At 45.4% G+C, this 57671-nt stretch carries 49 protein-coding genes (1 of these 49 running past the window's edge); 8 read left to right on the forward strand and 41 right to left on the reverse strand.

Features of this window, described 5'->3' with window-relative positions; all coding sequences use genetic code 11:
• Positions 1-434: 434 nt before the first annotated feature.
• The 32 genes from FC47_RS04160 to FC47_RS04315 all read right to left on the reverse strand — a co-directional run bounded on the left by FC47_RS04160 (position 435) and on the right by FC47_RS04315 (position 35263).
• A complete protein-coding gene (locus FC47_RS04160; protein WP_056968052.1) occupies positions 435-1256 on the reverse strand; it encodes a LicD family protein in 822 nt (273 codons plus the stop codon).
• Between the two features lie 159 nt (positions 1257-1415).
• A complete protein-coding gene (locus FC47_RS04165) occupies positions 1416-2477 on the reverse strand; it encodes an acyltransferase family protein (RefSeq protein ID WP_162258416.1) in 1062 nt (353 codons plus the stop codon).
• Between the two features lie 156 nt (positions 2478-2633).
• Positions 2634-4088, reverse strand: a complete 1455-nt coding sequence (locus tag FC47_RS04170) for a flippase (RefSeq protein ID WP_056968056.1) — start codon at positions 4086-4088, stop codon at positions 2634-2636.
• Between the two features lie 50 nt (positions 4089-4138).
• The gene (locus FC47_RS04175) at positions 4139-5269 is read right to left on the reverse strand and encodes a glycosyltransferase family 4 protein (RefSeq protein WP_056968058.1); all 1131 of its coding nucleotides are present in this window, start codon (positions 5267-5269) and stop codon (positions 4139-4141) included.
• 246 nt (positions 5270-5515) lie between these two features.
• Entirely contained in the window at positions 5516-6820 is a 1305-nt protein-coding gene (locus tag FC47_RS04180; protein ID WP_056968060.1) for an O-antigen ligase family protein, read from the reverse strand.
• Positions 6821-6823: 3 nt separating this feature from the next.
• Positions 6824-7789, reverse strand: a complete 966-nt coding sequence (locus FC47_RS04185) for a DUF6625 family protein (protein WP_056968062.1) — start codon at positions 7787-7789, stop codon at positions 6824-6826.
• 12 nt (positions 7790-7801) lie between these two features.
• Positions 7802-8725 carry a glycosyltransferase gene (locus tag FC47_RS04190; RefSeq protein WP_056968064.1) on the reverse strand — a complete coding sequence of 308 codons (924 nt, stop codon included), beginning with the start codon at positions 8723-8725 and terminating at the stop codon, positions 7802-7804.
• Positions 8712-9692: a capsular polysaccharide synthesis protein gene (locus FC47_RS04195; RefSeq protein ID WP_056968065.1), complete on the reverse strand. Its 981-nt coding sequence runs from the start codon at positions 9690-9692 to the stop codon at positions 8712-8714. Before FC47_RS04195 ends, FC47_RS04190 begins: the two co-directional genes overlap by 14 nt.
• Before the next feature lie 110 nt (positions 9693-9802).
• On the reverse strand, positions 9803-11005 hold the full coding sequence (gene cps2T, locus FC47_RS04200; protein WP_056968067.1) for a beta 1-4 rhamnosyltransferase Cps2T: 1203 nt from the start codon (positions 11003-11005) through the stop codon (positions 9803-9805).
• 98 nt (positions 11006-11103) lie between these two features.
• Positions 11104-12144: a dTDP-glucose 4,6-dehydratase gene (gene rfbB, locus FC47_RS04205; protein ID WP_056968069.1), complete on the reverse strand. Its 1041-nt coding sequence runs from the start codon at positions 12142-12144 to the stop codon at positions 11104-11106.
• Positions 12145-12155: 11 nt separating this feature from the next.
• On the reverse strand, positions 12156-12737 hold the full coding sequence (rfbC, locus tag FC47_RS04210; RefSeq protein WP_006499898.1) for a dTDP-4-dehydrorhamnose 3,5-epimerase: 582 nt from the start codon (positions 12735-12737) through the stop codon (positions 12156-12158).
• A gap of 3 nt (positions 12738-12740) precedes the next feature.
• Positions 12741-13610 carry a glucose-1-phosphate thymidylyltransferase RfbA gene (gene rfbA / locus FC47_RS04215; RefSeq protein WP_056968071.1) on the reverse strand — a complete coding sequence of 290 codons (870 nt, stop codon included), beginning with the start codon at positions 13608-13610 and terminating at the stop codon, positions 12741-12743.
• Between the two features lie 18 nt (positions 13611-13628).
• A complete protein-coding gene (locus tag FC47_RS04220; RefSeq protein ID WP_081036735.1) occupies positions 13629-14282 on the reverse strand; it encodes a sugar transferase in 654 nt (217 codons plus the stop codon).
• A gap of 83 nt (positions 14283-14365) precedes the next feature.
• The gene (locus tag FC47_RS04225) at positions 14366-15136 is read right to left on the reverse strand and encodes a tyrosine-protein phosphatase (protein WP_056968075.1); all 771 of its coding nucleotides are present in this window, start codon (positions 15134-15136) and stop codon (positions 14366-14368) included.
• A 33-nt stretch (positions 15137-15169) separates the two neighbouring features.
• Complete coding sequence (locus FC47_RS04230) at positions 15170-15928, reverse strand: CpsD/CapB family tyrosine-protein kinase (protein WP_056968077.1); 759 nt, start codon at positions 15926-15928, stop codon at positions 15170-15172.
• Between the two features lie 12 nt (positions 15929-15940).
• Positions 15941-16798, reverse strand: coding sequence for a YveK family protein (locus FC47_RS04235; RefSeq protein WP_056968079.1), 858 nt, complete (start codon positions 16796-16798; stop codon positions 15941-15943).
• Between the two features lie 12 nt (positions 16799-16810).
• The gene (locus FC47_RS04240; protein ID WP_056968080.1) at positions 16811-17818 is read right to left on the reverse strand and encodes an LCP family protein; all 1008 of its coding nucleotides are present in this window, start codon (positions 17816-17818) and stop codon (positions 16811-16813) included.
• 251 nt (positions 17819-18069) lie between these two features.
• Positions 18070-18678 carry a hypothetical protein gene (locus FC47_RS10785; RefSeq protein ID WP_056968081.1) on the reverse strand — a complete coding sequence of 203 codons (609 nt, stop codon included), beginning with the start codon at positions 18676-18678 and terminating at the stop codon, positions 18070-18072.
• A 149-nt stretch (positions 18679-18827) separates the two neighbouring features.
• Positions 18828-19976 (reverse strand): IMP dehydrogenase, encoded by a 1149-nt coding sequence (guaB, locus tag FC47_RS04250; protein WP_006499311.1) that lies wholly within the window; start codon positions 19974-19976, stop codon positions 18828-18830.
• A gap of 226 nt (positions 19977-20202) precedes the next feature.
• On the reverse strand, positions 20203-20982 hold the full coding sequence (locus FC47_RS04255; RefSeq protein ID WP_006499310.1) for a DUF1129 domain-containing protein: 780 nt from the start codon (positions 20980-20982) through the stop codon (positions 20203-20205).
• A 26-nt stretch (positions 20983-21008) separates the two neighbouring features.
• Positions 21009-22106 carry a redox-regulated ATPase YchF gene (ychF, locus tag FC47_RS04260; protein ID WP_048345628.1) on the reverse strand — a complete coding sequence of 366 codons (1098 nt, stop codon included), beginning with the start codon at positions 22104-22106 and terminating at the stop codon, positions 21009-21011.
• A 21-nt stretch (positions 22107-22127) separates the two neighbouring features.
• Positions 22128-22328, reverse strand: coding sequence for a DUF951 domain-containing protein (locus FC47_RS04265; RefSeq protein WP_006499308.1), 201 nt, complete (start codon positions 22326-22328; stop codon positions 22128-22130).
• 15 nt (positions 22329-22343) lie between these two features.
• Positions 22344-23219 carry a ParB/RepB/Spo0J family partition protein gene (locus tag FC47_RS04270; RefSeq protein ID WP_056968083.1) on the reverse strand — a complete coding sequence of 292 codons (876 nt, stop codon included), beginning with the start codon at positions 23217-23219 and terminating at the stop codon, positions 22344-22346.
• An 18-nt stretch (positions 23220-23237) separates the two neighbouring features.
• A complete protein-coding gene (locus FC47_RS04275; RefSeq protein WP_056968084.1) occupies positions 23238-24200 on the reverse strand; it encodes a nucleoid occlusion protein in 963 nt (320 codons plus the stop codon).
• Between the two features lie 16 nt (positions 24201-24216).
• The gene (rsmG, locus tag FC47_RS04280) at positions 24217-24942 is read right to left on the reverse strand and encodes a 16S rRNA (guanine(527)-N(7))-methyltransferase RsmG (protein ID WP_056968086.1); all 726 of its coding nucleotides are present in this window, start codon (positions 24940-24942) and stop codon (positions 24217-24219) included.
• 275 nt (positions 24943-25217) lie between these two features.
• Positions 25218-26138 (reverse strand): ribonucleoside hydrolase RihC, encoded by a 921-nt coding sequence (rihC, locus tag FC47_RS04285; RefSeq protein ID WP_034541196.1) that lies wholly within the window; start codon positions 26136-26138, stop codon positions 25218-25220.
• Positions 26139-26274: 136 nt separating this feature from the next.
• Positions 26275-27477, reverse strand: a complete 1203-nt coding sequence (locus tag FC47_RS04290; RefSeq protein ID WP_056968088.1) for a NupC/NupG family nucleoside CNT transporter — start codon at positions 27475-27477, stop codon at positions 26275-26277.
• 496 nt (positions 27478-27973) lie between these two features.
• Positions 27974-29095: an aminotransferase gene (locus FC47_RS04295; RefSeq protein WP_056968090.1), complete on the reverse strand. Its 1122-nt coding sequence runs from the start codon at positions 29093-29095 to the stop codon at positions 27974-27976.
• Positions 29096-29106: 11 nt separating this feature from the next.
• Positions 29107-30516, reverse strand: a complete 1410-nt coding sequence (locus FC47_RS04300) for a basic amino acid/polyamine antiporter (protein WP_056968092.1) — start codon at positions 30514-30516, stop codon at positions 29107-29109.
• An 890-nt stretch (positions 30517-31406) separates the two neighbouring features.
• Positions 31407-32771: an amino acid permease gene (locus tag FC47_RS04305; protein ID WP_056968094.1), complete on the reverse strand. Its 1365-nt coding sequence runs from the start codon at positions 32769-32771 to the stop codon at positions 31407-31409.
• Positions 32772-33102: 331 nt separating this feature from the next.
• On the reverse strand, positions 33103-33846 hold the full coding sequence (locus tag FC47_RS04310) for an amino acid ABC transporter ATP-binding protein (protein ID WP_056968096.1): 744 nt from the start codon (positions 33844-33846) through the stop codon (positions 33103-33105).
• Position 33847: 1 nt separating this feature from the next.
• Positions 33848-35263: an ABC transporter substrate-binding protein/permease gene (locus FC47_RS04315; RefSeq protein ID WP_056968146.1), complete on the reverse strand. Its 1416-nt coding sequence runs from the start codon at positions 35261-35263 to the stop codon at positions 33848-33850.
• 581 nt (positions 35264-35844) lie between these two features.
• On the opposite strand from FC47_RS04315, the gene tyrS reads away from it, so the two are divergent.
• Together tyrS and trpS are read left to right on the forward strand one after the other, a co-directional pair.
• Positions 35845-37101: a tyrosine--tRNA ligase gene (tyrS, locus tag FC47_RS04320; protein ID WP_056968098.1), complete on the forward strand. Its 1257-nt coding sequence runs from the start codon at positions 35845-35847 to the stop codon at positions 37099-37101.
• A gap of 322 nt (positions 37102-37423) precedes the next feature.
• Positions 37424-38449: a tryptophan--tRNA ligase gene (trpS, locus tag FC47_RS04325; protein WP_056968100.1), complete on the forward strand. Its 1026-nt coding sequence runs from the start codon at positions 37424-37426 to the stop codon at positions 38447-38449.
• Between the two features lie 47 nt (positions 38450-38496).
• Here the strand turns inward: trpS and hdcC are convergent, their stop codons facing one another.
• From hdcC to FC47_RS04350, 5 genes are all read right to left on the reverse strand, one after another.
• Positions 38497-39981 (reverse strand): histidine-histamine antiporter, encoded by a 1485-nt coding sequence (gene hdcC / locus FC47_RS04330; RefSeq protein ID WP_056968102.1) that lies wholly within the window; start codon positions 39979-39981, stop codon positions 38497-38499.
• A gap of 181 nt (positions 39982-40162) precedes the next feature.
• Positions 40163-41332 (reverse strand): MFS transporter, encoded by a 1170-nt coding sequence (locus FC47_RS04335; RefSeq protein WP_056968104.1) that lies wholly within the window; start codon positions 41330-41332, stop codon positions 40163-40165.
• Positions 41333-41496: 164 nt separating this feature from the next.
• Positions 41497-42801: a serine--tRNA ligase gene (gene serS, locus FC47_RS04340; RefSeq protein ID WP_006499291.1), complete on the reverse strand. Its 1305-nt coding sequence runs from the start codon at positions 42799-42801 to the stop codon at positions 41497-41499.
• Between the two features lie 285 nt (positions 42802-43086).
• Positions 43087-46197, reverse strand: coding sequence for an AAA family ATPase (locus FC47_RS04345; RefSeq protein WP_056968105.1), 3111 nt, complete (start codon positions 46195-46197; stop codon positions 43087-43089).
• Positions 46194-47315 (reverse strand): exonuclease SbcCD subunit D, encoded by a 1122-nt coding sequence (locus FC47_RS04350; protein ID WP_033934589.1) that lies wholly within the window; start codon positions 47313-47315, stop codon positions 46194-46196. Before FC47_RS04350 ends, FC47_RS04345 begins: the two co-directional genes overlap by 4 nt.
• A gap of 294 nt (positions 47316-47609) precedes the next feature.
• Here FC47_RS04350 and FC47_RS04355 point away from each other — a divergent pair, with 294 nt between their 5' ends.
• From FC47_RS04355 to dltD, 5 genes are read left to right on the forward strand one after another with little or no spacing between them, the layout of a single operon-like run.
• Complete coding sequence (locus tag FC47_RS04355) at positions 47610-47750, forward strand: teichoic acid D-Ala incorporation-associated protein DltX (RefSeq protein WP_033934588.1); 141 nt, start codon at positions 47610-47612, stop codon at positions 47748-47750.
• 11 nt (positions 47751-47761) lie between these two features.
• Entirely contained in the window at positions 47762-49294 is a 1533-nt protein-coding gene (gene dltA / locus FC47_RS04360; RefSeq protein WP_056968107.1) for a D-alanine--poly(phosphoribitol) ligase subunit DltA, read from the forward strand.
• Positions 49294-50511 (forward strand): D-alanyl-lipoteichoic acid biosynthesis protein DltB, encoded by a 1218-nt coding sequence (dltB, locus tag FC47_RS04365; RefSeq protein WP_393959756.1) that lies wholly within the window; start codon positions 49294-49296, stop codon positions 50509-50511. Before dltA ends, dltB begins: the two co-directional genes overlap by 1 nt.
• Positions 50512-50540: 29 nt before the next feature.
• Positions 50541-50780 (forward strand): D-alanine--poly(phosphoribitol) ligase subunit DltC, encoded by a 240-nt coding sequence (dltC, locus tag FC47_RS04370; protein WP_006499285.1) that lies wholly within the window; start codon positions 50541-50543, stop codon positions 50778-50780.
• On the forward strand, positions 50773-52068 hold the full coding sequence (gene dltD, locus FC47_RS04375) for a D-alanyl-lipoteichoic acid biosynthesis protein DltD (protein WP_056968111.1): 1296 nt from the start codon (positions 50773-50775) through the stop codon (positions 52066-52068). Before dltC ends, dltD begins: the two co-directional genes overlap by 8 nt.
• 55 nt (positions 52069-52123) lie before the next feature.
• On the opposite strand, the gene FC47_RS04380 is transcribed toward dltD, so the two are convergent.
• The 3 genes from FC47_RS04380 to brnQ form a co-directional block, all read right to left on the reverse strand.
• Positions 52124-53380 carry an NAD(P)H-dependent oxidoreductase gene (locus tag FC47_RS04380; protein WP_056968113.1) on the reverse strand — a complete coding sequence of 419 codons (1257 nt, stop codon included), beginning with the start codon at positions 53378-53380 and terminating at the stop codon, positions 52124-52126.
• The gene (locus FC47_RS04385) at positions 53380-53976 is read right to left on the reverse strand and encodes an NADPH-dependent FMN reductase (RefSeq protein ID WP_006499282.1); all 597 of its coding nucleotides are present in this window, start codon (positions 53974-53976) and stop codon (positions 53380-53382) included. Before FC47_RS04385 ends, FC47_RS04380 begins: the two co-directional genes overlap by 1 nt.
• A 258-nt stretch (positions 53977-54234) precedes the next feature.
• Positions 54235-55611 (reverse strand): branched-chain amino acid transport system II carrier protein, encoded by a 1377-nt coding sequence (brnQ, locus tag FC47_RS04390; protein WP_056968116.1) that lies wholly within the window; start codon positions 55609-55611, stop codon positions 54235-54237.
• 484 nt (positions 55612-56095) lie between these two features.
• On the opposite strand from brnQ, the gene rlmD reads away from it, so the two are divergent.
• Complete coding sequence (gene rlmD, locus FC47_RS04395) at positions 56096-57526, forward strand: 23S rRNA (uracil(1939)-C(5))-methyltransferase RlmD (RefSeq protein WP_056968117.1); 1431 nt, start codon at positions 56096-56098, stop codon at positions 57524-57526.
• 75 nt (positions 57527-57601) lie between these two features.
• Here the strand turns inward: rlmD and asp1 are convergent, their stop codons facing one another.
• Positions 57602-57671 carry the end of an accessory Sec system glycosyltransferase Asp1 gene (gene asp1 / locus FC47_RS04400; protein ID WP_056968119.1) on the reverse strand. Its footprint extends 1427 nt past the window's final position, so the window shows 70 of its 1497 coding nt (coding positions 1428-1497); its start codon lies off the right edge, out of view — the gene reads right to left on this strand; it ends in the stop codon at positions 57602-57604.

Raw genomic sequence — 57671 nt, forward strand, 5'->3', positions numbered from 1 at the left:
CACAAAATTATTGACACTCTCCTGATTTTATGAACATATAATAGATCCTTCATAATTATTTGTAAAGTATAAGCACACCATAGTAACACATATTTAGCAACCAAACTAACCTTCTATACTTGATAAAACTCAACCATTGGATTTTTTTAGATGGTTAAATACATTCATTTAGAACCTGGATTTAAATTTTATTGGCCATAGAAATCCAACTGCAACAAATAAAATTACTAATATGAGAAATGGGGCACCTCGCCAAACAACGAGATGCCTCAGTTTTTTACCCAGTACCTTTATGGTGTGCCTACATATAGACTAATTTTTTAAGTGTTACCTTGACAGGGAATAGTCCCCATTGTTATACAAGCAAAAAACTCAATATGGTCTCATAATTTTGCTATTTGCAAGAATACTTTTTACTTCCGCTAAAATAATACCTATTTTTTATAAGCACTATAATCATGATGACCAATTCTATCTTTTTCCCGAGGTAAAAGCATATAGTCTCCATACGCATGTCTTAAAACTGCATCATAATTCTTAGGCACTCTAAAATTATAGTTTTCAAATGGTACCATTATATAATTATCAAACCATTTTTTTTCAAAAATATCCTTCACCCCTCCTGAAAGCCACACGACACATCCAACGTATTTACTGTCGTCATACTGTTTTTTTCGTGCTAGACTCTCAAGTCTATCTTGAATTTTGTCTTTTCCAATAAGTTTTGAAAAAATAAAAAAAGGATACTTCATAATTTTTCTTATTGGTTTAGTTGTAGTACCTAAAGTAAAATGCTTACGAGTAGCTTGATAACAAATTGAGGACAATCGATCACCCTTTAAGCCATATTTCAACGCCTCCTTTTTATTATTTCCTAAACCATCAAAAGGATATATATCAATAAATACACCTAATCCGTATGACACTTCGTTCTGTGCATATGTAACATACCTATTATCACTAATTCTCGTAATCATATAAGGATAATCTTTATTTGTATCATGATTAAACACTTCTAAGTTTGGGTATTTATTTATATTTTTATGTAAATATTCCAATAAAATATCATAATCTGGTCTAGGCATCATTATATCTGTATCATCATCCCAAGGAATATATCCTTTATGTCTAATAGCACCTATTAAAGTGCCATACATTAGATAATACCGTAGGCCCCTCATTTCACATATGTCTGTAATAGTATGTAATAATTCTAAAGAGATTTTTTGTGTTTCTTTAATATTTAATTTTTTCATATTTTACTAAACTTACCTTACTTTAAAAAGTACTAAATAGCTATCTCAACAATTCTTATTTTTCTTAAGCTTGAATAAATTTAAAACTCAAATTCTATTCATAAATGGTTGTATCATTTTAATTATAATTAAATTTATTATTGTACGCTCAAGTAGCTTTTATACTGAAAATGGTAATTTAGAATGTCCTTGCTTAAATAGTTTGATTATTAATTTATAAACTTCAATAAGAATAATAAGCCCAAGAATTGTCATACACAGTGTCAAAGTATAGGATAAGTATCCCCTTCCAAGTAGATAAAGAACACCTAATTTTTTTAAAGCATCAAACACGAACATTTGCGCTAAATACATTTCCATACTAATACTGCTTAAATATTTCATAACTCTATTGCTAAGAAAATAGTTATTTTGTTTAGTACCAACTGCATAACTTAACCAACTTCCAAAAACAATAATTGTTTCTAAATCAACTGCATCATTTGAAAAATTCTGCTTCGCATTAAAAAATAATGAAATGTAAAAGAAAACCGTAATAGTAATTGGTATAACTACTCCTATTTTTAATTTAGAAAGAAATCGCGAAATATCTAAGCGATATAAATATATTAATTCACCCAAAATTAAGAATGGTGAGCAATATAATAATGTATGTCTATTACTAAATCCGGAGATTACAAATTTTGATGTATAAAAGTAATTAGCACAGGCAACGTTTAAAATAATAGATATAATGAATGATACCCAAGCACGTTTTTTTGTCCAACACAAAAATACAAAAAAAGGAAATAGCATGTAGAATAGAAAAACTACACCTAAAAACCAAGCTACACCAACTACATCCAGTTGATTATTAGGCAACAGACCAAATACCATTGTTAGTTCAGCTAATCCTTGAATTAAATGCTCCCTTGACCTAGTAATTACAATATCCAAAAAAACTAATAAAGAGAAAAACGGTAAAATTTTTATATATCTTCTTTTATAAAATGCATTAAAATCTACAGTATGGTTTTTAAAACGCTCATAATAACCCATGGACATTCCAAACCCACTAATCATCATAAATAGGTAAACTAATAGTGTCAGGGAAGGAATAAAAGTGTTTTTCATCCACCCTTCTGTAGCACTGTAATTAGAATTAGCCAAAATATGCATTGCAATAATACCAATGCATGATATGGCTCGTAATCCATCAATGTTATTAATATGTACTTTCATTTTGGAAATCATCCTACTTCTCTCACTTTTTATAAAATTAATATATATATAAATCTATAATATCTAAATCTCAACGTACCACGATGATTCTTTAGAAAGTAGTTATCATAATAGTAGAGGTAACTAACAAACTCTTTTAATACTTTAATAATCGAACTAACCAATCCTACTTCTCACTTTATTAATAAGATTTTTAGCAATAGTATTCTTTAAAAGATATAATATTAATATATATATTAACGAAGACAGAACAACTGTACTCATCAATCTTAAAATTAAATTAGTTACGATATTACTCAGAAAGTAACATACTATAATGATGGCACTACATCCAATTACCACAGTTAATAAATTACTAAAAAACCGTCTGTTATAAAAAATATTTCCAATTATATCTTTACAAAAATAATAGTTAAGTAACGTAGACGTAAATTCAGCAATTATTGTTGTCATTGCTGAACCTTTTTCCACAAAAATAGGAATCATTATAAAATTCAATAAAACATTAACTATCGCTGCAACAATGGAACTAACCAGTGTTTTATTTTCACGTTTTGCTGGAATTAAAACGCATTCCACAAATATTGTATTGACTATTGAAAATAGTAAAGCAACACTTAGTATTCTTAACGAGGCTGCTGCTCTTAAAAAACTTCTGCCGGCAATCAATAAAACTACATCTTTACTTACCAATATCAATCCAGTTATAGCTGGAAAAATTACTACTATAATAGTATTTATGACTTCTGCTAGTAAAGAATGATATTCGCGATATCGCTTTTGACCTATTAACATTGCCAAACGTGGTATAGTTACAGCCATAGTTGATGCTATAACTGGCGCAATCGTTCCATAAATTTTAGTTGCAACACTATATATACCAACTGCATAATCACCTTTCAAAAAACCCAGTATAGTAGTATCAGAACTGACATAGATAGTAACTGCCACCATTGTTCCAAAGATGTAAAAGATTGGAATTAGATATTCCTTCCAATTAAAGTTCCATTGTAAATTTAAGTCGACAAATTTTTTGGCATGAAAAAAATTTAGAAGATAAGACCCAGTGGAAGCAAATACCGTTACCGAAACATATTTTAAATAATCATTACTATGTCTCACTAAAGTAAAAAGCAAAATAATTGATACAATTTTAAATATAATATTTCGTGCAGTAATATATCCATATTCTTCATATATGGTGTAAAGCCAATCCATACCTATAGTCGTTAAAAAGATTTGCATACTAAAAATAAGTATCGCTTCTTTATAACTCCGTAAACTTGAAACAAATAATAAAGTTATAAATAATAACAAATAAGAGAATGCTGTAGAACACAAATTGATAGTAAAAATTCTACTTGCAAACTCACTAAATTTTTTTCTATCATCACGTAATTTAGCACCTTCTCGTACTGCAAATCTACTAATTCCCAGTCCAGCTATTAGAATAAAATAACTCACTATTGAATTTGAAAAGTTATATTTTCCAATTCCTTCAACCGAGAGTACTCTCGAAACGTACGGAAACGTAATTAGTGGAAAAATAAGATTTAAAATTGTTTGAAGACTATTTAAAAAGGCGTTAACACTTAATGATTTCGTTTTCAAAAAAATACCACGTTTCTAATAATTGCTCTTATTTCATTGCTAACTTTAATTCATCGAAGTAGTAAATAATAAGACATTCTGTCAACTAATTGTTGCATAGAAAACTCTTTTAAATATATTTTACGTTCATTTAATTTAATTTTTTCTATATCTTTATTATTAAATGCATCTACTATCTGAGCTACCATTTCATCAGTATTATTAACATCATATTTATAACCATTTACTCCATTTTCAATATATTCATATTGACCACATCCAGATGACACCAAACAAGGGCATTCCATCATCATTGCCTCTGTTACAACTACAGGTAATGGGTCGTTTTTTGAACAACAAAGTAATAAATCCATCCTTGTATATTCTTCTAACAAAGCTTTATGATCCAGACCATCAATCCAATTTATTTGTTTAAATTTCTGAGCTCTTTTCAAAAAAGTATGTTTATAAGCATTGTCCCAAGTTCCAGCAATTACATTAATTTTTACATTCTTAATCAGTTTTACAGGTATTTTTTTTAACAAAGATATTATTTGCAATTGGTTTTTTCGATCGCATAACATACCCACGACACCAATAACAAACTTATTTTTATCTTTCTCTAAGTGTTTAACATTATAGAACTCATCTTTAATTCCATAATGGAAAATACATGATTTTTCGTTGGGATAAAACTTTTTAAAAGCCTTTTCCGTATTCGAACTAACACATAATACTGTTAAATTTTTCGATAAGTCTTTGGGCATTTTATTAGCCATTTTTTTGAATAAATCTTCACCTTCATGCAACCACCAAACTATTGGGCAAGCAAATTTATTTTGAATTTGTTTGATTACATTAGAACAGATAATAGTATTAACTAAAAAAGCCTGTACTTTTTTTCTTCTTAAAGAATTTATATATAATTGTGAAAAATATTGATATACAAAAGGATAGTATCCATTTATTCTGTCTTTCTTTAATAAACTACCCCCAGTTTTATAAAGCATTACCACTTTATAATTTCGTGTATCCAAACTAAGCAATAATTTATTCAATACAACTGAAGCTCCTCCAATTGAAGAACCATCATGACCAACAATAATTAATAATTTTTCATTATTATTTATTTTACTAATAAATAATAAAAACTTAAAATAGTCAATCAGCGATATAATTGCCCATTTAAATTTACTAAGCATCATCTTTCCTCATTAATATTTTTATAAAACTGGATACTTTTTACAGCTAATTTCAAAAATTTTATAATTAATTAAGTTACTAATCTTTGCATCTATGTCTATTTGATAAAATCAAACTAAATGTATATCAATTCACCATTCCAAGTGGCTATAATTTCATATTACAAATTAAGTACAATAGCATAAAATAACTCATTTTATCATGCTAAATTTTATCATTTCTATAGGTATATATCTTAATATAAACTATTTCAAACTCCCATTTCTGTAAAAATCTGTGCTTTTTAACAAATAAAAAATAGATAAATACAGTAAATATATTTGAAAACCTGGCGTTGATGTAATACTAATGGTAATTACATATGATAACGCTACAAAAAAAACATCTAAAGATCTATAGAGCCTAGGAATTTTAATAAGAAAATATCCAATCCAGATAAATTCCGCACAGATTCCTAAAATTCCATATTCAACCATAGTGCTTAACCATACACTTTCCATTCCCAATAATTGTTGTGTTAACGCAACTTGAGTAATATCCGTAACTGTACTTTGAAATTTATCTCCTAATCCAACCAGAGGATTATATTTTAGGAGCTGAAATCCACTTTGAAATTGTCCAATTCGTTGTTGTAGACTGCTTCCTTGTATTTGAGCGGCAGCAGACTGATTAAATAAAGATTTTAAAACAACTAAAGTATTATTTTGTACTAGAGGTACTAGACATATTCCAATAAGTAATGCACTTATTAAAAAGTAATAAAATCTCTTCTTACGAAAATCAACAACACTTAGTAAGCTCAACCCCATAAATACTAAAGGAGATCTCATTTTTGTTAGAAAAACACAAAGAAAACATAATATTGCTGTAACAGTAGAAAAAAATTGCCATGGTAATTTTTTATTGCGTTTTACCTTGAGAATAACAATAGTAATAAAATAAAGCGCCCAAGTTAGCCCAGCTCCAATACTATGAGAAAAAACCGAAGAAATTCTGTAACCTCGATTTTCTGTTTCATATGAGTAGTCAATTACCTTTTCAGGATCCTGAACTAAAGTTGCTTCATACTGTTGCAATGGATTAGATTGCAATAAAAACTCTACAAAACCATAAATACACGTGATAAACATTATCAATGTAATACCTTTAAATAATACTTTAAAGTCCTCTTTAGTTTCTACTAAATTCCAAATTAAAAAAATCATTATTACATTGTCTAGAACATTTTGAATATACCTAGTTATTTCGGAACCAAAACCATCGACAGAAAATACCGAAGACAAAAACCAAACTACACAAAAAATTAATAGAGGTACTTTATATGGCATTTCTACAGAGGTCCTCTTATATTTCTTACCACCTAAGAAGTAATAAATACAGAACCACATAGATAAAACAGTATCTGCTGTTAATAACGGAACACCTGGAATTGAAATAAATGATATATTCTGAACTAAAATAATTTTATAAAGCAAAAATGCAAAAAAGGCATTTTTATAATTAAAAAAACTATATAAAATTATGATTAAAGAAATTACACCAAATATCATTATCTAACCTTTTTTTAAAATATACTTATTAAACCTGCGTCTCCAAATAAAAATTTCCTTTTTTAGATAAAAATTAATCTGTTGAAACGATGAAAATTTATTATACTTATCTATGTCACAAACATTATTAACTATTTTCGGTTCTTCTAAACACTCATCGTTAGTTAGATACAGAAAATCATTACAACTTTGAATGTTATTGGGTACTATATACTTTCGTTTTTGAAAATGAAAATATATGTATTCACTATTTGATAGATTCATATTATCTGCAGCAATCCTACATAAATGCCCATTTTTCCAATAAAAGCATTCGTGCTTAAAATCAAAATCTTTTTTTAATATATTTTGCGGAACATTAGAGGTAACTCTAGTAAGATGATATTTCCAAGGATCCACGTCAAAAAAATCCCAGCTCTTATACGTTTTGTAGTTATCATGGTCAAATTTTTGTTGAATGCCAAATAACTCATCAAAGACACAATTAACAGAAGTTGTAAAAACTTTTTTATAGTCCATACCATACGAACTCATAAACTCTCGATTAATATCATCTGTATTTTTATATAATGACAAATGACCGTGTTGATATATTTTGTCATATTTTTCCAGTATTTCTGGTGTTAAAAATTTGTCAAAGTCTCCCATAACTATATCTAAATCACAATATCCCCAGAAATCGTAGTCCTTTAAATAGTCTTTGAAAATTAACCCATATGCAGGTCTATAATCGCAAAGCTTATATGGAGCGTTTAACACAATTTTAAAGTCAAAAAGGCTTTGTATCTTATGCACCAATTCTTGAAACGTAATATGAACTATTCGTAAATTTTTTAATGATAATTCAAAATCTGTATCTGTAAATAATAAAACATCAATATTTTTATTATTAGATAATGATTTAAAAAATAAATTTGAGTATTGTGGAATGTCTCCAAAATACGGAACAATTAAACAAATTTTATTCATTATTAATTACCTTTATTTGTTAAGTAGTAAAATGTCACCAATTAGTTGCCGTTTCCTTCTATAAATGTCCATATAATTAATTAAAATTTGAAAAACATAAAGTAAATTCTTAGATTCAAAAAATTTTTCCCTCTTTAAATTTCCCCGCTGTTTATGATAAACTATTCTCTTTTTTAAGTTAATCTTATCTATAGTGGTATCTTCATTTAATCTGCTGAGTAATGAATTAGTAATATTTTTTTCTAAATTTATACCTTTTAATGTACTACCTTTATCTCTTTTTTTTCTAGATTCATTATTCTCATGAATTCGATGCAAAATTGTACTCGAATTTAATAATGCGAAGCTATCATCTAGGGTACTCATTTTCCATAGAAAGTCATCATGTGCCCAACCGTCTTTGTAAAAAGGCAAAACATGCATTAAATATTTTTTTCTCACAGCCATAGTGCAACCTGAACACTGAATTAAATAATTCTTATTATTGAATGGAATTAAATCATAAGAATTACTAGTAATACTTAACATAACCGAACTACTTTCACCCATCCATTCAGTTTCATGACTTGCTAAAACATTGATATTATCATTTTCTGAGAAAATTTGATCATAAATCTCAATCTTATTTTGAAACCATATATCATCTTGATCACTAAAGAAAACCAAGTCTCCTTTTGCCTGTTGTGCGCCAAACATAAAATTATGTTTCCATCCTTGATTAATTTTATTTTGAATAATCTTCCATTTGCTGTTTAAATTATAAGAAGAGATATATCTTCTAGCCATTTCAACCGTAGCATCCTTGGAACAATCATCAATAATTAAAACTTCATCAACACAATTACTTTGATTTTTCAAGGATTTTAATTGGTCTAATATGTATTTTTCACCATTGTATGTCGACATTACTACAGACACCGTATTATTTTTTTGCATAATCTTCTACTACGCTTTCTTTATAAAAGGAATTAATTTTTTTATAAAAAGTATTATCAAGTTTTGAATTTGACTCTTTAAATTTATAACTTAATTTATGAAATGGTGTTTGCTTAACTATTGCTTGCCACATTTCTTCATCGTATTTGTCAAACATCCTTAATAATAGTTCATGTGGTGTTGCATTATCTCTTGGAATTATTTTATGCCAATCATCTTTATACACATCTAAAACTATTGACATAAAATCATGCAATAAGAAATAATCTATCAATTCATCATTACGTTTCCAATATTCATAACATAAATACTTTGTAGCTTCTAAAATTTTGTTATGTGATTTTGCATTTATATACCAACTTGATATATATGTAGAATGTCCATCACGACCAGGCTTTAAACACTGATAAAAAAATAATTCAGAATTAAAAAAATAATCTGGAATTTTAGATTCCCGCTCTGTACATAATACTGTAGCGTCAATCCAAGTTCCGCCAAATTTGGTCAGCAACTCTAAACGCAATAAATCTGTCAAATGAGTATTACTAATAATACCTTGTTTCCATTTTTTCTCAATGTAACTAGGAAGCGTTACATACTTATTTAAGTTAGAACTTGTTACAATTATAATTTCTTTATTTGGTAAATTTTTCTTTAACGAGTTATAACAAGCCCTGACTATTTCCGGAGCATTTTCCATACCTTGTAACCAACAAACCCAAACCTTATTTGAAGATTTGTGTTCACAGTTTTCATCATACTGAAAGGAATTTAAAGCTGCTTGATATTTTTTTAGTAAATGCTGCTTAGTTTTTAATTCAGTTGTTAGACGTAAAATCTCTAAAGCTGTTCGACTTTTTCCAAGCAGTACAAACTCACAGATTGCTGTCCCTAAAGCTCCACTTTTATAATATTGCCTTATTAGCTTCATACCGCCTTGTTTTTTAAATATCTCTTTTAAACTCATCTTTAGTCCTTTAGTTTTCGTTACCAATTAACATTTATGAATAGTAATTGTTCTTCTAAAGCTTTTACATATCTTTTACAGTTTGTAAAAAATAACAGCAATACTCATTGCTAATAAAATACTCGATTATATTCTTCAGTACTCAATTGCCAACTATAGGCATCTTTTATCCGTTGTTTAGCCTTTTTACCAAGACTTTCAATCTGTTCAGGCGTCATTTGCTGAGTCTTATTCAATAACTCACTCAATGATCCTGATTCCTTAGTCCAATATAACGCTGAATCTTGAGCAACTTCACGGTTAAAACCAACGTCATACAGCAAATTCAGTTTTGTGCTGCCCAAAGCTTCTAGCAATGACGGATTGGTGCCGCCAACTGAATGTCCATGTAAGTAGCCAAATGCATTTTCTCGAATATATTTTAGCAACTCGCCATCATAAACCGTACCGACGAACTTAATTCGTGAATCCTGATCAAAATGAGTCTCTGCCTTAAGGTCATCATAAAATTGATTATGTTCAACATTGGTAATCAATACTAAATCCTTGTCAACCTTACTCTTCATAAACTCCTTGATCATGGTTGCATAATTGTTTTCGGGTACGAAACGACCAACTACCAAGAAATAGTTGTTTTCTTGAACATTATGTTGCTGATACCAAGTACGTACCTTAGCATCGTCTGTTTTTAAGCTGGTTGCCGTCACGTCAGCTCCATAAGCGATAAACGTAGTCTTAGGATGATACTTGGCATAGGTAGTCTGGATGTATTTTTCAATATTAACTGAGTCACAAATTAGCAGATCGGCATGCTTAACCATTCCAGCCTCGGAAACTTTCCAGTATTTCCGTACTGGCTTGGACCATTTAGCCCGCATCCATTCATGACCATCGGGATTGACAAAAACTTGTCCCCCAAGCTGATGCAGTTGCTTGACGTATTTATTGACAAATGGCCCAATTCGACAAGCCAAAACATAAACAATTGGATGCTTGATTTGTTGAAGCTTGATTTGCCGGATACATTCCTTAAACGCGGCAATATCATAATAAATTGCTTGAGCTGATTTAAGCTTTTCTGAAACATCAACTTTAAAACAATCGGCATTGTAATAGGTAAAATGATGATCATCAATTGTCTTGGCATTTGGCAGCTTAGTTTCGTCCATTGCTCCTTGGCCATTAAATTTGCAAGCAATGTGATACTTAATCCGCTTATTGTTGCGATCAGTTTCAATCAGCTTTTTTAAAAAGGTCTCATATCCGCCATAGTTACCAATTCCTTTGGCCCCAATAATAAATACATCTTGCATCCTTCGTTATCCATTCCCTTTTTCATATTAAAAATTTCTCCTACCCCAGTAACGAGACCTTCATAAGAGAAATTCAATTCATCGATTGTTATCTGTTTTTATTGACCATTTTTAGCGTACTTGGCTTCCACAGCGGCTTTTTCCGCTTCCCACCAATCACGGTGTTCGGTATACCACTTGATCGTGTCCTTCAAGCCTTCACGGAAGTCCGTGTACTTAGGTTCCCATCCCAGCTCGGTCCGTAGCTTAGTAGCGTCAATCGCATAGCGCAGGTCATGGCCGGGACGGTCCTTAACGTGATCATAGGCGTCTTTAGGCTGCCCCATCAGTTCCAGAATCAATTCCAGAACCTCTTTATTGTTCTTTTCGCCATTGGCACCAATCAAGTAAGTCTCGCCAATCTTGCCCTTGGTCAAAATCGTCCAAACCGCTCGTGAATGATCATTGGTATGAATCCAGTCACGCACGTTCTTACCTGAGCCATAAAGCTTTGGCCGAATACCACTCAAGATATTGGTAATCTGCCGCGGAATAAACTTTTCGATGTGCTGGTAAGGACCATAGTTGTTTGAACAATTGGAAATCGTTGCCTTTAATCCAAAGGAACGAACCCATGCCCGTACCAGCAAATCAGAGCTGGCCTTGGATGAGGAGTAGGGGCTGGATGGACGATATGGTGAATCAGGCGTGAATTTTTCACCAGGACCCTCACCATGGCCAGGCAAGTCTTCCCGCAATGGCAGATCACCATAAACCTCATCAGTCGAGATATGGTGGAAACGGACATCATACTTGTGGCAGGCTTGAATCAGCGTGTAGGTGCCGACAATATTGGTTTGAATAAATGGATCGGGATTCTGCAGTGAATTGTCATTATGGCTTTCAGCCGCGTAGTGAACTACAGCATCAGCCTTTGAAACCAATTGATCGACCAGTTCTCTGTCACAGATGTCGCCAACTACCAGTTCCACCCGATCGGTTGGCAGTCCCGCCAGATTGGCCTTATTGCCAGCATAAGTCAGCTTGTCCAATACCGTGATATGTTCTACTTCCGGATGGTTGTTGACTACGTAGTGAACGAAGTTGGAGCCAATAAAGCCGCAGCCACCCGTTACGATAATATTCTTAAATTCCGTCATGTTCGCGTCTCCTAGATTTCACCGTAGACAAACGGATTGTCCTTTTCAAATTCCGTCAGGGTTGGCTGCTTGGCATCTTTTTCGGAAGTAATCGCCTTGTCAAATTCAATTGGCCAGTCAATGTTGAGTTCAGGCGTCTTAAACGAGATCCCGCCATCAGCTTCAGCATCATAGTAGTTGTCGCATTTGTAGACAAAGTTGACATTGTCAGTCAGCGTCAAGAATCCATGAGCAAAACCGCGTGGTACCAACAGCTGACGATGGTTGCTGGCGGAAAGAATGTAGCCTTCCCACTGCTTGTACGTTGGTGAACCCTTCCGCAGATCAACAATAACATCCAAAACCGCGCCGGTAACCACGCGAATCAGTTTCGTTTGCGCGGCCTGACCACGCTGGAAATGCAAGCCGCGCAACACACCGGCTTGGGTGGACAGCGACTGGTTGTCCTGGACAAAGTCAAAATCAATGCCGGCAGCTTTAAAGTCACGATCAGAGTAGGTTTCCTCAAAGAAGCCGCGGTGATCACCAAAGACAGCCGGCGTGATAATCTTAACGTCTTGTAGTTTTGTCGTTTGAACGTTTAATTTACCCATAGTCTATTTCTCCTCTGCCAAACGCAATAAGTACTGACCATAGTCGTTTTTCTTTAATGGCTGTGCCAGTTGAATCAGTTGTTCTTTATTGATGTATCCCATCCGGTAGGCAATTTCTTCAATTGCCGCAACCTTCAGATTTTGCCGTTTCTCAATCGTGGCGATAAAGTTGGCTGCTTCCAGCATTGAGTCATGCGTGCCGGTATCGAGCCAGGCATAGCCACGCCCCATCAACTGCACGTCCAGTTGCCCACGTTTTAAGTATTCTCTGTTGACATCAGTGATTTCTAATTCGCCTCGGGCTGAAGGCTGAATGTGCTTAGCAATTTCAACGACATCATTATCATAGAAGTAAAGCCCAGTCACTGCATAATTACTCTTAGGCTGTTTTGGCTTTTCTTCGAGTGAGAGGGCATGCATGTTTTGATCAAACTCAACCACGCCAAAACGTTCTGGATCATTGACATGGTAGCCAAACACTGTTGCCCCACTTTCTTTTTGTGCGGCATTTTGAACCAGCTTGGAAAGTCCCGAGCCGTAGTAGATGTTGTCGCCTAAAACCAATGCAACCGAATCATTGCCAATAAAGTCTTCACCTAAAATAAATGCTTCGGCCAAGCCATTTGGATGTTCCTGTACTTGGTAGGAAAAACTCATCCCGATTTCCGAACCGTCCCCCAACAGTTCTTCAAATAACGGCAAATATTCTGGCGTTGAAATCACCAAAACCTCACGAATTCCCGCCAGCATTAAAGTCGACAGCGGGTAATAAATCATCGGCTTATCATAAACCGGAATCAATTGCTTAGAAATACCACGGGTAATTGGGTAGAGCCGCGTCCCACTGCCCCCGGCTAAAATAATGCCCTTCATTATGTATTCTCCTAACTCCTAATATGCACTATTCGGAAAGATCATAATCTTGACGGTCATAAAGATAATCCAGCCGTCATACCAAAAACTGGCTTTATTTATGTATTCAATATCTAAACTGACCATTTCATCAAAACTGGCCTTATTGCGAACCGTTGCCTGCCAAAGTCCCGTGCAACCCGGCGTAACCAACAGTCGCTGCTTATCATAATCAGTATATTCAGCGACCTCGCTTGGCAGCGGTGGTCGTGGGCCAACCAGACTCATATCCCCTAAGAGGACGTTAACTAATTGTGGCAGTTCGTCTAAGCTGTATTTACGAATCCACTTGCCGGTTTTGGTAACCCGGGGATCTTCCTTCATCTTAAACATCGCGCCTTCAACCTCATTCTGGTCGAGCAGCTGTTGTTTAATCTGATCGGCATTCTGTACCATTGACCGAAACTTGTACATTTTAAACGGCTTTTCGTTTTTCCCGAGTCGCGTCTGTGAATAAATTACTGGACCACCATCTTCAAGCTTGATCCGCAATGCAATCACCAAAAACAATGGCGAAAGCAGCACTAAGGCAAGCAAGCTAGCCAGTAAGTCAAAGCCGCGTTTACAGGCTGGATAAAACAGCCGCTTTTTTACGCGCTGTTGATTGACGTATGCTTTAGTTTTTGTTGCCATCATTACACGATTCCTCCTCCCTTAATCATCCTCTTTAGTCGAAAAGAGGGCGAGGTTACCCCCCCCCCGCCTAATTTTCTTAACTAAAAGAACCAAAAACGCTTCTTTTTAGGCAGTGGCTGCCAATCTAAATTAACCTGTTCCCCATTAATAATGTCGCGCGCGTTTTGTTCATATGTATCAGCCAGCTCGGCGCCAAATTCACTACGCAATTTCTGCAACGCTTCACTAAGCTCGTATTCGCGATGACTCAAGGCATGCGCGTCAGAGGCAAAGATTGCTCCCTGCCCGGCCTTGATCATGCTGGTCGTCACCTTTTCAATCTTTTTGCCGAACCGGCCCAGATAGCTACTGGACGTCAATTGGGTCAGGCATCCCTGCTCCAAAAACGGCTGCAGTCTTTCCGGATGTTCCAATAGCTCGGCATTCCGTTCGGGGTGGACGATAATCGGCACGATGCCTTGCTGCCGCAGCTTAAAGACCATTTCCTTCGCGTACTGTGGCACTTCTTGGCTGGGAAACTCCAGCAGCATGTAGCGCCCGCCTTCATCCGCGAACAAAATATCGTCCTTACGCAAGGCTTCCAACAGCTCGCCATTGATGCGAACTTCCTGACCTGGAAAAACCGTTAATGGAATCTCGTTTTCATTCAGAGCCTGCTGAAAGTCCGCCGTCAGCTGCAGTACGTCGGCTTTATGATTGACATAGTGCCCATTCATATGATGCGGCGTCAATAAAGCGTGCGTTACGCCATCATTAACCGCGTCCTGGGCCAGTTTTAAAGAAGTCGCGAGGTCAGGTGAACCATCATCCACGCCTGGCAACAAGTGACAATGCAGATCGATCAAAACCATCCTGATTCACCCTTCCTGATGTATGCGACGAGCCTAGTTTTCCGATTCTTTTTCGTAGCCGTAGCCATATCCATAGCCGTAGCCATAACCGTAGCCCGCGTCGTCTTCTGGTACGACGTCATTCATGACATAGCCTAACAGATGCGCGTGACTCATCTTCAACAGTTCAACGGCCCGCCGCACGCCAGCTTTTTGCGTCACACCTTGCCGGACGACCAGCACTACGCCATCCACGCTGCCCGCAATCGTTTGCGTATCGGTAACTTCCAGCATTGGTGGCACGTCTAATACGACCAGATCGTATTGGGCCTGCACGGCTTCCAAAAGTACCTTCATGCGCTGTGAGCTCAGCAGCTCGGCTGGGTTAGGCGGTACCGCCCCGCTTGGCAGCAGGTCTAATCCTTCAATACCGCTTTCCTGAATCACATCGTTTAAGTTGACTTCTGATTGATCACTGCTCAAAACCGTTGACAAGCCTGACTGTCCGGTCAAATCAAAAGTTGAATTAAGCGTTGGGCGGCGCATGTCGGCGTCAATCAGCAGCACGCTCTTGCCTTCTTGCGCCCAGACGATCGCCAGGTTGGCCGCGACGGTACTTTTCCCTTCACTGATGTTGGCGGAGGTAAAAGCAATCGTCTTTAAGCGTCGATCCACGGCCATGAAGTGAATGTTGGTACGCACGGTCCGAAACTGTTCCGCGGCGACGCTCTTGGGCTTAGCCACCGTGATCAGCTTGGCGCCGTTTTTCATCGTATTGTTGTCAACTCGCGATTTGCGTTTAAAGATTCCCATCATAACCCTCCTTTAAACTCGGCGCGTCTGCGTGTTTTGCGAACGCCGCTTGATTGAGAAACCGTCATCCAGGTTGATGTGAGTAATCTGACCAAGATTCGTCAAGCCCAGTTCATCGACCATGAAGTCGTTGTCCCGCACACTGGTATCCATCAAATCACGCATCAGTATGATCATAAAGCTGATCAACAGCCCCAAAACGGCCCCCGCCAGCGTAAACAGCTTAACGTTAGGCGATGATGGCTTGGTGGGCGTTGTCGCGCGGGCCACGATCGTCACGTTGTTGACATTCATGATCTTCTTGACCCGTTTTTTGAAGACGCTGGCGATCGTGTTGGCGGCCGCCGCGGATTTCTTTGGATTATCGGTTTCTACGCTGACGGAGAAGACTTGCGAATTGGTCTGCGTCTTGATCGTGATCGCGTCTGACAGCTGGCTGGTCGTCATGCTGTAGCCTTGACCGGTGTGTTCAACCTTAGCTGGCTTAGCCGCGCTGATCAGCCGCTTGGTCCCATCAGCCAGCGTCTTGTACTTGGCTGGTTGGGCCTTGCGAATGACCTTAACTGGGTTGGCCAGCTCTTTTTTGGTTTCTTTTAGAATTACCGGACTGGTAATAATGTCCTTGTATGTATTAATAACCTGAATATCGGCCTGCTGGTTGTTGTAGGCCTGACCATTGGCATTGTTCTCATTTTTTTGGTTAACCAATAATTGCGTGGTTGCCGTGTATTTCGGCGTCATAATGAATTTAGAAACGATGAAGCCCGCCAATGCCAGAGCAATCGTACAAGTAATCAAAAACTTCAGATGTTTACGGCACAGATTAAACAGGCGACGCAAATCGATCGTATTGTTGCTGCTGTTTTCCAATGTTTTCCTCCTTTAATCAGTCACGCTGACGTGTTTAAGCTGCAAGGCATCGCGAATCTCATCGGACACGCGCTGCATCTCGCTGGTTGGCACGACTTCAAACGACTCGCCGCCTTCATTGTCGCCATGGCCCTGCGCGTGATCAGAAATCACTTTGCCATTAGCCTTGCGATACTTCATGGCTAAAGTCGTCATGTCGCTGAACGTCAGATTGGTCTTAGACTGATCAGCAATCGAATTCAAGAATTTTTGGTTAAGCACTGACTTATATGAAGCAGCTTCCTTCATTAAAGCGGTAATGACCAGGCGCTGCCGTTCTTGTCGGCCATAGTCACCCTGTGGGTCATCGTAGCGCATTCGACTGAAGGCCAGGGCTTGGGCACCATCCATGTGATACGTCTTACCCTTTTTAAAGCTATAGCCTTCATAGTCAAACGTCAAAGGCGAAGTCACGCTGACGCCGCCTACTTGGTTGATGGCTTTTTCCAGCCCGCCCATGTTGACCATTACATAGTAGTCAATTGGCACGTTAAAGTATTTTTGAATGGTATTGATGGTTTCTTTAACCCCACCATATGTATAGGCCGCGTTGATCTTGGCCGGTGAATATTCAGCGTAGTCGGGCAGATTAACTTTCATGTCCCGCGGCAGGCTGACAATCGTGGTCGTCTTTTTTTGCGGATTAAGCGTCATCATCATGATCGTATCCGTTCGGCCTTTATAGCTGCGGCCCAACGCCCCCGTATCAGTCCCTAGAAGCAGAATGTTGATCGGCTTGCCCTGCTTGAGGACCTTGTCAGCATTCCGATATGTCTTGGCGCCTGATTCGCTGTACATATTATTGGTAGCAACATGGACGTTTCGCCAGGCAACCCCCGCGAAAATCAAGGCGAGAATCACCAAAAGTCCAATAAATGACCACAAAATCTTCAAACCTAGTCGTTTCCGACGATGATGATGGTGGTGGTGGTGATGGTGCGAATGGTGCACCGGTTGATTTTGCTTCGATTCTTCATTCATATTTACATAGTCCCATTTTTTAAAAAAATTTTACATCTACATACCTTAAAATTATCCATGCATACGCCAAAAAAATCAAGGCGTCAAGCCCCGCACGTCTTGTCGCACTAAGGTTTAACGCCTCGATTGTTAAAAGATTAATTTATTGATTTATATACACGGTTACGCAATGTTACGTTTGTTAACGCTGTATATTTATATTTTATAAATAATTTAATGAAACAAAATTTGTTAATAAATTTTTTTATTATTTATTGCCCAATACCGCGCACGGTCAAATCTTTATCAATGGTCTGGTCGCCATTATGAGCGGTAACGTGGTATTTGCCCGGCTTTTTAAAGTTATAGGTTTGATCAGCCCCCTGCGCGTTGCCGTTCAAAGTTGTCACGACATTGTTATTGCTGTCTTTGATCTCAAACTGCGTGTTGGCTGGTGCCTTAAAGCTGACGGTCGCATCCCCGGTCTTGTTTAAGGAAACGTCAGTCGGAAAATCGACCTGCAGCTGACTGCTGGATGAAGAACTTGCAGATGAAGAAGTCGCTGATGATGAGCTGGCTGACTGCGAGCTGCTGGAAGAAGCGGCCGCGGCTGACTCTGAGCTTGACTGGGCCTTGCTGACCTTAGTGGCATGTTCATTGGCAGGATGATGTTCAGCCGGCGCACTGGTTTTATCTCTCGGCGTAGCAAATGCTCCCACCAGACCGATCACAAATAAAATGATCAAGCCCCAGTTCATGACTACCTGTCCTTTGCCGATTTCTGCCTGGGCATTCTTTTTGAGCCGCTGTGTCTGATAGATCCAGACGCCGACAAAACAAACGGCTGCTAAAATCATCAACAAAATGAACAGTTTCTTCATTATAATACTCATCCTTTTTCGAAGTTTGGCTAACTGTTATCTTAACACATTTAGCCAACCAGCCAATCAAACAATCATCAAATGACGTTTCAGAACGCAAAAAAGCGCTGCTTAAAATCAAGCAGCACTTTTGAATTAAGGCTTAGCCATTATTTGTAGTTAGGAGCAGCCTTGGTAATTTGAACGTCGTGTGGGTGTGATTCACGCAGACCAGCGTTCGTGATCTGAACGAATTGAGCGTTGTCGATCAAGGTTGGAATGTCCTTGGCGCCAACGTAGCCCATTCCGGAGCGCAGACCACCGACCATTTGGAAGATCACGTCAGCAACGTCGCCCTTGTATTCAACCCGAGCTTCGATACCTTCTGGAACCAGCTTGTTGGCTTCGTTGACCCCACCTTGAAAGTAACGGTCAGAAGAACCATGCGATTGAGCCATGGCCGCCACGGAACCCATCCCACGGTAGCCTTTGTACTTCTTGCCGTTTTCTTCAAAGACTTCGCCAGGGGCTTCCGTCGTACCGGCAAACATGCTGCCCAGCATTACGGCGTTCCCACCAGCAGCAAGGGCCTTAACGATGTCGCCAGAGTACTTGATCCCACCGTCAGCAATGATGGCCTTGCCGTATTCGTGAGCCACGGAAGCAGCATCGTAAATTGCCGTAATCTGTGGGACACCAACACCGGCAACCACCCGCGTCGTACAAATTGAGCCAGGGCCGATGCCGACTTTAACCACGTCAACCCCAGCGTCAAACAGCGCCTTGGTACCTTCACCAGTGGCTACGTTACCAGCAATCAGCGTAACTTCTGGGAAATGTTCGCGAATTTCGGCAATCTTGCGCAGCACCCCAGCCGAGTGACCATGAGCCGTGTCGATTACGATCGCGTCAACACCAGCCTTCAGCAGAGCTTCAGCGCGTTGGAACGTGTCGGACGTAACCCCAACGGCCGCCGCAACCAGCAGATGACCGTTTTCATCAACGGCAGCGCGGTTGAAGTTTGAGTTGGCAGGCAGTTCAACGCCTTTAACCGTGGCTACTTCGCCGGCTTGAGCATCGATGGACATGTTCTTGTGAACGACCCCCATCCCGCCTTGCAAGGCCATCGCAATTGCCATTGAGCTTTCAGTAACGGTATCCATCCCAGCACTGATAAATGGCACGTTCAGTTTAATATTCTTTGCCAGCTGCGTACTCAAATCGACTTCATTTGGCAAGACATGACTTTCCGCTGGAATCAGCAGCACATCATCAAACGTTAAGCCTTTCTTGGCAAACTTAGTATCCCAATTCGACATCAATCTGCACTTCCTTCTTTAAATATTAGCTACTACCTTACTAGGTTTTTGGCGATTGGTCAACGAATAATCGTGATTCTAACATAATTCTAATAATATTTTCCAGATTGTTCGGTTTTAACTCCTTTTAACCACCATTTTAGGACTAAATACCAAATCTGTCGGTGATAGATTCTGACAATTTATAAAAAGCACCGCGTTTCACGTGGAACCGCGATGCTGATTTTTATTGCCGCTGCTGACGGCGTGGCGAAAAGGCGCTGGTAATGTGGTAGCGTCCCCGCAGCCAGATGTCGAGGGCAAAAGCTGCCACCCCTAAAATCAGGTAGAACCATTGATTCAGACGTGGGTTGACGCTATTTGGCATCATGGCCGTCAGAATGTAGATCAAAATCCACATTACCAGACCACTGACCACCGTAACGATCCGTGCCCATAATGGCCGCTTGACGTATTTGCCGGTTTCTTCGTTTTTAACTGGCAGCATGTACTTGGCGATCCAGCCAAACAGAATCCCACCAGTAATAGCTACGATGATGATTGAGGTGATCCCCATATTGCCGTTGTGCGCAACTTTCATTGATTGTGGGGAGATCCAGTCCATCAGTCCAAACATAAAGGTAAAGATGGCAAAGAACATGATCCCGTTATCCAGTGCCATCAGCTTTAATGAGCTCTGCGTCTGGGATTGTTCAGTTGGCTCAGGGTGCAGCAGGGCGTGGGCCCGCTGCGTTGGCGTACCAAACAGGCCGCGCGCCGTTTGACCAGTCTTTTGGCCTTCCTGCAGCGCTTTGAGCGTTTCTTCAAGCATGGCTGGCTTTTTGGCTGGGTCAGCGCCCTGTGCGTCCAGCTGCTTGTTTAATTGGAACATGAATTCTTCGTTTTTACGCGTCAGTCCCTGCTTGCCAAAAGCCCGCGCCGTTTCTTGACGCTGGTCTTTGGCGTATTCTTTTTGTCGCTGGCCGGCAGCGGCATTGCGTGGTTGTTGTTCTTTTGATTCAGCCAAGATGTTCTTCCTCTCTATTTAATTGATTAGACGTTGAAGCGGAACTCAACGATGTCGCCGTCCTGCATTACGTATTCCTTACCTTCCAGCCGCAGCTTACCGGCTTCCTTAACGGCCTGGGCACTGCCCAATTCGTCAAGATCCGCGAAGCTCATGACCTCAGCTCGAATAAAGCCGCGTTCAAAGTCAGAGTGGATGATGCCGGCTGCCTGTGGTGCCTTCGTGCCTTTCTTAAAGGTCCAGGCCCGCGTTTCTGGTCCGCCCGCCGTGAAGAAGGTTTCCAGTCCCAGCAGTTTGTAGGCTGCCCGAATCAGCCGGTTTAGGCCAGGTTCTTCAACGCCTTCCATTTCCAGGAAGTCAGCCTTTTCTTCTTCATCCATTTCGGCAATCTGTTCTTCAGCCGCTGCCGCTACGCCAATGACCTCGCCATCGTCCTTAACGTGTTCTTTGATGGCATCCATGTATTTGTTGGCATCTGGATCGGCCATGTCTTCTTCAGCGATGTTGGCAACGTACAGGACCGGCTTGCTCGTCAGCAGGAATAGACCCTTGACGATTTTTTGTTCTTGGTCGTTGAATTCGATGGAACGCACGCTTTGACCATTTTCCAAAACCGGCTTGATCTTGTTTAAGACTTCCAGTTCAGCCAGGGCTTCCTTGTCGCGACCCTTAGCTGCCCGTTGAACCTTGGCCAGGCGCTTGTTAACGGCATCCAGATCGGCCATTACCAATTCCAGGTTGATCGTGTCAATGTCTTCGATGGGGTCAACCTTGCCAGAAACACTGGTGATGTCCGTGTCGTCAAATGCCCGTACGACATGCACGATGGCGTCAGTCTGGCGAATGTTTTCCAGGAATTGGTTTCCCAGACCTTCACCTTTTGAGGCCCCCTTGACGATCCCGGCAATGTCGGTGAACTCAAACGTGGTTGGCACGATCTTTTTGGCGGGAATCAGTTCTTGAATTCGTTCCAGGCGCTTGTCCGGTACTTCCACCATCCCCACGTTGGGTTCAATCGTGGCAAATGGGTAGTTGGCCATTTCGGCACCAGCCTTGGTAATAGCGTTAAACAGCGTGGACTTGCCGACGTTTGGCAGTCCCACGATACCTGCAGTTAAAGACATGAAATAATTGCTCCTTTTTAATTAGTCTGCTTCGTTTTCGGCATGTTCTAGCACCTTTTTGAGATGCTTTTCAAAGTTTTGCCGCGACATCATCACGATATGACCGCAGCCCGTGCACTGCAGCTTGACGTCGATCCCCGTTCGGATGATCTGCCAGCGGTTGGTGCCGCATGGGTGCTGCTTTTTCATCTGCACAATGTCGTTTAGTTCATAGGTTTTCATCGCAAACTCTCCTCTCTAATCGAACTTGACTCCCAAAAGATCCAAAATCCGCGTCAGGTCATCATCCGAGGTATACGGAATCTCGACTTTGCCGCCCCGTTTGCCCGCCGTCATCACGACCTTGGTGCCAAACCGGCTCTGCAGCTGTTCTTCGGCTTCACGAACGTAGGCCGGCTTTTTGGCAGTCGCCTTTTTCTTTGCGGGCTTGGCAGACTTGACGGCTTGATTTTGTTCGGCCACCAGCTGTTCAAGCTGCCGCACGGTCAGATTTTCCTTAACCGCGCGCTGAGCCAGCTTAACAAGCGCTCGTTCATCCTTTAGCCCCAACAGCGTGCGAGCCTGTCCCATTGACAAGCGGTGATCCTCCAGCATGTCCTTGACCGGCTGTGGCAGTCCCAGCAGCCGCAGATAGTTGGCAATGTAAGGCCGACTTTTGCCCAATTTTTCAGCGACCTGGGCCTGAGTCAGCTGCAGGCGGTCCATCAGTGATTGATAGGCCTGTGCTTCTTCCAGCGGCGTCAGATCCTCGCGCTGCAGGTTTTCTAAGACGGCAACCTCCATCATCTGCGAGTCGCTCATCGTCCGCACGATCGCGGGAATCGTTGTTTTGCCAGCCAGCTTGGAAGCCCGGAAGCGTCGTTCGCCAGCAATGATCTCATAACGATTCAGATCTGGATCCGGCTGCCGCAGAATGATCGGCTGAAAGACGCCTGATTCCTTGATCGAAGCTGCTAATTCCTGCAGGGCCGCTTCGTCAAAAGTACGCCGCGGCTGATATGGGTTAGGCCGGATCGCCGTTAGTTCAATTTCTTCTACGCTTTGCTCGTGGTCTTGTTTGGCATCATTATCGCCAAACAGCGCCGCGAGACTAAAGCCACGTTTTTTTGCCATGTTTCGCCAGTCCTTCCTTTAGTGCTTCGGAATGCGAATGGTAATCTCATATGAATCGGCCGTGTCTTTTTCACTGACCTTGGCTGCCACGCCGCTGTCCTTGACCAACTTAATGGAGTGCTTGATCGTGTTGACGGCAATCCGTGGGTCACTGACCTTGATTGATTTGGGCTGCTTTTTCTTAGCCCGTTTCTTTTTGGCCGGTGTTTTCGCAGCTGCTGAATCAGTCGTGACATCAGTTTCCGTTGTTTCGCCAGCTGCCTGGGCCATGTTCTCACTAGCAGCATCTTGTTGGACAGCCTGTTGCGCGGCCTTTTCCGCACTGGTTGGCTTGCCCAGCATCTGTGCCACGGCATCTTCAGTCTGGCGAACGTTCCAATGCTGGTTGACGATCTCCATTAAAAGCATGCGCTGCTGATCCTCATCCAGACTCAGCAGGGCTCGGCCGTGACGCTCGGTAATCCGGCCATCCAAAATCGCGTTTTGAACGGGCTTGATCAGTTTCAAGAGCCGCAGCTTATTGGCCACGAACGACTGGCTCTTGCCCATTCCCTTGGCCAGCGTTGCCTGGGTCAGATGGTTGAACTCCATCAATTGCTTGTAGGCCTGCGCTTCTTCAACCGGACTCAGCTGGGCGCGCTGCAGATTTTCGATCAGCGCTAATGAAGCTGATTCCGCGTCAGTCATCTTTTCAACGATTGCCGGAATCTTTTCCCATTGCAGCAGCTTAACGGCTCTAAACCGCCGCTCACCAGCAATGATCTCGTATTCGCCTGGTCGAAATTCCCGCACGACGATTGGCTGCAGCAGACCATGCTCGCTGATCGTCTGGGCCAGCTCTTGAATCTCGGTTTGGTCAAAAACCTTCCGGGGCTGGTATTGGTTAGGCACAATGGCGGCAACCGGAATCTCAACGACTTGATTTTTGGTTTCGCTGGCGGTTCCCTGGTGCTTGCCAAGGCCAAACAGTGAAAATGCCATGTCTCAATCCTCTTTTCTACTCAATTGACTGCTTGTTAGGCAGTCCTGGCCGCCGAGGGTATTTTTTCGGCGTGGCGGCAACTTTTTCAATTACGATCAGATTACGTTCCTCATCCGTACCAGGCAGGGTCAGCTTGGTGGTGTGCTCAACCTGGCCGCCCAGTACCTTGACCGCCTTACCGCCTTTTTGCAGCTCGTCTTTAGCGGCACTGGCCTTATAGGCGATGAACTCGCCGCCAACCTTAGCCGCTGGCAGACAAAGCTCGCTTAAAACCGCCAGTCGCGCCACTGCCCGCGCCGTAACCACGTCAAAACTTTCGCGGTAGGGACTCTTTTTAGCACTGAAGGTCTCAGCGCGATCATGAATCAGATTGACGTCGGTTAGCCCCAGCTTGGCAACCAGATCGGCCAAAAACTTGATCCGCTTGTTCAGTGAATCCACGATCGTAATCTTGAGCTGTGGAAAGGCAATCTTCAGCGGCAGTGAAGGGAAACCAGCACCCGCACCAATATCGCAAAGCGTCAGGGCTTCAGTCTGCAGACGAGGTTCGGCCAGCGCTCCCGTCAATGAGTCATAAAAATGCTTGAGATAAACTTCTTTTTGATCCGTAATGGCCGTCAGATTAACGTGTTCGTTGGTGGCCACCAGATCTTCATAATAAATCGCAAATTGGGTCATCTGAGAATCAGTCAGTTCAATACCGTGATCCTGCAGTGCCCGTCGAAATTCTTCCGGTGTCATAAATCCTCCTTTGTGAAACAGGAAGATGTTTCACATACTCCATTACTTTACCCCAAAAAAGCCGTTGTTTCAAGCGATCCAACGATTTACAGCGGATTTTTAAATGCCGTCGCATCAGCCCGATAAACCCGCTGGCAGCCCGTGTCCAACAACGCTATCGAATCATTTCCAGCGCTTGATCAAGAGACGCAAAAAGCCGGTTGAAACGCGCTTGGCGAATCAATCGGCTTTTTATCTGAAACCTGGGCAGCCAGTTTCCAGATGATTATTTGGTTTTAGCGCATCTTGCTGACTTCTTCAACAAACCACTTGTTAAAGGCAGCCGCGTCGATGTCAACACATACCTTGGCGTTGGTCTTGCCATCGTGGTAGGCACCGCGAATGTCGCCGACCATGGCACCAATTGCTGGACCATCAGTTTGAATGTCAATCCAGACATCCTTAGTCGTAAATGCTTCAGGGTGCAGCAGGTAGAAGATCGTGTTGACGTCGTGCATTGGGTGACCGCCAGTTTCAGCACTGACATCGTTGTAGTGGCTGATCAGACCATAAAGCATCTTACCAGTCTCATTCATGTCCTTGATGGCGTTCAGGCTGTCCTGCGTCAGCAAGGCCTTCAGCGTAACGTCCAGACCAACCGTTACGATTGGCACACCAGACTTGTACATGATTTCAGCCGCGTGAGGATCAGTGAAGACGTTGAATTCAGCAACACTGGTCATGTTACCGCCAGTCAGGGAACCACCCATGGCAACGATTTGCTTGATGTGGCTCTTAACTTCTGGGAATTCCTTGAACAGCAGCGCAATGTTGGTGTAGGAACCAGTTGGCACCAGCGTGATTTCGTCTTCAGCCATGATGGCATCGCGCAGAGCTTGAACGGCGCTCTTTTCAATTGGTGCACCATAGTCATTACCAAAGTCGTAGCCTTCCATCCCAGAAGCACCGTGAATCCGAGCTGCATCTTCAAATGGCTTGATCAAAGGTTCCTTGGCCCCTTCTGCAACTGGAATCTCGTCACGCTTGCCAAAGAAGTTAACGATCTTCAGTGCGTTGGCCGTCGTCTTGTCAACCGAAACGTTACCAGCAACCGCCGTGATCAGCTTCAAGTCGATTTCAGGGTTGTTGATTGCCATCGTCAAAGCAGCTGCGTCATCAATACCAGGATCAGTGTCCATAATAATCTTAGTCGTCATCATGAATTCCTCCTTAAAATTACAATCAAGCGTCAGTAAGCGCTTTTACTTTTCTGGGAAACAAAAGGGCCAACCGGAATGGACGGCCAGCCCCTTTTGACTGGCAAAACGCGTTAAGCGCATGCAGTCGTAGATCTTACCAAACGAACAGACCAACAAAGGCTGCAGACAGCAGTGATACCAAGATACCAGACAGCAACAGGTAGCCAATGTTTTGAGCAATGTAGTCGTTGGTTTCCTTGTCGGCGATACCCTTGAAACAACCAATGATCATACCAAGCGTACCGAAGTTGGCAAAGGAAGTAACGAACGTGGTCAGAACGGCTTGCAGGTGGTGTGGGTAAGAAGCAATCTTGCCCGTAACTTCACCCATAACAACGAATTCGTTCGTAACCAGCTTCATACCCATGTCTTGTGACAGCATCCATGCTTGGTGAACAGGCAGACCCAGCAGCCAAGCAAATGGGAACATGATCACACCAAGGATGCTTTCCAGAGACAATTGCTTCCAGAACAGAGCCAGGATGGCATCGATCAGAGCAGCCAGGGCAACGAAGGCAACAACGTTAGCAACGATGATCAGGATCAGCTTACCGGCACCCAGGATGGAGTCGCCCAGGAAGCTGAAGAATGGTTCCTTCTTACCGTCTTCAGAACTACCAACTTTTTCAATCGTGTCTTCTGCTTCAGTAACCGTAACTGGGTTCAGCAGGCTGGTAGCAATCAGTGAGTTAACGATGTTGATTGGAACGGCAGTCAGGATAAATTGACCAGGCATCATTTGGATGTAGGCACCCAGGATCGAGGCAGTAACACAGCTCATGGACATCATGGCGATAGTCAGGTTACGAGCCTTGGTCAGCTTACGGATTTGCATCCCGGAAACGGCCAGAACTTCCGTGTTACCCAGGAACATCATTTCAACGGCAAAGAACGATTCGAACTTTGGTTGACCCGTGATGAATGACAGACCTTTACCGATCCACTTGATGATCCATGGCAAGAAGCCGATGTAAGTCAGGATGTCGAACAGTGGAACGATCATCAGGATTGGCATCAATGCAGAACAGATGAAGTTCAGGTTCTTAACATTGTACCAACCACCCAGGGCAAAGACAGTACCCTTAGCAGAAATGTTGACGATCCAAGCAAAACCGTCGGCAGCGGCCTTAACGCCGGCACGACCAGCAGCTGAACCAGTCAAGAACCAGGCCAGGACCAGGTTCAATACAATCATGATAGCAATTGCTTTCCAGTTGATCGCTTTTTTGTCCTTAGAGAACAGAAAACCGATACCCAAGAAGACAAGCAACCCAAGAATGTTAATTGCAAGATACATGGATATAACACCTTTCTTAAAAACTGAATCTAACTTTTTCTCAATCGCAATTTCTCAGTATCTCAGAATAGCGGAATAATTGCAGTCGAACTGAGAAAATCTTGCGTGCCATAATAATATACCCATCTTTTGTAAAACTGTAAACCGCATACATTTATCAACTTTGTGAAACTATGAAACCGTTACCAGTATTGTTCGGAAGTAAACCGTTTTAAATCAAGGCAAAACTTAAAAATTTGTTAAAGAAGTGTGATTCAAATTTCACAAACTTTTTTCTGATTTCTTTGGTAAAACGTTTAAAGCTTCATATGTTTTTTTATAGACCATTTGATAATGCAAAATAAAAGCGAGACTGTAACCACTTACAATTAAGTAGTAGTCAGCCCCGCTGCCCCTGCCAAGGATCTTTAGTATACCACGCTGAAATCGCTTTGACTTTTAAAACAGCGCTAATTAGTGAAAAATACAATCGTTTGAAATTGAACAAAGTCGTTAATCAGTCGTATTGATGCAAAGCTGTCGAGAGTCGTTTCAGCCCTTCTTTTAACGTAGCTTGCGGGGCACAATACCCCAATCTGACGTGGCCTGGCGTATCAAATGCATCCCCTGGCACCAGCAAGACGCCCTGGTCAGCCAGCAGCTGCTCGCAGAATTGATGAATGTCAACCGGCACATCCAGCTTGGGGAACGAGGTCGAAACGGCTTGCGGCATGACCACGCTGGCTCGCTCCTCATTGGCAATCCACTCTTGATAGATTTGCAGATTGCTCATGACCAGCTTTCGATTGCGCGCCAGAACCTGTTGTTTATGACGCAGGACATAGGTAGCCATTAGATCATTAAAGACCCCGCCGCAGATCATCGTATAGTCGCGATACTTGCGGAAGCGCTCGGTCAGTTCGGCGTTGGCAGCCGTCCAGCCAATCCGAATGCCGGGAACCGAATAAGTCTTGGAAAGCGAGTTGGTAGCAATCCCCTTGTCATACAGATCCACGATTGAAACGAATTTTTCTGGCTGATCTAATGGCAGATAGACCTCATCAACCAAGATATAGGCGCCAACCTGAGCTGCCAGGTCAACCACCTGCTGTAGAAATTCCTGGTCTAAGACGGTGCCGGTCGGGTTGTTGGCGTTATTGAGACAGATCAGCTTGGTATCAGGGCGCATCAGCTGCTTTAGCTCTTCAATGTCGGGATACCAGTTGGCGGCTTCATGAATCTGCCAATAGTCGACCGTGGCCCCCAACGATTTTGGAATGTCATAGAGCTGCTGATAGGAAGGATATTCAGCAATCACGTGGTCGCCGGGTTCCACCAGACTGTAGAGCGCCAAGAGATTTGCTCCCGTCGCGCCATTGGTCTGCAGGATGTTGTGCGGATCCACGTGGCGATAGAGCTTGGCAACTTCGGTCTTAAAGCTGGGGGAGCCTTCAATCCAGCCGTAGTTCATCTTTTGGGCATTGAGCATTTCGTAAAACTCCGCGCCATGATGACCATCCAGATTCATCAGCTCATCCATCGTCAATGAAGCGATCGTGCTTTGCGAAATATCGTAGCGGGCGCTTTTTTCCCACTTGTTCAACCAGGCTTCCACGCCAAATGGAGCAATCTCAACCATAAATTTTCCCCCTATTCGATCGGAATCGTACCGTTCAAAATCAAAACCAACGAAACAACAGCCAAAATACTGATCAAGCCCATCGCCAGCCATTCGTTTTTGGCAAGTCTCAGCTTTCGCGTGCGCCGAGCCTGCCAATAAATCAGAAAGCCTGGCAGCAGACTCAGCGATAAAATCATCACCTGCCGCCAGCCAGCCAAAGCCATCGATAACAGCTCAAAAATCGTCAGCAGGATGCCAATTACTAACTGACCATAAGCACGCTGCTGCCAGCCATCTTTAATCTGCGCCAGTCCAACAAAGAAATAGACGATCAGTCCCGCAGCCGTCCCCAGCGTATAGGCAAACCGATAAGCATAGGTCGTAAACAGTAGCGAGCACAGAAACAGGCACTGAACGATCGCCGTTACCCAAAGCGCGGTCGTCGGGGCATGATGCGAATTGAGCCTGCCAAACGAACGCGGCAGCACTCGGTCTTTAGTCATCATCAAAAACGCCTCCGCCGGCAGCATCGTCCACGAAAGCCAGGCTACCAGTACCGAAACGATCAATCCCAAACTGATCAAAGCCGCGCCCCAGGGTCCAACCAACTGACTTAGAATCGTACCCATCGCCGGTTGCGCGGCCCCAGCCAATTGCGCGCGCGTCATTACGCCATAAGGAAGCAGCGAGATCAGCAGGTAGACGACTAGCAGAATCAGCCAGCCGCCAAATGAAGCCACGACGGCATCTCGCTGACGCTTAGCTCGGTGCGCCATGACCGAGGCACTTTCCACGCCCATAAACAGCCACATCATCACCATAATCGAGTTTTTGACCTGATCGGCAACTGCCAGGATGGGACGGGAAGACTGCGCAGCCGCGCCCCAGAAGTTATTGACAAACGTCGACCAATGAAACGCCAATGCCGCTACGATGGTGAAGATCAGCAATGGTATGAGTTTGGCAAGCGTACCGATTAAATTGAGCAGCGCGGTAGCCTCAACACCATAGCTGACGATCACGGTAAAACCAATCGTCAAAAGCATGGCCAGCAGAATCGACGGCAGGTTCTGACCACCTTGAAAAACTGGCCAAAACGTTCCCAGCGCGCTCATTGCAATCGTGGCAAAGGCGAGGTTGCCCAGCCATGAAGCCAGCCAGTATGCCCAACCGGAAATAAACTCGCCCAGCGGCCCAAACGAAAGCCCCGCGTACGCAAAAATTCCGGCGTCCTGCTTGGGGTAGCGGAGCAAGAGATGATTCAGCGCGGCAATCAGGCACCACACGCCCAGGCCGACGATCAGCCAGCCCAGGATTACCGGTCCCGGTGCCGCCGCGTTGGCCAGATCACTGTTGACGCCAAAGATTCCCGAGCCAATCGTCGCGCCCACGATCAAAGCCGTCAGTTCATACTTGCCGATTTTGTTTGAATCAGCCATCACACTCCTCCTTTCGCGCAGCCTTTCTGGATCAGCCACCACTGCTCTATCTTCACGCAGCTGCTCTGGATCAGTAATCGCGGCTCTATCTTTGTACTACTGTTCCATGGCTTTTGAGCCGCTTTTGACATCACACCTCATGAAAATGACCTGTTGCTGTTGCTGTTGCTGTTGCTGTTGCTGTTGCTGTTGCTGTTGCTGTTGCTGTTGCTGTTGCTGTCAGTTTACCGGCTTTGGCAGCGGATTTCAAACGCTTTCTCCAGCGCAATTGATCGACTTTGCTGTCACTTCTGATGCTGTTATGGCTTTAATGAAACAGCGAGATTGGTACTGCTCGATTGGCTGGACACCTGCCATGCCCCAGCTCTAGCGATATCTCACGATCAATCCGCACTGGTCTTGATGCCATACTAAAACGTGCAAAATAAAAGACCCGGTGAATATTCACCAGGCCTTGGGGGAAGAAGCGCTTGCCGTTGCCATACTTAATATCAAAACTCGATTATTTACCTTGCTTACTTAATCTGGTCTCTTTATGCCAAGAGATCTCATGCAACTTCAGTTGTCGACGTTCTCAAATAAGGTTGTACATTAGATACGGCCACTAATTTAGTTAGTTAACAAGCTTTCTTCAGGAAATTCAATTTATTGTGTGATGTGGGGTGTGTTATGCTGCCATCGCCCAGATTAAAGGCGATTGCCGGATACTTTTACATTTGCAACGGATGAGGTTTCTTCCATGCTTTTATTATAAATTCCCTACATTTAAAAGTCAACTCAAACCGCGTCATCAAGCCAATGGAAGCGCTATCTTAATTATACGATTATCCAATTTTTTTCGTCTAAATTAAATGATCTAAACAGGCTTTTTGATTTGGTATAAAATCTTTTTAATCTTTGGCCTGCTTGCGCTTGTCAACGATGGTATAGCCGACAAACAGTGCAATAAACCAGACAAAGCTGATCAACAGCGGCAAACGCGTTGACTTAACAAAGAACAGGATTACCAAAACACCGATAAAGAAGATGATCGTCAGCCAGCTGGTAAATGGGAAGCCGGGCATGTTGAAGGCAGCCACGCCTTTTGGATGCTTTTTGCGGTAAACGATGTGGCACCACAAGATGATCAGCCAGACAAAGACAAAGTTGATCGTTGAGACCCCGGAAACAATATTAAAGATTCCGGCTGGCATGATGTAGTTCAAGATGACGACGATAAACAGAATCAATGACGAGAACTGCAAAGCATTGTTTGGCACAGCTTGATTACTCAGCTTGGCAAACTTTTGCGGTGCGTTGTGACCAGTTGCCAAAGCATATAGTGAACGACTGGTACTAAAAATCGAACTGTTGGTTGCTGACATTGCCGCCGTCAAAACTACGAAATTCAAGATTGCAGCAGCCCCCGGAATCCCCACGGCTTGGAACAGCTGAACAAATGGGCTGGAAGTCGTCTTGATCATGTTCCATGGGTAAACGGACATCATGGCAATCATCGAACCAATGTAGAACAGCCCAATCCGTACTGGCAGCGTGTTGATTGCCTTAGGAATGTCATTATTGGGATCCTTGGTTTCACCAGCCGTCAGACCTACCATTTCAATTCCGACAAAGGCAAAGACAACCATCTGGAAACTCATCAAAAAGCCCAGGACGCCTTTCGGGAAGAAGCCGCCGTGCGACCACAGATTGCTAAATGAGGCTGGGTCAGAACCCTTGACTGGGAAGTGAACGAAGACCATTACCAAACCAATTACGATCAGGGCCAGAATTGCAATCACCTTGATCATTGCAAACCAGCTCTCCATTTCACCGAACAGCCCCACGTTGATCATGTTGACCAGCATCAATAAGACGATGATGACCAACGGACCGATCCATTGCGGCAGATTAGGGAACCAGTAGCGCAGATAGATCCCAGTTGCGGTCAGATCGGCCATTGCTAGACTCAGCCAGCAAGACCAGTAAGTCCAGCCGGCCACGAATTCCATGCGGTCGCCCAGGTATTCCTTGACCGAATCAATGAACGAGTGCTTGGTAGTATCAGCTAAAATCAGTTCACCCAAGGCCCGCATCATAAAGAAGCAGAAGATTCCCACGATCAGGTAAGATAAAATGATCGAAGGACCCGCAGCGTGAATGGCCGTCCCCGAACCTAAGAACAGCCCGGTCCCGATTGCCCCACCAATGGCAATCATCGTGATATGACGGCTTTTCAGCGCCCGCGATAGTTTTTGTTCTTGTTGTTCATCCATACTTTTTCTCCTGTAAAACTCTCAATGACAAACATTCCTGTACAGGAGGGTGGCAACACTGACGCAAATAAAAACGTCCCTGACACTAGCTTGTGTCAGGGACGTTTTTCAACGCGGTTCCACCCATCTTGCAGACATCTTATATGCCCGCCGCTCTAGCAGTCGATAGAGGAACCACCCTTCATTTCAACGTTGATGCCATAAGATCGATCCCGTGCTTGCAGCTGGGCAGCGGGTCTCTGTAAATCGACCAATAATTAAAAGTTACTAATCATTATAACGATTTTATAACGTTTGTCAAACATTAAATCCAGAAATATCGAACGAACCCTTAAACGTTTAAGACTTTGTTAAGGAAATTCTGGGTATCTGGGTGCTGTGGATGGTCAAAGATCTGTTCTGGCGTACCATCTTCTCGGATCTTGCCGTCATGGAAGAATACCACGCGATCAGCCACCCGTTTGGCAAAGCCCATTTCGTGGGTGACGACGATCATGGTCATCCCTTCTTTGGCCAGGTCCTGCATAACGCCCAGCACGTCACCAACCATTTCTGGGTCAAGGGCACTGGTTGGTTCGTCAAACAGCATCACATCCGGCTTCATGGCCAGAGCCCGGGCAATTGCCACCCGCTGTTTTTGTCCACCAGAAAGCGTCCGGGGATTGACGTTGGCTTTTTCCTTTAAGCCAACGATATCCAAGTAATGCAGCGCGGCCTCTTGTGCTTCTTCCTTGCTCATCTTCTTTAGTTCCACGGGTGCCAGCGTGATGTTGTCAATTACCGACATGTTGGGGAACAGGTTGAAGTGTTGGAACACCATCCCAATGTTTTGACGCACCAGGTTGATGTCAGTCTTCGAGTCGGCAATGTCGTAGCCGTCAATGTAGATATGACCGCTGTTTGGCACTTCCAAGCGGTTCAGGCAGCGCAGAAACGTACTCTTACCCGAACCAGAAGGCCCAATCATGCAGACAACCTCACTTGGCTTAACGGCAAGATCGATCCCTTTTAAGACCTCATTTTCGCCATAGCTCTTGTGAAGGTCCTTGACTTGTACCTTGTATTGCTTGTCCATGCTATGCCTCCATTCTCTTTTGAACGTAATTCGACAGCCAAGTCAGCAGTGTAATGATGATCATGTACATTACGGCGATGATCAGCCACATCTTGAATCCTTCCATGTTCCGGGCAATGATGACGGTCCCGGTCTGCGTCAGTTCCATGACCCCAATTGCCGAAAGAATCGAGGTATCCTTCAGCGTAATGATCAATTGGTTAACCAAAGATGGCACCATGATCTTCAGTCCTTGTGGCGCGATAACCTTAACCAGTGCCTTGGAGTATGGCAGACCCAGACTGCGGGCAGCTTCCCACTGACCAACGTCAACAGCCTCAAAACCACCACGGACAATAGCACCGACATAGGCCCCTTCATCAAGCATCAAAGTCAAAATCCCAGCCGTAAACAGCGGAATCTTTTGACCAGTCAGGTTTGGCAGCCCGATGTAGATGAAGAATGCCAAAACCATCATTGGAATCCCACGGAAGATGTAGATGATCGTGCTGGAAAGGCCCTTCCAGAACTTGCCTTCCGCGATGCCCATGACACCCAGTACCAGACCGAATGCCAACGCGCACAGCGAACCGATAATCGTCAGTTCAATCGTTTCCCAAAGACCAGTCAAGAGGGCCTTGCGGTTGTTCTTGATCAAGCCAAAGATCGTCCGGTCCTTGCTGCTTTCAGTCTTCGTACCGCTGCCCTTAGTGTACTTGTCAATCAGCTTTTGCATCCGACCAGTCTTTTGCATCCACTTGATCCCATCGTTGATCTTGGCCTGCAGCTCTTTGTTTTGTCCCTTCTTAAAGCCGATTGCGATTGGCGTGGCATTGATCTGCTTAGTAACGATCTTCAGTGGCATGCCATTACGGATCCCGTATTGCAGAACCGGACCGTCATCAAACGTAGCCGCCCCGTTGCCGCTCTTAACATCGTTCCACATCGCGTTGGAAGTCGTAAAGTACTTGATCTTAAAGCCGTACTTGTCCTTGATGGATTCAGCATACAAGGCACCGGCAGCCCCAGACTTAACGTCAACCGTCTTGCCTTTCAGCTGGCTCATCTTGGTGATCTTGCTGTTCTTGCCGACCGCCATTACGATTCCATCTTTGTAGTAGGAAGTTGAAAAGTCGATTGTTGCCTTTCGTTCATCGGTAACACTCATCCCACCCATACCGGCATCGATCTGACCAGACTGCATGGCCTGCAGAATGGCGTTAAAGCTCATGATCTTGTATCGATACTTGAAATGCTCGTGCTTAGCGATCATTCGAATCATTTCTGGTTCAATGCCGGGATTCTTGCCGGTATAAGTCCCTTGTTTGTTTTGAATTTCAAAGGGAGCAAAGGTGTCGACAACCCCGATCGTGTAGGTCTGTTCGGCATGCGCCACCTGCTTATTGACAAATAATCCAGCGAACGTGGTCATCAGCATTACCGCGCAGCTGATGATTGTGCGTTGCCACCATGACTTCTTCAAATTCCTCACTCCTTTTTACTTATTTTCTAACCGTTTATTAATATTCGCGTACTGAATACTTTATCACCTTTTTAATGTAAAAAGAAATATAATCGTCACAAAACCATGAACAATTAATATTATTAGGCCACTAAAATTAATTAAATAAGGTAAATCCTCCAGAAAACTTAATTAATTAAATCTAAAATTCACCTAACCAAATTTTTGGCAACTATTAACTTTTAATTTTGAAACCGTTGCCGATTTAACATTCTTAAGCGACTTGACTTTTTGCACAAATTTATGTTTAAATACCCCTAATTAAGACGCGCAGGAACTCAGTAGGCAGCGACTCCCTGTTCAAAGAAAACCGGCACAGCTGAAAACCGGTACACAGTCGTTTGGCGAATTACAATCCTGCAGCAACGTCGCTGAACTGAAGTCAATGAGGTGCGTCATGCACGAAGATGGGTGGTACCACGAGCAATTCGTCCCAGAGCCGTTAAGCGGTTCTGGGACGTTTTTCGTTCCTCATGACATTTTTTGGAGGTATTTAAATGAATATTATTGATGAACTGACCTGGCGCGGTGCCGTTAATCAGGTAACTGACGAGGAAGGCCTGCGCGAACTGACGGAAAACGAAAAAATCGGCCTCTACTGCGGGACTGACCCAACCGGCGACAGCCTGCACATTGGCCATCTGATTCCATTTATGATGCTGAAGCGATTCCAGCTGGCCGGCCACCATCCCGTTATCATCATCGGGGGTGGGACCGGTGCAATTGGGGATCCATCCGGGCGCAAAACCGAACGGACCCTGCAGACGGAATCACAGTTGGAGCACAACGTTAAGGCTCTGACCAACCAGATGATCAAGCTGTTCGGGACGGAAAACTTTACCATCGTCAACAACTATGACTGGCTGTCCAAACTGAGCATGATCGACTTTCTGCGCGACTACGGCAAGTTGTTCAGCGTAAACACGATGCTGAACAAAGAAGTCGTAGCCAGCCGTTTGGAAACCGGGATCTCCTACACCGAGTTTACCTACCAGATCCTGCAGTCCATCGACTTCCTGCATCTCTACCGGCATAATGACGTTCACCTGCAGATCGGCGGGGCTGATCAATGGGGCAACATTACTTCCGGGATTGATCTGATTCATAAGATTGAAGGTCCCGACGCCAAAGCTTTTGGTCTGACGATTCCACTGATGCTCAAAGCAGACGGCACCAAGTTCGGCAAGACGGCAGGCGGCGCAGTCTGGCTGGATCCGGAAAAGACGACGCCATACGAGTTCTACCAATTCTGGATCAACCAGGATGACCGCGATGTCGTTAAATACCTGAAGTACTTTACTTTCCTGAGCAAGGAAGAAATCGACGCACTGGCTGAAAAAGTCAAGACCGAGCCATGGAAGCGCGCGGCCCAAAAGGCACTGGCACGCGATGTTACGAAGTTCGTGCACGGTGAAAAAGCCGTCGAAGAAGCCGAACGCATCACAGCAGCCCTGTTCTCCGGCGACGTTGCCCAACTGTCTGCCAGTGAGATCGAACAAGGCTTTAAGAACATGCCATCCGTTGAGGTTGCCAACCAAAAGCAGAACATTATCCTGTGGCTGGTTGACGACACCAAGATCGAGCCTTCCCGTCGTCAGGCACGCGAAGACGTCAAGAACGGCGCCATCCGCATCAACGGCGAGCAGATCACCGACGAGAATGCCGAAATCGATCCAAGCACGCATTTTGACGGCAAATTCGTGATCGTGCGCAAGGGTAAGAAGCGCTACTGGCTGGCACGGGTAAAGAAGTAGCTTCATAATTCGAGACAGCAGTTCCTAGATTATGAATAAGACGCGTTGCTGCTAATATGGTAAAGAAGTAGTTGACCCAGGCAGCTGGTTTCGCGTTATAATATAGCTATCATGCACGGTGCAATAGTAGTCAGGCCAATGACAGAGAGATTCCAAATGCTGAGAGGGATCGCGGCTAAGCGAAATGGAGCGGTGCCGACAACTGAATCAAAAGCATTTAAGTGAGGGGCTTTCCCCTAAATTAGGTGGCACCGCGGCAAAGATCGTCCTATTCTCGTTTGGAGAGGGCGGTCTTTTTTAGGTGCTGAAAGGAGTTTTTCTTATGAAGTTTGATCCTAGCAAAAAAGTCGTTTTAAGCGGCGACCGGCCAACTGGTAAGCTGCACATTGGCCATTACGTTGGTTCATTAAAAGAACGGGTGAAGATGCAAAACAGCGGCAACTATAATATGTTTATCATGATTGCCGACCAACAGGCTTTGACCGATAATGCTCGTGATCCCGAAAAGATTCACAACAGTCTGATTCAAGTTGCATTAGACTATCTGGCAGTCGGTTTGGACCCAGCCAAGTCAACGATATACATCCAGTCCCAGATTCCTGCTTTATCCGAGCTTAATATGTATTACTTGAATCTGGTTACGTTATCGCGACTGGAACGCAATCCAACCGTTAAGGCCGAGATTCAGCAAAAGAACTTTGACCGTTCGATTCCTGCCGGCTTTTTAACCTACCCTGTCAGTCAAGCAGCTGATATCACGGCATTTAAGTGTGAGCTGGTACCAGTTGGCGATGACCAAGAGCCAATGATGGAACAGGCACGGGAAATTGTCCGTTCATTTAATAATATCTATGGCGACGTTTTGGTTGAGCCAAAAGGAATTTTCCCACCAAAAGGACAAGGTCGAATTCCTGGGCTAGACGGCAATGCCAAGATGAGCAAATCGCTGGGCAACGCTATCTATTTGAGCGATGATGAAAAGACGCTGCAAAAGAAAGTCATGTCCATGTACACCGACCCAACTCACATTCACGTTGAAGATCCTGGTCATATTGAAGGCAACGTGGTCTTTACCTACCTAGACATCTTCGACCCTGACAAAGAACACGTGCAGGAATTGAAGGATCAATACCAAGCTGGCGGTCTGGGCGACGTTAAGATCAAGCGCTACCTGTTTGAAGTCTTGAACAACGAGCTTAAGCCGATTCGGGAACGCCGCGAAGAATTTGCCAAGGACATTCCAGCCGTTTACGATATGCTCAAGCAAGGCTGTGCCGATGCCAATGAGGTTGCCAACCAAACGCTGGCGGAAGTGCGGCATGCCATGGGGCTGGATTACTTTGCCTAACTGAATCAAAAAAGCTTTGCACAACTCGCGCAAAGCTTTTTTAGTCTCTAATGGCCCAAGGAAAGCAGCGTCATAAACGGCTGTTTGATCAGCCCCATTAAAACGTCGATTCCCAAAACGGCAATGACGATAATCACGGCTGCCAGAATCTTTTCAGCATGACTGAAGACGATTTGGCCATGCTGACGACGCGCGTACAGATACATTGGCATCCCCACCAGGTAGACGATGAATTCGGCCACCGTGTACTTTAAGCCTGCAGAAACGCCCATCAGCAGCGTGTAGACAAAGGCCAAGCCCGCGATGATCATGCCCCGTTTTGGATGATGCCGGCCGCTGTATTCATGGTACATGGCGATCTTAAACAGGTAGGCCTCAGCAACCAGATAAGGCGGAATAGTTGTCGCCGCACTGATTAAAAGCAGCTTTTCGTAGGCCTGGCCGTCAAAATGCGCCATCAGAATAATGGCCTGAATCGTTACCGTGGCAACCAAAATGGCAAACACCGGCTGATCGTTGGCGTTGGTCTTGGCAAATGCCCGCGGAAACGTGCCATCCTGTTCGGCGGCATGCTGCGGCAGCTCACAGATCATTTCCAGCCAAGAGATCCAGCTGGCCAGCACCGTCAAAATCAAGGTCAGACTGATGATGTTGCGGCCCCAGACGTTGTGCCAGATACTGGTCAGGATCGCGGCCGTAGAAGGCGAGGCCAGCCGCATCAACTGACCATATGAGAAGACTCCCAGTGACAGCAGGCTGATCAAAATATCAATCGTAATGCAGATCAAGAACCCGACCATCGTTGCCATTCTGACCTGGCTGCGCTTCTTGGCACGGCCCGCCATGACCGCTGCTCCCTCAATCCCGCTGAACATCCACAGTGTAACCATCATCGTGGCCAGCGTCTGCTGAGATACGCTGCCCAGATTCAGATTGTGCACGGATGGCATCACCACGTTGGCCTGCATGTCAGTCGTGAATTTCTCCCAGCTGAAGTTGCCCATTAAGGATACGATTAAGACGGTAATCACAATCATCAGCAGCGTCATCGCGATTTTCTGCATGCGGTTGGAAGACTTGGTGCCTTTTAAGGTCAGGCCCGTCATTCCCCAAGTCAAAAGCGAGGCCCCGATCATTGACGGCCAGTTGTTGCCGCCCGCAAACGTACCAGGGAAAAAGTAGTTGAGCGTGTTCATGACCAGTACTGCGAACGCCGCATTGGTCGCACAGTTGGAGACAAAATATCCCCACGCGGTCAAAAAGCCGACAAACGGACCAAAACCTTTCACGCCATAATCATACATCCCAGCCGTCAAATCTGGCTTCACGGCACTTAGGATCATAAAAACCTCGGCAATCAGCCACATGCCGATCCCCGTCGTAATCCAGGCCAGAATCTGCGCCGTTGCCCCCGCAACCGTCGCCATGTTTTTAGGCAGATCAAAAATTGCCGAACCAATCATGGCGCTGACACAGATCGCAACCAGCCCGGCAAAGCTTAATTGATTATCCCGTACCTTTGGATTCGTCATTGCAATCGCCTTCCCTTCTAAATATCCACTCCTTTTCCGAAAACGATTTCATTTCTACTTATATTATAGTCGTCGACAGTTGCTGCCGGGATCGTCAATTTTCGATAGCTGTCATTATCTATGCCAAAATAAGGCAAACACAAAAAAATGCCTTGCCGTACCTAAGCACGACAAGACATTTTTACTTGATTACCTTGACCGAGCGTCGGGAAACCATGATCGCATACAGCCAGGTCACCAGCATCATGACAAAGACCGAAACAAACAAGAAGTTATAGCCAGCCTGGTCAACAACCCAACCGCCATACACTGGTCCCAGCGCCCGGCCAATCGACATGGCAACATTGGGCATTCCTTGATACTTACCGGTTTCCTCAGCAACGGTCAAGACATCGATATAGGCTGGCACGGAAGGAATCCCGACCATTTCCCCAATCGTCAGGATCACAAAGTCAACGACAAACATCGCAAAACTGTGTACCCAGATTAATAGCGGAAACGAGATGGCAAAAATCGCAATCCCGATAATAATCTGCCGCTTAACCGAAAGATAGTCGGCCAGTCTGGTAACCAGGGGCTGGCCCAAAACGATGACGGCCCCATTGATCGTCCACAGCAGACTGTAGGCAAAGAATGGAATATGCATATCGGTAATGTGCACCGACATGACGCTTTCCCATAAGGCATAGCTGAGGTAGACCGTTACTAGGCACAGACAGTAGGCATAGACGATGTGGACGTTGTGACGTGGACTCTTAACTGCCGCGGCCTGCTGGTTCTTAACCGTTGCCTTAGGCCGTACGTCAACGTTAAAGTGCAGCACCGTAATCAAAAGGTAGGCACCGTAACAGACGCTGGCTACGATAAAGACAATCTCGATTCCCAGGTCCAACAGCGTCCCGACCAATAGCGTCCCGACTACGACCCCCACGTTAAGCGCCATGTACAGCATGTTATAGACATAGCGGGCAGTGTGTCCCGTGACGGCCGAGCCATAGGAATTGATCACGGTCAGTCCCGAGCCGTCCGCAAAGCAGATCACGGCCAGCAGAATCGGAAACATCGGCCAGCCATGAAAGAAAATCATCAAGATATTTCCCAAAGTGGCGACCGTCACGGTGATTACCGCGGCCGCGTAAGGCTTCCAGTTGTCAAACAGCCAGCCGCCCAGGTAGTTGCCAAACATCATCCCCATGGAACTGAAAAAGATTACCAAGCCCGCGACCGTCATCGACTTGTTCAAGTACTCATGCACATAGATCGTCGTCAATGGCCAAAGCATCGCGGCGCCGGCATTATTAAGCAGACTCGCCATGAACAGCCACTTGAGCTTGATTGATTGGCGTGGCATAAATATGCACCCTTTCTAAAGCACTAATAAAGCCCCTTTTCCGTGCAGCAAGCCGACACGGCAAGGGGCTTTATTTTTTCCGTGTCTGGCTTGGTTGAAACTTTCTTTGTCTCTAGTTTACCAGACATTCTCAGCAGACTCCAAACGCGACCGCTGATCGGATTTTACTTGTGCAGGTAGTTGAATGGCACCGCGTTTTCTGGCGTGATCTTGGTGATGCCATGCATGTAAGGTACCAGTACTTCTGGAATCGTTACCGTACCGTCTTCGTTTTGGTAGTTTTCCAAAATTGCGGCTACCGTCCGGCCAACCGCCAAACCAGAACCGTTCAGCGTGTGGACCAGCTGCAGCTTGCCGTTTTCGTCACGGTAGGTAATGTGCATCCGGCGAGCTTGGAAATCAGTACAGTTCGAGCAGCTGGAGATTTCACGATACTTGTCTTGAGCTGGCATCCAGACTTCAATATCATGCGTTTCTGCTGAAGTAAAGCTCATATCCCCAGTCGACAGCGTAATGACATGGTATGGCAGGCCAAGCTTTTGCAGAATGTTTTCGGCATTCTTAGTCATCTTTTCCAGTTCGTCAAATGAGGTTTCTGGCTTAACGTACTTAACCATTTCAACCTTATTAAACTGGTGCATCCGGATCAGGCCACGCGTGTCCCGACCAGCCGAACCAGCTTCAGAACGGAACGATGGCGACAGCGCCGTTACGTATACTGGCAGCTTATCGGTTGGGATCTCTTCACCAGAGAAGTAGTTGGTCAAAGGCACTTCCGCCGTTGGAATCAGCGTCATGTCCTCGCCATTGACCTGGTAGACGCCTTCCTTAAACTTAGGGAACTGACCAGTACCGTACATGGATTGAGCCTTGACGATGTATGGCGGCAGAACTTCCGTGTAGCCTTCCTTCATGTGTTCATCCAGCATGAAGTTGTAGACGGCCCGTTCCAGTTGAGCACCCAAGCCGACATAGTAGACGAACCGCGCGCCGGAAACCTTAGCTGCCCGGTCGAAGTCCAGGATACCGAGCTTTTCGCCCAGGTCCCAGTGGTGCTTAGGCTCAAAGGCAAACTTAGTCGGCTCGCCCACCTTGTATTCTTCACGGTTGCTGTCTTCATCAGGACCAACTGGCACGCCATCACGCGGTACGTTTGGCAGGTGCGCCAGCTTGTCGTTTAAGATCGCGTCGTTTTCTTCGACCTCAACGTCCAGCTTCTTGATGTCTTCACCAACCTGACGCATTTCGGCAATCGCGTCATCGGCTGATTCATGGTTGCGCTTGGCCTCACCGATCTTCTTGGAGGCCGCGTTACGCTTAGCCTTCAGCGTTTCGGTCTGCTGCAGCAGTTCACGCCGCTTTTCATCCAGGGCCAATACTTCGTCAATGTCTTTTGGATCAACGTTGCGCGTTGCCAGCTTCTGCTTAAAGAATTCAGGGTCTTTACGAATCTTCTTGATATCGAGCATCTAAAATTCCTCCTAGGTATATAAAAAGAGCCACTTCATCCATATTTTGGGACGAAATGGCTCTGGTTCCGCGGTACCACCCAAGTTCAACAAAGATTTGTCACGCTCTGCATGGATAACGGCCATGAACCCGTGCGGCATTACCCGCCCACATTTAACGACACCGGAGTTTCGATCGCTGCCTTGCACCACCCGACAGCTCTCTTGAGATCTACTTTAAAATGTCTTCGTGTTTCATATCATCGCTATCTTATTACATCCTGCCTGATTTGGCAATCTTTTCGGCTAATTTATTGCAAAGTCGTGCTGATAGCTGACATGGCTGTGGCCCTTATCGGAACTGATCTTGAGCTGGTCAGGAATCCGTTCTTCCAATTCGGTCACGTGACTGATGATCCCGACCATGCGCGAATTGCCTTCCAAAGTCTGCAACGCCTGCAATGCATTATCCAACGCGGCTTGATCCAGCGAGCCGAAGCCTTCATCAACAAACAGGGCATCAATTTGAATTCCCCCGGCCTGCTGTTGAATAATCTCGCCAAGCGACAGCGCCAGGGCCAGCGAGGCAGCAAAAGTCTCTCCTCCAGACAGGGTATGCACGCTGCGATCCTTGCCGGCATCACGATCTCTGACGCCGACTTCCAATCCGCTCCATTTGTTGTTTGAGCCGGTGCTTTCTTCCAAAAAGAACTCATAGCGATCAGCGGTTAATTGTCTGAGCCGTGGATTGGCGTTGTTCAGGACCTCTTTGAAGTAGTGTCTGAGCACATATCTTTCCAAAGTCAGCCGCATTGAATTCTTGCCATTCATGGTATTGACCAGATCACTGAGCCGATCCAGTTCGGCCTGCTGTTTGCCTTGTTCCTGCTGGATCTCATCAACCTGCTGAACCGTTTTTTGCTGCTGCTGGAGCTGTTCTTTCAAGCGCCCTAATTCCCGCTGCTTTTCATCGCGCATTGTCGTGGCTGCCTGCAGGGCTTTTCGCGTCTCCGCCAGCTGCGGCCGGGGCCGTTCATTGATGGCTGCCAGCAGGTGCTGACGCCGGTCAAGATTGATCTTAACCGCTTGTTGATATTCATTGACGGTCTGCTGCAGCGATTCCAGCTGATCCAGTTGGGCAAAGTCTTCTGCATAGCGTGACCACTGGGCATTGGGATCATGATCTTTTAATGCTTGCTGCAGTGTCTTAGCCAATTGCTGGTGATGGTGCTGCTGCTGCGTCAGGTTTTCTTGATCATGACTGATCGTTGCAGCTATTGCGGCGGCTTGCTGCTGTTGATTCTGCAGTTCGGTTTGGTTCTGATCCTTTTTTTGCTGATAATCCTGCAGCTGAATTTGCCAATCATGCAGTTGTTTTTTGGCTGTCAGCAAATCAGCGTATGCTGACGGCAGCTGCTTTACTTTAGCCGTTAGCTCACCATTGAGTCCTGCCAGTTGAGCCGTCAGCAGCTGTTGATCATGATCCAGTTTCTGTTGCCGAGCCGTCAATTCATCCAATGTCTGCTGCTGTTTTTGCTGTTCTTGTTGCGCCTGCTTTAATTCTTCAATAGCTGCCTGAGTCTTTTTAAGCCGTTGTGTGGTCTCATTCATACGCTCCTGCAGTTTGGCGGCCAGCTGGGCAAGATCGGTCGCCGGCAGCTGACTATCATGTCTTAATTTCGTCAGCTCAGTCGTGTATTCGGTTTTTAAAAGCGCTAACTGCTGGGTCAGATTGACCGTTTTTTCCTGAGCCTTGACTTTTTGGGCCTGCGTATCGTCTAAAGCTTGGCGCGCCTGTTTTAAAGCCACACCGGCAGCTTGAATCTCATCAAGCGAGATCTTAGCGGCTAGGTTGCCTGGCTGGGGATGATCAATTGAGCCGCAGACCGGACAAGGCTGACCCGGAACCAGATGAGTCGCCAGTTCAGCAATCTGAAGGGCGGCGTGCTTTTGATCAGCTTCTTGAAAAGCAGTCTGCGCGGTCTGATAATGCTGCCCAGCCAGTTTCTCCTCGTGCTGGGCCTGCTGCAGACTGGCTTGCTGATCGGTTATCGTCTGGTGCTTGCTCTGTAGATCCTGCAGTCGCTTGAGTAATGCCTGTCCGGTGCTGCGTTCCTCAAGCATTTTTTCAATCAACTGCCGATCGGTTTGCTGCTGCAGACTTTGAATCTGCTGTGCCGTTTTCTCCAGTAAAACCGTCTGCTGCTGGCTGACGGTTTGAACCTGCTGCTGGCTTTTTTGGAGTTTAGCCAGTTTTTGCTGTTCAGTTTGAATGCGTTCTTTAAGTTCGGCCGTTTCTTGATATCGGGGCAGTAGGCTTGCCAAAGCAATTTTTTGCTGATTGATCGAATCAATGGCTGGCTGCTGCTGGTTCAGCTCTTGAGCACGCTGCTGCAATTGCTGCAGTTTTTGATCAAGTTCCGTAGCTGCCGTCTGCTGTTGCTGCAGATCGTTTTGCAAGTCTTGGATAGCCACCTGGGCATGCTGCCAGGCAACGTAATCAGTTTGCTGATGGCGAACCCACTGCAGCTCGTCAATCAGCTGCTGCTTGGCTTGGATTGCTGATTGCTGCTGATTCAGCTGTTGTTGAACGGTTTGGTTTTGGGCCAGCTCATCATAGGCGGTCTGCAGATTTTGTTCCACGTGAAACTGTTCATCGAGTTTTTTAGCCTTTGCCTGGGCAGCCACAGCAGCCTCGACTTGCTGAGTCAGCTGCTGTTCATGCTGTTTTAACAGCGTCGCGGCGGCTTGTAGCCATTGAACGGGATCGGTTTGGTCAGACAGCTCTTCAATGCTGGTCATCAGTTGTTCCATTTGCTTTTGACTGTCATGGCTGGCATCCTGTGCTGCCGTCAGCTGATCCTTGAGTTGCTGGGTCCAGTCCGCGTATAGCTGCGTACCAAACAGCTCCGCCAGCAATTCATTTTTATTGTTGCTGTCCGACTCCAGAAACTCACGAAACTTACCCTGTGGCAGCAAAACGATCTGGCGAAACTGATCAGCGTTGATGCCGATTAGATCTTCAATAAATTGATTGGCGTCGGTAACTTTGGTAATTTCTTCTTTTTGACCGTTTTTTTCATAAAACAGGTCTACTTTTTGACTCTTGTGCCGATCCTGTTTCGGCTCCCGAATGATCTGATAGGTCTTGCCTTGATGCTCAAACCAAAATGAGACCCGTGTCAGATCCTTTTCCTTGGCAAAATCAGAGCGCATTTTTTCAGCAGTCCGTCCATTGCGATTATTATCAGTCGTTGTACCAAACAGACTAAAGCACATCGCGTCAAAAATCGTGGTCTTGCCGCTGCCCGTCTTGCCACTGATCAAAAACAGCGGCACTTCGTCAAATTGAGCAAAATCAACGGTCTCATTGACATATGAGCCAAAATACTCCATTTTCAGTTTTAAAGGCTTCAATTTTCTTCCTCCTCAACCTTGGTCAAAGCTGCCGATGCCCACTGCCGCTGCTGATCATCCAGCTGCTGATCAGGATGCACTTTTTCATAAAACTCATCCAACAGCGTCAGCGGATCATGACTGGCCATCGTCATGGTCGCGATGCTGGCGTCGTCCTGCTGGTTGGGGCGCTTGATCTCAACAATCTTAGGATAACGAGCCCGCAGTCGATTCATCAGGTCGCTGATCAGCTTGGTATCGGTCAGGCGGATGGCAACATAGTCTTCGGTTTGATCGTATTGAGCCGCGATTTTCCCTTGCGTCAGTTCATCAAATGAGCCTTCTAAAATGATCAGATCATGCTTAGGCTGCAAGGGGGCCCAAGTGAGCTTGAATGGATTCGTATCGACAATCCAGACCCCTTTTTGCAGATTGGCCTCTGAAACCGAAAACTTAAGTGGCGAGCCACTGTAGCGCATGCGTTCTTCATTTAACGCCCGCGGATTATGCAGGTGCCCCAGTGCCACGTAGTCGAAGTCTTTTAACAGCGTGGTCGGCACGGCATCCAATCCCCCAACCTCAACTTGAATCTCAGAATCGGTATGCGTACTGCCCGCCGCGAAAAAGTGCGCCACCAAGACATGCTTTTTATCAGGATCGAAAAGCTGTTTCATTTGATTAACAATTAAAGTCATCGCCTGGCTGATCGTCTTAACGTCTTGTTCGAAATAATTGCGGACTGCCTGCAGGTTAAAGAATGGCAGCAGGAAAAACTGCGTATCCATAATCGTGACTGGTTCAAACGCACTGGCCAGCGTGGTATGCAGATAAAAATCGGTCGTTTCAAACCATTCACTGCCCGTCGCCAGGCGCGCGGCCGAATCATGGTTGCCGCTGATCGCCAATAATGGCAAATGATCATTTAGATTCAGCTGCTTAAGCATTCCATTGAGCTGTTCAACCGCCTGCTCACTGGCTAAGCCCCGATCATACAGATCACCTGCAATAACAACGGCATCGACTTGATAGTCTTTAGCCAGCCGTTCAATCTGATCAAACGCCGCAGCCTGATCTTCAGCAAGCGAAAAATCATGCAGTTTCTTACCAATATGCCAATCGGCGGTATGTAAAAATCTCATGAGATCTTCCTTTCTATCGAACAAACATTCGCATTGATAACATTATAGCACAGATAAATCAGAAATTTCAGCATGGTAAAGTTCAAACTTTCTTCGCATTTTATTTAGATCCAGCCCCTAGTTAAAGTTCACGCAAACGTTAATACATCAATGTTTGATCGGAAAAAGCGCCGTCATTTCAAGACTTTAAATATGTTTTCCTTAAGCAAGACTTAAGTTTCTTTTTCTTAAACTTGGTATATAGTAATGAGGGTACCTTTTTAAATTCAATTTAGGTAAAGGAGTGATTAGTGAATGTTGGCAGCTCTCAAACGCCACCCTGTCGCTGAATTCCTGATTAAAACATTCTTCTACTTCATCGTCTTAATGCTGTTGATCTACCTGTACGGATACTATGGCGCTGGCCAGGCACCGTTTATCTATAACGAATTCTAGCGGAGGAAAAAATGATTTCTAACATTGTTCGCGAGTTTGACCGCGTGGCAAAAGAAAACGCCACGCGCGTCGTCTATGACGAAATGGGTCGGACTCACACATACCAAGATTTATTGGTTGACTCAAATGCCTTTGCGGCTTGGCTCGATCAAGAAAAAATCGTTCCTGAAGATGGTCCGATCATGTTTTATGGCGACCATCAATTTGAAATGGTGGCCGGTTTTGTCGGCGGCCTAAAAGCAGGTCACGCCTACATTCCCGTTGAAGTCGGCTCAGCTCTGCCCCGTATGCAGTCGATTATTGATGCGGCTAATCCGCGGCTGGTCGTCGCCATCGATGACTTTCCCGTTGAAAAGCTGAACTACGACGGGGCCGTGATTAATAAATATGAATTGGAACAGATCTTTGCCCAAAAGACTTCATACGAGGTTACGCATGAAGTCACCGGCGACCATCCTTTCTACGTGCTGTTTACTTCTGGTACCACCGGCTCGCCAAAAGGAGTTGAGATCAGCCACGACAATATCTGTTCATTTGCCAACTGGATGCTGGGCGACAGTTTTGACATCCCAGCTCACCAGATCTACCTGGGTCAGGTGCCATTCTCGTTTGACGTCTCGCATATGTACTGGCTGACTGGTCTTTTGTCCGGCAGCACGGTGCAGACCCTGCCACTAGCCGTTGTTCAAAACCTGGGTCAGCTGTTTACCACGCTGCCTAAGCTTGACATTACGGTCTTTGTCGGTACACCTTCATTTGGCGACATGGCGCTGCTCAGTCCTCAGTTCAATCACGAACAGATGCCGAACCTAAAGTACTTTGTCTTCTGTGGCGAAGAGCTGACGACCTCAACCGTCAAGCGACTGTTCAAACGGTTCCCCGATGCGCGCGTCTTTAACACCTATGGCCCAACCGAAGCTGCCGTGGCCGTTACCAGCATGGAAATCACGCCGGCAATGGCCAACAGTCACGAACGGTTGCCAATCGGCTACGACAAGCCTGGCGTAACTACCACGATTTGGAAGGACGGGCAGCCCGTTGATGAGCCAAACGTCCATGGCGAGATCATCATCAGTGGGGACAGCGTGGCTAAGGGCTACATGAATAACCCTGAAAAAACGGTTAAAAACTTCTTTAAATACAACGGCGTCCAGTCATATCGCACTGGTGACGAAGGCTTTATCGATCAAGACGGCATCCGCCACATCATCGGTCGGATGGATTTTCAGATCAAGCTGCACGGCTTCCGGGTTGAGCTGGATGAGGTCCGCAACAGTCTGGAACTGAGCGAATACATCAAGCAGGCCATTGCCGTGCCGAAGTACAACAAGAAGCATCAGGTCAGTCATTTGATCGGCTACGTGATTGCACAGCCCAACGACTTTAAAGATGAAAAGGAACTGACTCAAGCCATTCGTCAAAGTCTGGCTGGCAAGATCATGGACTATATGATGCCAACCCAGTTCGTCTACGTTGATAGTTTCCCGAAGTCCGCAAATGGCAAGATTGCGGTTAAGCAGATGATCGCGGAGGCCAATCAATAATGAGCTGGCTTGAAAGTCTTCCCAACTACACGGCTTATGGCACGCCATCGTACTTTATCTACCTGCTGATTGCCGTCTTGCCAATGGGAATCAGCCTGTACTTTGGCAAGCGGCTGGCTTGGTATGAGGCCATCGTCAGCTTCCTGTTTATCTTCTTTATGTTCGATGGTTCCAGTGCCCCGCAGATGCTTTCTCTGATCGGCTACGTGGTCTATCAAACGATCCTGGTAATGGGATATTTCCATTATCGGCAAAAAAAGAATGCAGCGGGCGTCTTTTACCTGATGACGCTGCTATCGCTTTTACCAATCATCATCGTCAAGTTCACGCCGGCAATGGTCGGTCATAACTCGCTGCTGGGCTTTTTGGGCATCAGCTACCTGACGTTTCGGGCGGTCGGAACGATTATCGAAACGCGTGATGGCGCCGTTAAAGACCTCAACTGGTGGAAGTTCATCCGCTTTTTGCTGTTTATGCCAACCATTACTTCCGGACCGATTGATCGCTACCGGCGTTTTTCAAAAGATTATCGCAAAGTCCCCAGTCGTGAAAAATACCTTGAAATGGTCGGTAAGGCCGTTAAATATCTTTTCATCGGCTTTTTATACAAGTTCGTGCTGGCCTACCTGTTTGGTCAGGTTTGGCTGCCATTCGTTAAGCATCAGGCATTAATGTACGCACCGCATTTAAGCTGGTGGGTCGTTGCCGTGGCCTACGTCTATGCTGGCGATCTTTACTTCGACTTTGCCGGCTACTCGCTGTTTGCCGTGGCCATCAGTTATTTGATGGGTGTCGAGACGCCAATGAACTTCAACAAGCCGTTCGTTTCCAAAAACATCAAGGAATTCTGGAATCGCTGGCACATGACGCTCTCGTTCTGGTTCCGTGACTACATCTTCATGCGGTTCGTCTTTTTGGCCAGCAAGAAGCATTGGTTTAAAAACCGCAACGTCCTGTCATCGGTTGCCTACATGATCAACATGCTGGTCATGGGTTTTTGGCACGGGGTTACCTGGTACTACATTCTCTATGGTTTCCTGCATGGGAGCGCATTGGTCATCAATGACTGGTGGCTGCGTTATAAGCGCAAGCACCTGCACATCAAGACCAATGCCTTTACCAAGGGCGTGGCCATGTTTATTACGTTTAACTTTGTCGTCTTTTCATTCTTGATCTTCTACGGCTTTTTGAACACGCTGTGGTTTGTCAAACATTAATCTGAGTACTTATTTTTGGAGGTTATATCATGCAAGAACAAATTCAACAACTTTTAGCTGAAGCAACCGGCCGTGACGCCAGCGATTTTGCCGACACGACTGAAGATCTGTTTGCCGATGGTCTACTGGACTCCATGGCAACCGTTCAGCTGCTGCTGGCTCTGCAGGACGAATTCGACATTCAGGTTCCCGTTTCCGAATTTGACCGCAGCGAATGGAGTACGATCGATAAAATCGCTGATCGGGTAAAGGAACTGGAAAATGAATAACCGTCGCAAACTGTGGTCGATCTTTGGCCCGGTTATCGTAGCCTGTCTATTGGTACTGGGCTTTTTTGCCTTGCCATGGAGCAGCTCGCATTCCCAGGCAACCCTGCAGAAAGCCGCCGATTCGCTTAGTCCGCGCGTTTTTAAAAACAGCTCGATTAAAGTGGCAGCCATGCAGGATAAAAAGAAAAACTACATTCCATTCTTCGGCTCCAGTGAGTTGAATCGAATGGACCGCTATCATCCCGCGGTGATGGCTGCTCGCTACCACAACTACACGCCATTCTTGTTCGGTTCCCGTGGTACGCAGTCTTTGCCGCAGCTGTTTAACATGACAATGATGGCCCCCGAAATGAAGAATGGCAAAGCCGTCTATATCATTTCGCCACAATGGTTCGTCAAAGAAGGCGTCATGCCATCAGCTTTTAAATACTACAACGGCACTTACGCTAATCTAACCTGGCTGAAACAGGCCAACCCTGATTCGCCATACGATCGCTACACGGCTAAGCGCTTGGTTAAACTTTTAGGCGCGGAAGGCTCAGTTGCCAACTATGCCAAAAAAATCGCTGACGGCAAGCACCTCAGCTCATGGGATCGTACCCGTATCGACATGGAATCAACGCTGCTCAAGCATGAGGATGAGCTGTTCTCCGGCTGGTTCTTAAAAGACAACTATAATGATCGTATTAAGCCACGCATCAACGAGCTGCCCAAGACTTACAGCTACAGTGCCCTGACCAAAGAAGCCATCAGCGACGCCAAGCATTCCAGCAACAACAACCGCTTTGGCATCTTAAATCAGTTCTATGATCGGCGCGTCAAAGGCCATCTCAAGGACATTCCTGGCAGTCAAAAACACTACAGCTACCTTAAATCGCCCGAGTATGCCGATCTGGAAGTCGTCTTGAATCAGCTTAAAAAGACCAATACCAACGTCGTCTTTATGATCACGCCGGTTAATGCCAAGTGGGAAAAGATGACTGGTCTTTCCATGCCGATGTACTATCAGACTGCCAATAAGATCAAATATCAGCTGCGTTCGCAAGGTTTCAACAATATCGTTGATTATTCACATGATGGCGGTAAGCCCGGCTTTATGGAAGACACCATTCACATTGGCTGGGCCGGCTGGGTCAACTTTGATCATCGCATTGCACCGTTCTTGGAGCAAAAACAGCCGCAGCCTCACTACCATATGAATAAAGCCTTTCTATCCTCAGAATGGCAAAACCTTAATCCAACCACAGCCAACTTAAATCAATTTACCAAGGATCACCTTGATAAATAACCAAAAAAAAGAGCTCGCAGCTAGCTGCGAGCTCTTTTTGCATCTTATCAGGATTTTAGTTTTCAGAAGCACCTGTCATCGCATCAGCATCCGTTTCTTCCGGATCATCAACAGCATCCGAAGCCCCTGTGTTGGCGTCAGTTTCGGCCTGTTCAGCACGTTGAGCAGCCGCCGACATTACTGGAGCAGCTGGTTCGCTAGGTGCAGCCGGTTCCTCATCGGTATCTTCAGAAGCCCCCGTCGTCGCATCCATGGCTGGAACAGGTTCTTCAACTGGTGCCGGGGCAGCGTGGCCATGCGAGGCGCTGGAGGTTGCATCCGCATTCCAGGCACCATTTTCAGCCAGGTTCAAGATGTCATCAACTGAACCCGTAAATTCAATCGTCCCCAGGTAGTGACCATCAACATCCCGTAGCGCATAGTAGCGAATCAAGACACGGTGACCATTCATCATCAATGGGCGGGCAACCACGTCTTTGGTGCCGTTCTTAAAGCTGTCGATAATGGCCTTAACCGCAGGAACAGCCTTTGGTGGGTGGCATTCACTGTAGGTTTCGCCTAGTTGGTTGACGTTACGAACGTGTTCACGGTTAGGCTTGTCTGAGTAGTAGGCAAAGCGATCCGTGGCATCGATCAAGTCAATTTCAAATGGAATCGTATTGAAGATAGCTTGGACTTCTCGCAGCGACAGGCGGCCGGTCGGGAAGCTGACGTAGGCATCTTCAATCATAGGACGTTTTACAGACATGAGTTGTTCACCTCGAGAAGCATTTTTGAAAAGTTCCGCATATTCAACAAAATTGGTAAAGCATTTTTCCAGATTATCAACGTAGGCCTGGTCAGTCAGACGGCCATCCTTGCTAAAGACCTTGGCAGCATTGCCGATCAGCACCTCGTTGCCAGACAGCAGGTTGGCATTGCAGTCAGGACTCAAAAGCATCTTGCGCATCTGCTGCTGAGCTCGTGCGGAAGCCTGGCGACCATAGGATACCCCCACGATCATAGCTGGCTTGCCATGCAGAACCTTGGATTGATACGACAGCCATTCAACGGCACTCTTCATTGCGGCTGGAACGGCATGGTCATATTCGGGAGTAGAAAAGATAACCCCATCAGCAGCGTTAATCTGCTGCTTAAGTTTCCAAACCGGCGTCGTTTCCTCAAAAGGCACGTCCTTGCTAAAAGCCGGCAGATCCTTGATTTCGGCAATCTCAATCTCTGCCATGCGCCAGAAGTGTTTCTTCATAAACTGCAAAAGAACGCGGTTATAGGAAAAGTCGGCGTTCGTACCGACGATTGCAACAAATTTCATTACTTGGCAGCCTCCTTTTCCGCTTTGGCCAATGCTGCTTCTTCCAGCTTAACTTCTTGATCATTGGCGATCGCAAAGCATTCAAAGTCGCGCAGACACTTGTCTAAGAACTTGATCGTACCAGGATCGGTAATATCGCCGTTTTCATCAAACAGATTCTGGGCAAAACTCATAAAGAAGTCTTCTTTTTGAAAGACGCGCGCATTGACCCCCGGCGAGATCATAACGTCACGCAGGTCAACTTGAGCCCGTGAAGAGCCTTGCGCGTCAGTAGAAGCCCCAACCAGCAGCACCGGCTTGTTGGTAAATGGATGCAGCTGATAGGAAAGCCATTCAATGATACTCTTTAAAGAAGAAGGTACTGAGTGATCAGTTTCAGGACAGGCAATCACTACGGCATCGGCAGCATCGATCGCGTCTGACATGGCCTGGATGGCAGCCGGCGTTTCTTTGGCACTTTCGTTGAACAGTGGAATCTTGCGCACGTCAACGACCGTCATATCATGTTCATAGGCTTTGCTGATGTATTCAAGTAGCATGCGATTGTACGAATGGTTGGCATTAGAGCCAGGAATCCCAACAATCTTCAAATTCATTCACTCCTTATTAATGATAATACTCTCCATACTTGGCATTATTGCACTAGCCTATTTTAATATAAATTTTGGCGAAATTGTATAGCTTCGCACAAATTTTGTGAAAATAATTTCAAATTGTGAAGTGGAATAACTTGTGATCAATATAAAAGCTGTTATCTCAACGTTTAGATAACAGCTTAGTTTGTTCAATAATGATTTAACTACTTTTTACCAACTGTCTGGTAAACCTAATTACGAAATATATTGACCTCTTGATCAGTTTTCTTCACCAGCTGCTGCCAGACTGTGCTCTCGATACCAGTGCACCATCAAGCCCAGTACCAATCCAACCAGCGCTGGAACCAGCCATGACAGACCATAGGCAGCCAGTGGCAAGGAATCCCGCCAGCCAGCCACCAGCTTGCCAAACGCGCTGGCACTGACTACGCTTGGGAAGGAAACTACCATATCCCCTAATGCCGGCACGACGGTAAGCAAGACAACAAAGAAGTAAACCGCACCATCCCGCTTAAACAACGGCGAGGCAACCGACAGCAGGATCAGGACCATGGCCAATGGATACAGAAACATCAGCATTGGCGTTGACCAGGCAATGATCTGTTCCAAGCCAAAATTGGCAACCAAAAATGAGGCCAAAGTCGTCAAGAACAGCCAGGCATGATAGCTCAACTGTGGGAAGTGCTTGTGAAAGTCCTGTGCAAAGGCTGCCACCAGACCAACCGCCGTCGTTAAGCAGGTGACCGTGATCAAAACAGCTAAGACGGCTTGTCCCAGTCGGCCAGCATAGGCATTAACCAGCTGCGTAAAGGCCACCCCGCCATCAGCTGAAACCTTGAACCGGCCTAGAGTCATCGCGCCGACTACGATCAGCAGCACATAGATCAAAGCAACGGCACTCATTGCCAGAACGCCTGATTTGGCAACCACTTTGGCAACGTCGCTATCCCGCTTCTGGCCCAGCTGACGAACCGCTGTCACGACCGTAACCCCAAAAGCTAGACCAGCCAAGGCATCCATCGTGTTGTAGCCCTGCAAAAAGCCATTGACGAACGAGCCATGCACGTAAGCCGTCGTTGCCTGCGTTTGGAATGGATTGGCAAACGGATTAACGAACGCAACGGCAAAAACGACAAACAACAGGACTAAAAAGACTGGATTCAAAACCTTACCGACGTTGGTCAAGATGTCATTTTCACGATAGGCAAATGCAAAGGCCAAAGCAAAGAAGACCAACGAGAACAAGAACAGGGCCAGCGTCTGATCTGCCTTGGGAACAAACGGTGCGACCCCAACCGTGTAGGAAACCGTAGCCGTCCGTGGCGTCCCAAACAGCGGTCCGATCGTAAAGTGAATCAAGACCATAAAGACCAAAGCAAAGCCAACTCCTAATGGCCGACCGATGTCAAAAACCCCTTCAGCCCGCGTTACCGCAACGGCCAGGACCGACAGCAGCGGCAAAGCGACCCCGGTTACTAAAAAGCCGACTGCCGCGCCGACCCAGTGACTGCCAGCCAGCTGACCCAGATGCAAGGGAAAGATCAGGTTGCCGGCCCCAAAGAAGAGACCAAACAGCAATGATGCCACGACCAGATACTGCTTGGTCGTTAGTTTTTTCGATGTGAGTTGTTCCATTTTTTTTGCCCCCGAAATGAATTAAGATTAGAAATCACTCATGTCGAATACTGGCTGCGCCGAAAATAAAAAGTCCCTTGACCGAAAATTCGGCCAAGGGACGCAATCGCGTGGTACCACCCTGATTCACCATGCCATCGCTGACACGGTCTTTTACGTACGGCCCCCATTTAAGCTGGAGCGATACGCGTGCACGGTAATGGGTGCGACCATCCATCCTTACTTGGTTTAAGGATGAAAACTAGAAAGTGATTTTCGCCTAAGACTTTAACCGATCCTCTCACACCTAGCAGGACTCGCTGACGGTGGCCAAAGACTACTCTTCTTTCTTCATTGCATTCGATATGATTAACTTTTAACAATATACTAATGCAACGTTAATTTTTCGTCAATGCATTTTTAATAAAAATCACAAATAATTTTTGGCCATTCTACCAATGTGCTAAAATAAGACCACTGGAACGCAACAGAACGGAGAAAAACAATGGAAAAAAATCACACCCGCTTCAATCATCGTCGGCCACAAAAAAGCCCACGCCAACAGCCCCAAGTCGAAGTCAGCCTTGGCGATCGCTTCCCGCTGACCATTCGCAAACTGGGGATCGAGGGCCAGGGAATCGGCTACTTTAAACACAAGGTCTGCTTTGTCCCTGGTGCCCTACCAGATGAAGTCGTAGTAGCTGAGGTTACTGCCATCCATCCCCGTTACCTGGAAGCCAAGATTCATAAGCTGCGCAAACCCAGCCGCTTCCGAGTTGAGCCGCGCGACAGCTATGCCGATCAAGCAGGCGGTTTTGAATTTGAGTGCCTGGCCTACCCAGAGCAGTTAAAGTTCAAGCGGCAGGTCGTCTTAGACAGTCTGGCCAAATTTAAGCCGCGGGGATGGCAAAACTATGACGTACGCCCAACGATTGCCGCCCCAGAACAATACGGCTACCGCAACAAGGCGCAATTCCAAGTTCGCGAACAAGATGGCCATTTGGTTGCCGGCTTGTACCGCGCCAACAGTCATGACGTGGTCGACATGCCAACATGTGCCGTTCAGATGCCAGGGACGATGAAGGCCATGCGCGCAATCGTCAAGATGTTGGATGAGCTAAAGATTCCGGCCTACGATGAGGCCAGCAACAGCGGGATCATTAAAACGATTGCGATTCGGGAGTCATTGGCAACCGGCGAGCTGCAAGTGACCCTGATTACCAATACTGCCAAGCTGATTCATAAGGGACCGCTCTTGGCCATGATTGCTGAACAGCTGCCTGAGGTCAAATCGGTCGAGCAAAACGTCAACCCTGGCGATACGCCGCTGGTTTGGGGTGAGCAAACGATTCATCTGGCCGGTCAGGAATACATTACCGAATCATTGATGGGACTTGATTTTCATCTCAGTGCCCGTTCGTTTCTGCAGCTGAACCCGGCTCAGACCGAAACGCTCTACGAACAGGCAGCCAAAGCCATGGAGCTGGGGCCCGATGACGTCTTGGTGGATGCCTACGCGGGGATTGGGACAATTGGACTTTCCTTGGCCAGCCGCGTCAAAAGCGTACGCGGGATGGAGGTCATTCCAGAAGCCGTGGCCGATGCCAACAGCAATGCCAAGCTTAACGACATCCAAAACGCCAGCTATGAAGTCGGTACCGCGGAAGAAGTCATGCCGCGCTGGCAGGCTGAAGGATTCCGATTCAATGCTCTAGTCGTCGATCCGCCGCGCACTGGTCTGGATGAGGCCTTAATCGAACAGATTCTTAAAGCCAAGCCTGCCAAGTTCGCCTATGTTTCCTGCAACATGTCGACCATGGCCAAAAACCTGGCACGACTTTCTAGCGTCTATCGCGTCGACTGGATTCAGCCTGTCGATATGATGCCGCAGACGCCGCGCTGTGAAGCCGTCGTCAAGCTCAGTCGCCGCTTCTAAAGATAATAAAAAACATGCAGTCCAGCTGGTGGCTGCATGTTTTTTTGTTGATGAATAAGGCTTTTTACGCATCTATTATTTGACTGCCTGCCACTGTTTCCAGGTTACCGCGGCACTGATATTGTCCAGATCGTCATAGGCGTGA

It is taken from the genome of Limosilactobacillus mucosae DSM 13345, from assembly GCF_001436025.1.
Taxonomy (GTDB): Bacteria; Bacillota; Bacilli; order Lactobacillales; family Lactobacillaceae; genus Limosilactobacillus; species Limosilactobacillus mucosae.

Coding starts and splice junctions, on each gene's coding strand:
- FC47_RS04385 (WP_006499282.1), bottom strand. CDS start 53,976: ATGAATTTGAAGATTGTTGGGATTCCTGGCTCTAATGCCAACCATTCG.
- FC47_RS04165 (WP_162258416.1), bottom strand. CDS start 2,477: ATGAAAGTACATATTAATAACATTGATGGATTACGAGCCATATCATGC.
- FC47_RS04175 (WP_056968058.1), bottom strand. CDS start 5,269: ATGCTTAGTAAATTTAAATGGGCAATTATATCGCTGATTGACTATTTT.
- FC47_RS04335 (WP_056968104.1), bottom strand. CDS start 41,332: ATGCCACGCCAATCAATCAAGCTCAAGTGGCTGTTCATGGCGAGTCTG.
- rfbC (WP_006499898.1), bottom strand. CDS start 12,737: ATGGGTAAATTAAACGTTCAAACGACAAAACTACAAGACGTTAAGATT.
- FC47_RS04265 (WP_006499308.1), bottom strand. CDS start 22,328: ATGAAAACCTATGAACTAAACGACATTGTGCAGATGAAAAAGCAGCAC.
- FC47_RS04310 (WP_056968096.1), bottom strand. CDS start 33,846: ATGGACAAGCAATACAAGGTACAAGTCAAGGACCTTCACAAGAGCTAT.
- FC47_RS04220 (WP_081036735.1), bottom strand. CDS start 14,282: ATGGCAACAAAAACTAAAGCATACGTCAATCAACAGCGCGTAAAAAAG.
- rlmD (WP_056968117.1), top strand. CDS start 56,096: ATGGAAAAAAATCACACCCGCTTCAATCATCGTCGGCCACAAAAAAGC.
- FC47_RS04185 (WP_056968062.1), bottom strand. CDS start 7,789: ATGAATAAAATTTGTTTAATTGTTCCGTATTTTGGAGACATTCCACAA.
- FC47_RS04230 (WP_056968077.1), bottom strand. CDS start 15,928: ATGGGAATCTTTAAACGCAAATCGCGAGTTGACAACAATACGATGAAA.
- rfbB (WP_056968069.1), bottom strand. CDS start 12,144: ATGACGGAATTTAAGAATATTATCGTAACGGGTGGCTGCGGCTTTATT.
- FC47_RS04195 (WP_056968065.1), bottom strand. CDS start 9,692: ATGAGTTTAAAAGAGATATTTAAAAAACAAGGCGGTATGAAGCTAATA.
- FC47_RS04315 (WP_056968146.1), bottom strand. CDS start 35,263: ATGCTGATGACCACGTTCGCTGGATTATTTGTCAATAAGCAGGTGGCG.
- FC47_RS04355 (WP_033934588.1), top strand. CDS start 47,610: ATGTTGGCAGCTCTCAAACGCCACCCTGTCGCTGAATTCCTGATTAAA.
- FC47_RS04380 (WP_056968113.1), bottom strand. CDS start 53,380: ATGAAATTTGTTGCAATCGTCGGTACGAACGCCGACTTTTCCTATAAC.
- cps2T (WP_056968067.1), bottom strand. CDS start 11,005: ATGCAAGATGTATTTATTATTGGGGCCAAAGGAATTGGTAACTATGGC.
- rsmG (WP_056968086.1), bottom strand. CDS start 24,942: ATGACACCGGAAGAATTTCGACGGGCACTGCAGGATCACGGTATTGAA.
- FC47_RS04160 (WP_056968052.1), bottom strand. CDS start 1,256: ATGAAAAAATTAAATATTAAAGAAACACAAAAAATCTCTTTAGAATTA.
- rfbA (WP_056968071.1), bottom strand. CDS start 13,610: ATGAAGGGCATTATTTTAGCCGGGGGCAGTGGGACGCGGCTCTACCCA.
- FC47_RS04240 (WP_056968080.1), bottom strand. CDS start 17,818: ATGAATGAAGAATCGAAGCAAAATCAACCGGTGCACCATTCGCACCAT.
- FC47_RS04300 (WP_056968092.1), bottom strand. CDS start 30,516: ATGGCTGATTCAAACAAAATCGGCAAGTATGAACTGACGGCTTTGATC.
- FC47_RS04305 (WP_056968094.1), bottom strand. CDS start 32,771: ATGGATGAACAACAAGAACAAAAACTATCGCGGGCGCTGAAAAGCCGT.
- hdcC (WP_056968102.1), bottom strand. CDS start 39,981: ATGACGAATCCAAAGGTACGGGATAATCAATTAAGCTTTGCCGGGCTG.
- ychF (WP_048345628.1), bottom strand. CDS start 22,106: ATGTCTTTAACTGCAGGTATCGTGGGACTGCCAAACGTCGGCAAGTCC.
- FC47_RS04225 (WP_056968075.1), bottom strand. CDS start 15,136: ATGGTTTTGATCGATCTGCATTGTCACTTGTTGCCAGGCGTGGATGAT.
- dltA (WP_056968107.1), top strand. CDS start 47,762: ATGATTTCTAACATTGTTCGCGAGTTTGACCGCGTGGCAAAAGAAAAC.
- FC47_RS04350 (WP_033934589.1), bottom strand. CDS start 47,315: ATGAGATTTTTACATACCGCCGATTGGCATATTGGTAAGAAACTGCAT.
- dltB (WP_393959756.1), top strand. CDS start 49,294: ATGAGCTGGCTTGAAAGTCTTCCCAACTACACGGCTTATGGCACGCCA.
- serS (WP_006499291.1), bottom strand. CDS start 42,801: ATGCTCGATATCAAGAAGATTCGTAAAGACCCTGAATTCTTTAAGCAG.
- dltC (WP_006499285.1), top strand. CDS start 50,541: ATGCAAGAACAAATTCAACAACTTTTAGCTGAAGCAACCGGCCGTGAC.
- FC47_RS04270 (WP_056968083.1), bottom strand. CDS start 23,219: ATGGCAAAAAAACGTGGCTTTAGTCTCGCGGCGCTGTTTGGCGATAAT.
- FC47_RS04290 (WP_056968088.1), bottom strand. CDS start 27,477: ATGTATCTTGCAATTAACATTCTTGGGTTGCTTGTCTTCTTGGGTATC.
- FC47_RS04180 (WP_056968060.1), bottom strand. CDS start 6,820: ATGATATTTGGTGTAATTTCTTTAATCATAATTTTATATAGTTTTTTT.
- brnQ (WP_056968116.1), bottom strand. CDS start 55,611: ATGGAACAACTCACATCGAAAAAACTAACGACCAAGCAGTATCTGGTC.
- trpS (WP_056968100.1), top strand. CDS start 37,424: ATGAAGTTTGATCCTAGCAAAAAAGTCGTTTTAAGCGGCGACCGGCCA.
- FC47_RS04295 (WP_056968090.1), bottom strand. CDS start 29,095: ATGGTTGAGATTGCTCCATTTGGCGTGGAAGCCTGGTTGAACAAGTGG.
- FC47_RS04190 (WP_056968064.1), bottom strand. CDS start 8,725: ATGCAAAAAAATAATACGGTGTCTGTAGTAATGTCGACATACAATGGT.
- guaB (WP_006499311.1), bottom strand. CDS start 19,976: ATGTCGAATTGGGATACTAAGTTTGCCAAGAAAGGCTTAACGTTTGAT.
- dltD (WP_056968111.1), top strand. CDS start 50,773: ATGAATAACCGTCGCAAACTGTGGTCGATCTTTGGCCCGGTTATCGTA.
- rihC (WP_034541196.1), bottom strand. CDS start 26,138: ATGACGACTAAGATTATTATGGACACTGATCCTGGTATTGATGACGCA.
- FC47_RS10785 (WP_056968081.1), bottom strand. CDS start 18,678: ATGAAGAAACTGTTCATTTTGTTGATGATTTTAGCAGCCGTTTGTTTT.
- tyrS (WP_056968098.1), top strand. CDS start 35,845: ATGAATATTATTGATGAACTGACCTGGCGCGGTGCCGTTAATCAGGTA.
- FC47_RS04275 (WP_056968084.1), bottom strand. CDS start 24,200: ATGGCATTTTCACTGTTTGGCCTTGGCAAGCACCAGGGAACCGCCAGC.